At 69.7% G+C, this 56604-nt stretch carries 51 protein-coding genes and 1 riboswitch (2 of these 52 running past the window's edge); of the genes, 32 read left to right on the top strand and 19 right to left on the bottom strand.

Translation table 11 applies throughout. From position 1 onward, the window contains the following. The 3 genes in view from DY157_RS08225 to xylB are tightly spaced (each overlapping or abutting the next) and all read left to right on the top strand, a layout consistent with a single transcriptional unit that may run on beyond the window. Positions 1 to 1236: the 3' portion of a sugar ABC transporter ATP-binding protein gene (locus DY157_RS08225; RefSeq protein WP_115728164.1), read on the top strand. The gene continues 324 nt to the left of window position 1, outside the view; only the last 1236 of its 1560 coding nucleotides appear in the window; its start codon lies beyond the left edge, outside the window; it ends in the stop codon at positions 1234 to 1236. After that, positions 1233 to 1856, top strand: a complete 624-nt coding sequence (locus DY157_RS08220) for a KpsF/GutQ family sugar-phosphate isomerase (RefSeq protein WP_115728163.1) — start codon at positions 1233 to 1235, stop codon at positions 1854 to 1856. Before DY157_RS08225 ends, DY157_RS08220 begins: the two co-directional genes overlap by 4 nt. After that, positions 1828 to 3330 (top strand): xylulokinase, encoded by a 1503-nt coding sequence (xylB, locus tag DY157_RS08215; RefSeq protein WP_115728162.1) that lies wholly within the window; start codon positions 1828 to 1830, stop codon positions 3328 to 3330. Before DY157_RS08220 ends, xylB begins: the two co-directional genes overlap by 29 nt. A 65-nt stretch (positions 3331 to 3395) precedes the next feature. Here xylB and DY157_RS08210 read toward each other — a convergent pair whose 3' ends face one another. Then, positions 3396 to 4373 carry an aldose epimerase family protein gene (locus DY157_RS08210; protein ID WP_115728161.1) on the bottom strand — a complete coding sequence of 326 codons (978 nt, stop codon included), beginning with the start codon at positions 4371 to 4373 and terminating at the stop codon, positions 3396 to 3398. Between the two features lie 102 nt (positions 4374 to 4475). On the opposite strand from DY157_RS08210, the gene DY157_RS08205 reads away from it, so the two are divergent. The 4 genes from DY157_RS08205 to DY157_RS08190 all read left to right on the top strand — a co-directional run bounded on the left by DY157_RS08205 (position 4476) and on the right by DY157_RS08190 (position 7635). Beyond that, positions 4476 to 5597: a glycerate kinase gene (locus tag DY157_RS08205; protein ID WP_115728160.1), complete on the top strand. Its 1122-nt coding sequence runs from the start codon at positions 4476 to 4478 to the stop codon at positions 5595 to 5597. A 305-nt stretch (positions 5598 to 5902) separates the two neighbouring features. Continuing rightward, on the top strand, positions 5903 to 6385 hold the full coding sequence (locus DY157_RS08200; protein ID WP_115728159.1) for a helix-turn-helix domain-containing protein: 483 nt from the start codon (positions 5903 to 5905) through the stop codon (positions 6383 to 6385). A gap of 6 nt (positions 6386 to 6391) precedes the next feature. Next, positions 6392 to 6976, top strand: coding sequence for a PIN domain-containing protein (locus DY157_RS08195; protein WP_115728158.1), 585 nt, complete (start codon positions 6392 to 6394; stop codon positions 6974 to 6976). 320 nt (positions 6977 to 7296) lie between these two features. Further along, entirely contained in the window at positions 7297 to 7635 is a 339-nt protein-coding gene (locus DY157_RS08190) for a hypothetical protein (RefSeq protein ID WP_115728157.1), read from the top strand. 105 nt (positions 7636 to 7740) lie between these two features. Here the strand turns inward: DY157_RS08190 and DY157_RS08185 are convergent, their stop codons facing one another. Genes DY157_RS08185 through DY157_RS08175 form a run of 3 tightly spaced genes read right to left on the bottom strand, consistent with a single transcriptional unit; the run spans position 7741 to position 12022 of the window. Next, on the bottom strand, positions 7741 to 8475 hold the full coding sequence (locus DY157_RS08185) for a TSUP family transporter (RefSeq protein WP_115728156.1): 735 nt from the start codon (positions 8473 to 8475) through the stop codon (positions 7741 to 7743). A 5-nt stretch (positions 8476 to 8480) separates the two neighbouring features. After that, positions 8481 to 9755, bottom strand: coding sequence for an MFS transporter (locus DY157_RS08180; protein WP_115728155.1), 1275 nt, complete (start codon positions 9753 to 9755; stop codon positions 8481 to 8483). 41 nt (positions 9756 to 9796) lie between these two features. Continuing rightward, positions 9797 to 12022, bottom strand: coding sequence for a beta-glucosidase family protein (locus tag DY157_RS08175; RefSeq protein WP_115728154.1), 2226 nt, complete (start codon positions 12020 to 12022; stop codon positions 9797 to 9799). A gap of 167 nt (positions 12023 to 12189) precedes the next feature. On the opposite strand from DY157_RS08175, the gene DY157_RS08170 reads away from it, so the two are divergent. Next, complete coding sequence (locus DY157_RS08170; RefSeq protein WP_115728153.1) at positions 12190 to 12789, top strand: TetR/AcrR family transcriptional regulator; 600 nt, start codon at positions 12190 to 12192, stop codon at positions 12787 to 12789. Positions 12790 to 12907: 118 nt separating this feature from the next. Here DY157_RS08170 and DY157_RS08165 read toward each other — a convergent pair whose 3' ends face one another. Next, positions 12908 to 14494 carry a sugar porter family MFS transporter gene (locus DY157_RS08165; protein WP_115728152.1) on the bottom strand — a complete coding sequence of 529 codons (1587 nt, stop codon included), beginning with the start codon at positions 14492 to 14494 and terminating at the stop codon, positions 12908 to 12910. Between the two features lie 186 nt (positions 14495 to 14680). On the opposite strand from DY157_RS08165, the gene DY157_RS08160 reads away from it, so the two are divergent. Beyond that, positions 14681 to 16105, top strand: coding sequence for a Fic family protein (locus DY157_RS08160; RefSeq protein ID WP_115728151.1), 1425 nt, complete (start codon positions 14681 to 14683; stop codon positions 16103 to 16105). A 64-nt stretch (positions 16106 to 16169) separates the two neighbouring features. On the opposite strand, the gene DY157_RS08155 is transcribed toward DY157_RS08160, so the two are convergent. Genes DY157_RS08155 through DY157_RS08140 form a run of 4 tightly spaced genes read right to left on the bottom strand, consistent with a single transcriptional unit; the run spans position 16170 to position 20959 of the window. Continuing rightward, on the bottom strand, positions 16170 to 17795 hold the full coding sequence (locus DY157_RS08155; RefSeq protein ID WP_115728150.1) for an NAD(P)-binding protein: 1626 nt from the start codon (positions 17793 to 17795) through the stop codon (positions 16170 to 16172). Positions 17796 to 17799: 4 nt separating this feature from the next. Beyond that, positions 17800 to 19053, bottom strand: coding sequence for a thiamine pyrophosphate-dependent enzyme (locus DY157_RS08150; RefSeq protein ID WP_115728149.1), 1254 nt, complete (start codon positions 19051 to 19053; stop codon positions 17800 to 17802). A 12-nt stretch (positions 19054 to 19065) separates the two neighbouring features. Further along, positions 19066 to 20325 (bottom strand): pyruvate ferredoxin oxidoreductase, encoded by a 1260-nt coding sequence (gene porA / locus DY157_RS08145; protein ID WP_115728148.1) that lies wholly within the window; start codon positions 20323 to 20325, stop codon positions 19066 to 19068. Further along, positions 20318 to 20959 carry a 2-oxoacid:acceptor oxidoreductase family protein gene (locus tag DY157_RS08140; protein ID WP_235827134.1) on the bottom strand — a complete coding sequence of 214 codons (642 nt, stop codon included), beginning with the start codon at positions 20957 to 20959 and terminating at the stop codon, positions 20318 to 20320. Before DY157_RS08140 ends, porA begins: the two co-directional genes overlap by 8 nt. A 275-nt stretch (positions 20960 to 21234) precedes the next feature. Here DY157_RS08140 and DY157_RS08135 point away from each other — a divergent pair, with 275 nt between their 5' ends. From DY157_RS08135 to DY157_RS08105, 7 genes are all read left to right on the top strand, one after another. Next, on the top strand, positions 21235 to 21777 hold the full coding sequence (locus tag DY157_RS08135; protein WP_115728147.1) for a DUF4956 domain-containing protein: 543 nt from the start codon (positions 21235 to 21237) through the stop codon (positions 21775 to 21777). Between the two features lie 12 nt (positions 21778 to 21789). Then, a complete protein-coding gene (locus DY157_RS08130; protein WP_328587403.1) occupies positions 21790 to 22731 on the top strand; it encodes a polyphosphate polymerase domain-containing protein in 942 nt (313 codons plus the stop codon). A gap of 42 nt (positions 22732 to 22773) precedes the next feature. Then, positions 22774 to 24696, top strand: a complete 1923-nt coding sequence (locus tag DY157_RS08125; RefSeq protein ID WP_218938073.1) for a carbohydrate-binding domain-containing protein — start codon at positions 22774 to 22776, stop codon at positions 24694 to 24696. A gap of 174 nt (positions 24697 to 24870) precedes the next feature. Further along, positions 24871 to 25110 carry a FitA-like ribbon-helix-helix domain-containing protein gene (locus DY157_RS08120; RefSeq protein WP_115728455.1) on the top strand — a complete coding sequence of 80 codons (240 nt, stop codon included), beginning with the start codon at positions 24871 to 24873 and terminating at the stop codon, positions 25108 to 25110. After that, complete coding sequence (locus tag DY157_RS08115; RefSeq protein WP_115728146.1) at positions 25107 to 25523, top strand: type II toxin-antitoxin system VapC family toxin; 417 nt, start codon at positions 25107 to 25109, stop codon at positions 25521 to 25523. Before DY157_RS08120 ends, DY157_RS08115 begins: the two co-directional genes overlap by 4 nt. Positions 25524 to 25539: 16 nt before the next feature. Beyond that, a complete protein-coding gene (locus tag DY157_RS08110; protein ID WP_115728145.1) occupies positions 25540 to 26004 on the top strand; it encodes a RidA family protein in 465 nt (154 codons plus the stop codon). A 154-nt stretch (positions 26005 to 26158) separates the two neighbouring features. After that, on the top strand, positions 26159 to 26707 hold the full coding sequence (locus DY157_RS08105; protein ID WP_115728144.1) for a DUF2249 domain-containing protein: 549 nt from the start codon (positions 26159 to 26161) through the stop codon (positions 26705 to 26707). Positions 26708 to 26801: 94 nt separating this feature from the next. On the opposite strand, the gene DY157_RS08100 is transcribed toward DY157_RS08105, so the two are convergent. Next, positions 26802 to 28280 (bottom strand): NAD(P)(+) transhydrogenase (Re/Si-specific) subunit beta, encoded by a 1479-nt coding sequence (locus DY157_RS08100; protein WP_115728143.1) that lies wholly within the window; start codon positions 28278 to 28280, stop codon positions 26802 to 26804. An 8-nt stretch (positions 28281 to 28288) separates the two neighbouring features. Further along, positions 28289 to 29830: a Re/Si-specific NAD(P)(+) transhydrogenase subunit alpha gene (locus DY157_RS08095; RefSeq protein ID WP_115728142.1), complete on the bottom strand. Its 1542-nt coding sequence runs from the start codon at positions 29828 to 29830 to the stop codon at positions 28289 to 28291. 179 nt (positions 29831 to 30009) lie between these two features. Here DY157_RS08095 and DY157_RS08090 point away from each other — a divergent pair, with 179 nt between their 5' ends. Continuing rightward, positions 30010 to 30483: an SRPBCC domain-containing protein gene (locus DY157_RS08090; protein WP_115728141.1), complete on the top strand. Its 474-nt coding sequence runs from the start codon at positions 30010 to 30012 to the stop codon at positions 30481 to 30483. A 36-nt stretch (positions 30484 to 30519) separates the two neighbouring features. Here DY157_RS08090 and DY157_RS08085 read toward each other — a convergent pair whose 3' ends face one another. Further along, positions 30520 to 30915 carry a DUF2218 domain-containing protein gene (locus DY157_RS08085; RefSeq protein ID WP_115728140.1) on the bottom strand — a complete coding sequence of 132 codons (396 nt, stop codon included), beginning with the start codon at positions 30913 to 30915 and terminating at the stop codon, positions 30520 to 30522. A gap of 180 nt (positions 30916 to 31095) precedes the next feature. Here DY157_RS08085 and DY157_RS08080 point away from each other — a divergent pair, with 180 nt between their 5' ends. From DY157_RS08080 to DY157_RS08065, 4 genes are all read left to right on the top strand, one after another. Beyond that, positions 31096 to 32514, top strand: coding sequence for an amino acid permease (locus DY157_RS08080; RefSeq protein WP_115728139.1), 1419 nt, complete (start codon positions 31096 to 31098; stop codon positions 32512 to 32514). 118 nt (positions 32515 to 32632) lie between these two features. After that, a riboswitch (TPP riboswitch) is annotated at positions 32633 to 32742 on the top strand. Positions 32743 to 32775: 33 nt separating this feature from the next. Next, positions 32776 to 33381: an ECF transporter S component gene (locus tag DY157_RS08075; protein ID WP_115728138.1), complete on the top strand. Its 606-nt coding sequence runs from the start codon at positions 32776 to 32778 to the stop codon at positions 33379 to 33381. Continuing rightward, positions 33374 to 35893, top strand: coding sequence for an ATP-binding cassette domain-containing protein (locus DY157_RS08070; protein ID WP_115728137.1), 2520 nt, complete (start codon positions 33374 to 33376; stop codon positions 35891 to 35893). The genes DY157_RS08075 and DY157_RS08070 overlap by 8 nt, the downstream gene beginning before the upstream one ends. Continuing rightward, on the top strand, positions 35890 to 36519 hold the full coding sequence (locus DY157_RS08065; protein ID WP_218938072.1) for a nucleoside/nucleotide kinase family protein: 630 nt from the start codon (positions 35890 to 35892) through the stop codon (positions 36517 to 36519). Before DY157_RS08070 ends, DY157_RS08065 begins: the two co-directional genes overlap by 4 nt. Before the next feature lie 213 nt (positions 36520 to 36732). Here the strand turns inward: DY157_RS08065 and DY157_RS08060 are convergent, their stop codons facing one another. Beyond that, positions 36733 to 37128 carry a VOC family protein gene (locus DY157_RS08060; protein WP_235827174.1) on the bottom strand — a complete coding sequence of 132 codons (396 nt, stop codon included), beginning with the start codon at positions 37126 to 37128 and terminating at the stop codon, positions 36733 to 36735. 56 nt (positions 37129 to 37184) lie between these two features. On the opposite strand from DY157_RS08060, the gene DY157_RS08055 reads away from it, so the two are divergent. Continuing rightward, positions 37185 to 38054, top strand: a complete 870-nt coding sequence (locus DY157_RS08055; RefSeq protein WP_174232144.1) for a class I SAM-dependent methyltransferase — start codon at positions 37185 to 37187, stop codon at positions 38052 to 38054. Positions 38055 to 38270: 216 nt separating this feature from the next. Here the strand turns inward: DY157_RS08055 and DY157_RS08050 are convergent, their stop codons facing one another. The 4 genes from DY157_RS08050 to DY157_RS08035 all read right to left on the bottom strand — a co-directional run bounded on the left by DY157_RS08050 (position 38271) and on the right by DY157_RS08035 (position 44055). Continuing rightward, the gene (locus DY157_RS08050) at positions 38271 to 39356 is read right to left on the bottom strand and encodes a Gfo/Idh/MocA family protein (protein WP_115728135.1); all 1086 of its coding nucleotides are present in this window, start codon (positions 39354 to 39356) and stop codon (positions 38271 to 38273) included. Positions 39357 to 39496: 140 nt separating this feature from the next. Beyond that, positions 39497 to 40390 (bottom strand): lysylphosphatidylglycerol synthase transmembrane domain-containing protein, encoded by an 894-nt coding sequence (locus DY157_RS12035; protein WP_456236504.1) that lies wholly within the window; start codon positions 40388 to 40390, stop codon positions 39497 to 39499. Positions 40391 to 42284: 1894 nt separating this feature from the next. Then, entirely contained in the window at positions 42285 to 43592 is a 1308-nt protein-coding gene (locus tag DY157_RS08040; protein ID WP_115728133.1) for a diacylglycerol/lipid kinase family protein, read from the bottom strand. Between the two features lie 82 nt (positions 43593 to 43674). Then, a complete protein-coding gene (locus DY157_RS08035; RefSeq protein WP_115728132.1) occupies positions 43675 to 44055 on the bottom strand; it encodes a hypothetical protein in 381 nt (126 codons plus the stop codon). A 434-nt stretch (positions 44056 to 44489) separates the two neighbouring features. Here DY157_RS08035 and serS point away from each other — a divergent pair, with 434 nt between their 5' ends. The 7 genes from serS (at position 44490) to DY157_RS07995 (ending at position 50950) form a co-directional block, all read left to right on the top strand. Next, positions 44490 to 45764 (top strand): serine--tRNA ligase, encoded by a 1275-nt coding sequence (serS, locus tag DY157_RS08025; protein ID WP_115728130.1) that lies wholly within the window; start codon positions 44490 to 44492, stop codon positions 45762 to 45764. Beyond that, positions 45761 to 46699, top strand: a complete 939-nt coding sequence (locus DY157_RS08020; RefSeq protein WP_235827132.1) for an HAD family hydrolase — start codon at positions 45761 to 45763, stop codon at positions 46697 to 46699. Before serS ends, DY157_RS08020 begins: the two co-directional genes overlap by 4 nt. A gap of 130 nt (positions 46700 to 46829) precedes the next feature. Next, the gene (locus DY157_RS08015; RefSeq protein WP_115728129.1) at positions 46830 to 48422 is read left to right on the top strand and encodes a xylulokinase; all 1593 of its coding nucleotides are present in this window, start codon (positions 46830 to 46832) and stop codon (positions 48420 to 48422) included. 286 nt (positions 48423 to 48708) lie between these two features. Further along, positions 48709 to 48945, top strand: a complete 237-nt coding sequence (locus tag DY157_RS08010) for a hypothetical protein (RefSeq protein WP_160159490.1) — start codon at positions 48709 to 48711, stop codon at positions 48943 to 48945. An 87-nt stretch (positions 48946 to 49032) separates the two neighbouring features. Further along, entirely contained in the window at positions 49033 to 49626 is a 594-nt protein-coding gene (locus DY157_RS08005) for a hypothetical protein (RefSeq protein ID WP_160159489.1), read from the top strand. Further along, positions 49626 to 50156 carry a hypothetical protein gene (locus DY157_RS08000; protein ID WP_115728126.1) on the top strand — a complete coding sequence of 177 codons (531 nt, stop codon included), beginning with the start codon at positions 49626 to 49628 and terminating at the stop codon, positions 50154 to 50156. Before DY157_RS08005 ends, DY157_RS08000 begins: the two co-directional genes overlap by 1 nt. A gap of 41 nt (positions 50157 to 50197) precedes the next feature. Continuing rightward, positions 50198 to 50950 carry a hypothetical protein gene (locus DY157_RS07995; protein WP_160159488.1) on the top strand — a complete coding sequence of 251 codons (753 nt, stop codon included), beginning with the start codon at positions 50198 to 50200 and terminating at the stop codon, positions 50948 to 50950. Between the two features lie 105 nt (positions 50951 to 51055). Here DY157_RS07995 and DY157_RS07990 read toward each other — a convergent pair whose 3' ends face one another. Continuing rightward, on the bottom strand, positions 51056 to 51406 hold the full coding sequence (locus DY157_RS07990) for a DUF488 domain-containing protein (RefSeq protein ID WP_115728124.1): 351 nt from the start codon (positions 51404 to 51406) through the stop codon (positions 51056 to 51058). Positions 51407 to 51521: 115 nt separating this feature from the next. On the opposite strand from DY157_RS07990, the gene DY157_RS07985 reads away from it, so the two are divergent. From DY157_RS07985 to DY157_RS07975, 3 genes are all read left to right on the top strand, one after another. Continuing rightward, entirely contained in the window at positions 51522 to 52403 is an 882-nt protein-coding gene (locus DY157_RS07985) for a DUF5926 family protein (RefSeq protein ID WP_115728123.1), read from the top strand. Between the two features lie 61 nt (positions 52404 to 52464). Continuing rightward, positions 52465 to 53346 carry a glycosyltransferase gene (locus DY157_RS07980; RefSeq protein WP_115728122.1) on the top strand — a complete coding sequence of 294 codons (882 nt, stop codon included), beginning with the start codon at positions 52465 to 52467 and terminating at the stop codon, positions 53344 to 53346. A 115-nt stretch (positions 53347 to 53461) separates the two neighbouring features. Continuing rightward, positions 53462 to 55693 (top strand): NADP-dependent isocitrate dehydrogenase, encoded by a 2232-nt coding sequence (locus DY157_RS07975; RefSeq protein WP_115728121.1) that lies wholly within the window; start codon positions 53462 to 53464, stop codon positions 55691 to 55693. A gap of 98 nt (positions 55694 to 55791) precedes the next feature. Here the strand turns inward: DY157_RS07975 and DY157_RS07970 are convergent, their stop codons facing one another. Beyond that, positions 55792 to 56604, bottom strand: the end of a protein-coding gene (locus DY157_RS07970) for a metal-transporting ATPase (protein ID WP_115728120.1). Its footprint extends 1734 nt past the window's final position; 813 of the gene's 2547 nt are visible here — the last part of the coding sequence; its start codon lies off the right edge, out of view — the gene reads right to left on this strand; it ends in the stop codon at positions 55792 to 55794.

Below are 56604 nucleotides of genomic sequence, written 5' to 3'. Positions count from 1 at the left end.
TGGCTTGGTAGAGAGAAGAAGAATGCGGCACGACTTCTAAAGCAAGAGGAGATGCTTCGCGAAGCCAAGGACCTCCTCGACTCCTTCGGTCTGGATATCGATCCGGAGAAGCGGGTATCCGCCTACCCCGTTGCAGTGCGTCAGCTCCTCGAAATAGCGATCGCATCGAGTCGGGAGACGAAGTACCTTCTTCTAGACGAGCCGACGACGGCGCTCGAAGGTGATCAAGTGACGGAGCTCCTCGCGTATATTCGGCAACTCGCGAGGGAGCGCAACATCGGAGTTCTCATCGTCAACCACAAGCTCGATGAGCTCTATGGAGTCGCCGACCGGATCGTGGCGCTGATGAATGGCCGGATCATCATCGACGCGGCCGTCGAGACTGCGGATCGGCACCGTATTGTTGCCGCGATCGCAGGTGAAGGATACGAGAAGAACCTTCAGACGGACGTCCAAGAGTCTGTCGGTCTTCCGCACGATCGTGTCCTGTCAGTTCGGGATCTTAGAAACCGACGATTGAAGGGCGTGAGCTTCGATGTTCGTTCGGCTGAGATCCTCGGCATCTACGGTCTGGGAGGTTCGGGTAGGTCCGAGGCATTGCGCGCGATCGCAGGCATAGATCCTGCCTCGACGGGTTCCGTCGAGATCGGAAGTAGTGCATTTCTTCCTCGGACTCCCCGTGACGCGATGGAGCACGGCATCGCCTTTCTCACTGAGGAGAGGAAGAGTGATGGCATCGTTCCGCAGATGAACAGCTATCTGAACACTGCTCTGCCAGTCTTGAGTCGATTCTCGAAGTCGGGGGCGCTGAGCCGAAAGAAGATGGAAACGGAAGCGTCGGATGTTCTCGACTCCCTACGACTCAAGGGCGATCCGACGCAGCCAATCACTTCTCTCTCAGGTGGTAACCAGCAGAAGGTTCTGCTGGCGAAAGCCCTTGTTCAGGATCCTGAGGTTCTCCTGCTCGACGAGCCGAGCAAGGGCGTTGATATTGGGGCCAAGAGTGAGATCCACCAGATCCTCAAGCGGCTCGCTCATGCCGATGGGAGGGCCATCGTGATGGTTTCCTCCGAAGAGGAGGAGATTCTGGAAGTCGCCGATCAGGTGCTCGTCTTCTCGGACGGTCAAGTTGTCGCCGGACCGGTACCCGCCGGGTCGCTGGATATCTCGCAGCTGAGAAGGCTCGCCTGGGGCGAATATCGCGACGGCGATACGCAAATCGAGGGGAAAGAATGACTAGGGAATTCGCGAGTGGGGAACTGCTTGTGATCGCAAGGCGCGGTGCGTCGATCGAGGCGAATGCGGTGGCGGAAGTTGAGCAGCAGATCGACGAGAGCCTGGTCGAGGCGGCGCGGCTCATCGACTCGTCGGCTGGAAAGGTCATCGTCGTAGGATCCGGAACTTCAGGAACCATTGGACGAAGGCTCGCTCACCTCCTATCCGTTTCGGGTACGCCGGGGCTGTATGTGCATCCCATGGATGCGCTTCACGGCACGATGGGCGCGATCGAGTCGGATGATGTCGTGATCGCCCTTTCGAAGGGCGGGGAGTCCGACGAGATCAACCAGCTCTGTCGTCTACTCGATGCGCAAGGATGTGTGATTATCGGTATCGGAGAGAACCCGGAATCGACCCTTGCTGGCCTCTCTCGTCTCTACATCCACTTGCATACGATCGATCAGGCGGATCCGGAGAACACTCTTGCGATGGGCTCCACATTGGTGACCGCTGTCTGGGGGGATGCGCTGGCGCGAGTTCTCATGCACATGCATGGTTGGCGTGTCGAGCAGAGCCTTCGAATCCACCCTGCGGGTGCGGTAGGAAAGCATGCTGGCGAGGCGAGAAGCGATGGCTGATCTACTCGTTGCAGGCGTTGATGTTTCCACGCAGTCATGCACTGTCGAGATTCGTCGGTCCGACGACTTGGAGGTCATCGGCCGAGCTCGGACGCCGCTTCCCCCTACCTCTCCGCCGGTATCTGAGCAGAATGCACTCGACTGGTGGGCTGCACTTGTTGATTGCTTCCATCAACTGTCTTCAAGGGTCGATCTTTCACTAGTCGGGGCGATCTCAGTCTCGGGACAATGCCACGGGCTGGTCGCGCTTGACGCAGCAGGCAGGCCCGTCCGCCGGGTGAAGCTATGGAACGATACATCGACCGCGCCTTACCTGGATGAGCTGTTCACTCGCATCGACCGCAAAGAATGGGTTCACCGAACCGGCTCGATCCCCACTGCGGCATTCACGATTTCAAAGCTGGCGTGGTACTTGGTCGTCGAACCACAAAATGCGGCCATTACCCGCAAGATTGTTCTCCCACACGACTACGTGAATTACCGCCTGACCGGAGTGTTCGCGACGGATCGTTCTGAGGCTTCGGGCACGGGCTACTTCGATTCAGTGAAGAACGATTACGACTACGAGCTTCTTAGACACTGCTTCGGTGATTCAATGGAGTGGGAGAGTCTCTTTCCTGAGGTGCTGTCTCCGAGTGATTGCCTGGGTTTCGTACAAGGCGCTGCGTCGAGGGAGCTGGGAGTTCCTGAGGGGATCCCTGTTGCCGTGGGGGGTGGAGATCAGCATGTTGCGGCACTTGGGCTCGGGCTCGGTTCGGGCGACGTGGTCTTCAGCCTTGGAACGTCGGGAGTGGTGATCGCTTCGAGTTCGACTCCGGTGCGGGATCCAACTGGCAGGGTGAATGGGGTTGCGAACGCCGTTGGCGGTTGGCTGCCTCTTGTTTGTACCCTGAATTCGACCAAAGTTACGGATTGGCTTGCTGAAATCTTGGAAATCTCTGTTCAGCAGCTCGATGCACTTGCGCTCGAGGCCGGTGCAGAAGAGGCCACTCCTGCATTTGCAACATATCTCGATGGCGAGCGATCCCCTTCTTTTCCAATGTCAGCGGGCGTCATCGCGGGGATCACTGGTAGTACTTCGAGAGCTGCCTTCGCGAAAGCAACTTTCGAAGGTGTGCTCGGAGGTCTTATCCGCGGGATGGAGGACATTCGGGCGTGCGGTGTCCCACTCGAAGGTCGGGTGATTGCGATCGGTGGAGGTGCACGTTCTTCGGCCTACACGACATTTCTTGCCGATATGCTCGGTCGCCCGGTGGAAGTGATCCGGGAGCCAGAGGCTACAGCGCGCGGCGCATGCGTGCAGGCCAAGGCGCTGCTCGATGGCTCGCCTGTCGAAGAAGCGGCTCAGTCGTTCAAACCGGCTGCCGAGAGGATTGTGGAGCCGCGGTCGGCCGGTCGTTCATGGATGCGCATTCGCGGTGAGTATCTACGAACCTGCGACTTCGCGGGTTCGCTCGATCGAACCGCCTTCTAGGGGCGGGAAAAGAGGCGCCGGCCGGGAGAATGCGCTCCCGGCCGGCAACTGTTCAACTCTTCGCCTCAGCCGATCCGCTCGGCCGCGATCCGGTGCCGGACCTCGTAGGTCCGCCCGGCCTCGAAGTCGACGGCGGTCGAGTATCCGGCCCTCGCCAGCGGATTGTCGCCGGCAGAGACGCCCTGCCCGAAGTCGAAGGCCGAGGTGATCGGCTCGACCCCGAGGCAGAGGTTCGTCCCGCCCCAGGGCAGCCCCTTGCGCCCGCGGTTGGACATCCACAGCATCGCATTCGTGAGATACGTCGGATCCCATTCGACGGCGACGCGGTACCCCTCCGCCTCGTTGACAAGGGCGACGCGAGGCTCCTTCGGCCCGGCGATGAGGACGATCTCGTCGACCTCGACGCCGAGCGGGACCCGAGTGAGGTCGATGGTCGATCCGTCGGAGCGGGGAGCGGCGGCGAGATCCTCGAAGACTGCGCCGACCTCGAGGACGGAGGTGCCCGAGTCGATGGGGAGCGCCCAGTAGGCGTCGCACTCCGGGGCCTCGATGCGCGCCGCGCTCTCGTCCTCGGGAAGTCGGAGGATCGGGTGGAGGCCGAGCGGCAGTCGGCAGTCCTCGCGCACCTCGATCGAGTCGATGAACTCGACGGCGTCCTCGGCGCAGGTGACGCGACGTTCAATGCGGGAGATCGGAGAGTCCTCGGGGTAGCCGAGAGCGAGGAGTGCGCTGTCGTCGCCGACCTCGACGGGCGTCCACTCGAGGTTCGAGGACGGGCCGTGGATCCACTCGGAGGGACCGGCGTAGCCGTCGCGCCACTCCGCGGGGAGGTCCTCGGCGGCCTCGGGAGCTGCGCCGAAGGGGAGGCAGACGAAGTCGCCGCGCAGCCGGTCGAGGATCGGCGCCTCGGGGAACCCCTCCCATTTTGCGGTGTATGAGGGCGAGAACTCCGCGTCGGTCCCGGCCTCGAACACCGCGGTCGTCATCGCGCCCTGCAGTTGAATGGTCGCCCGGACCCTGCCGGTGCCGATCTTCACGTCCATGTGCGACTCCTTCGTCGTCGTGCTCTTCGCCTCATCAGGCTAGTCGCACCTCCCGCCATGCGAGGGCGGTCGGACTAGCGTGGGAGCCGAAGAGGAGGATCGATGAAGTTCGTACTCGCACCCGATTCCTTCAAGGAGTCGATGACCGCGCTGGAGGCGGCCGAGGCGATGGAGCTCGGCGTCCGCGACGTCCATCCCGAGGCGGACTGCGTCCTCGTCCCGATGTCTGACGGGGGAGAGGGGTTCATCGACGCGATCGCCACCGCCTGGGGTGCCGAGCGCATCGCGGTCGATACGGTCGACGCCCTCGGGCGGCCGATCCGCTCCGTCTACGCGCTCGCGGGCGATCGGGCGGTCCTCGACGTCGCCTCGTGCGCGGGCATCGAGCTCGTGGCGCCCGCGGATCGGAACGTCGCCGCCTCGAACACCTTCGGCCTGGGCCTTCTCATCCGCGACGCCCTCGAGCGCGGCGCCCGGGAGCTCCTCATCGGGATCGGCGGGTCGGCGACGAACGACGCGGGAGCTGGAATGCTCGTCGCGCTGGGGGCTCGTCTCATCGACGAGGACGGGGCAGGCGTCGACCCGTACCCGGAGGAATTGCGGCGCGTCGCCCGGATCGACACGAGCGCGCTCGAGGCGCTGCTCGAAGGCGTCGAGGTTCGAGTCGCCTGCGATGTGACGAACCCTCTCACGGGGCCGACCGGGGCGTCTGCCGTTTTCGGGCCGCAGAAGGGCGTCCTGCCCGATGAGATCCCTGTCCTCGAGGCGGCGCTCGCCGGATTCGCGGTCGCGAGCGGCCGAGCCGCCCTCGCCGATCTGCCCGGCTCGGGGGCTGCGGGCGGACTCGGATTCGCGCTGCGCGGGTTCTGCGGGGCCGAACTCGTTCCTGGCGTCGACCTCGTCGCCGACGCGGCGGGGCTCGCGAACGCGGTCGCCGGCGCCGATTGGGTGTTCACCGGGGAGGGGGCCGTGGACTCCCAGACGATCAATGGGAAGACCCCCGCCGGCGTTACCGCGATCGCCTCCGCGGCCGGAGTACCGGTGATGATCTTCGCGGGTCGAGTCAAGGAGAGCGCCGAGGTCCTCCTCGAGCACGGGGTGTCGCGCATCGTCAAGGTCGGCGACCCCGACGAGCCGCTCGCCGAAGCCCTGCGCAATGGGCGGAAGAACCTCCGACGCGCCGTCGTGAAGGCGCTGACCGGTAACGCTGCGGTCGTCGAGTAGGGCGGCCGTCCACAGTCCTGTTCCGCGCGAGTGGAGGGGTTGGCGACACATGGAGGGCCTATACCTCCTCCTCGTGTCGCCAACCCCTCCACCAGCACCACGGCCCTCGAAAGCGGCGCGCGCCCAGCAGTAACTGTTGGTCGGGCTCCGGGCCCGTCCTCGTCAGTCTCTGATGGCACCCTGGATGCCCCGCTGCGCGTGGTCAGGTCTTGTGTGACGCGCAGTGTGCCACTATCCTTGAATCGCGCAAAACGAGCAAAACGAGCAGAACGAGCGAGTCTTGAGAAGAGAGTGAAGTGGGAGAGATGGCGATCCGTGAGCGCACATACATGCCCGATGAAGAGGTTGCGGGGCGTTTTGGGGAGATCGTCGCTGCGCATCGGGGCAACTCGAACGACCGCTGTCTCATGCTCGGTGACAAGCGGATTGAGCTGACCAAGGAAATGGCGGACATCCTGTCGGCCGTCGCGGAGGCGATGGGGCAGGGACTTGCGGTGAGTGTCATTCCGCAGAACACGCGGATGACGACGCAGCAGGCCGCTGACTTCCTCGGAATCTCTCGATCGACGCTCATCAGGATGCTTGATGATGGGGAGATCCCGTATGAGAAGGTCCGCCGTCACCGGCGGCTGTTCCTGTCGGATGTTCTCGGGTATCAGAAGCGGCAGCGCCGTCGCGCGGATGATGCGCTGGCCGACATGGTCGCTGACGCCCAGGCCGTCGGCTCCTACGATGTCGATCCTTCTCAAATGCGTGACGTTCTCGCGCAGGTACGAGCTGAGGGGTGAATCGGCGTGGCGTTCTCCGCGCTCCTCGATGCGTGCGTGCTCGTGCCAAGTGCCCTCCGAGACATGCTCTTGGAGCTGGGGGCTGCCTCTGCGTACCGACCGCTGTGGAGTGAGCGCATTGAGTCAGAGGTGGCGAGGGCGATTACCCGAGTTCGCCGGCGCCGTGGGGGCGATTCTGAAGAGACTGCCGCGTACGTCAAGCGCTTGATGAGACAGATGAATGCGGCGCTGCCCGACGCGCGAGTTGTCGGGTGGGAGGGATTCGAGCAGCGGAGTCCGCAGGGGCCGGATCCGAATGACCGCCATGTTGTCGCCGCTGCGATGTGTGGCCGCGCGGACGTGATCGTGACCTTTAATCTGAAGGATTTTCCAGAATCGGCGCTGCCGGGTGAACTGTTCGCCCAGCATCCGGATGAGTTCCTCTGTGACCTGTTGGATCTCAATCCCCAATTGGTCGTGGGCTCGATGAGTTCCATTGTCGCGAGGACGGGCCGCAAAGGCCCGAAGTGGATAATGAGGGACCTCCTGGCTCGACTCGAGAGGGAGTCGGTCGGGGGTTTCGTTGCGGAGTTTCTTGGCGTCGTCGATTGATCCTCGCTTGCCGGCCCGCCGTGGTGTTCATCGACGAGGCTGGGGCGGTGTGCTGTGTGACGGGAGGGGAGAACGCATCCCCTCGACGCGCGAAGGTGATGCTTTCGGTGAGGCGGCGCCCGATGCTGTGCGCCGCAGTCGCAAGATGTCTCGAGCTCCGGGACCTCCTTTACGCGCACTTACGATGAGTCTCGTCGTGCCCTCGACAACTGCCCGCTCGACTCGGCACACTTGGGCGTTGATTTGTGCTCAGGAGCTGAAACGACGGACGGTGGGGCGATCATCCTCATCCACGCGATGCCGATGGAATGGAGACGGCGATGACGGACGAATTCACGCGGTTCGACCCGGACGCCGATGTCGAGTACCGCAACGGCGAGCGAGTCACGCGCGACATGATCGATGGGCTCGCCAAACAAGCCGAGCGAACCGGGCCGCCTCCCGGTCTCATCCCGGGAGGGAAGTCGCTGAGCGGGGAAGGGGTGCACTCCCCGAAGATCCAGGTGGTTCTCAGCGCGCGCACGCAGATGGCGCTGAAGGAGCGAGCGGCGGCGGACAACATGAGCGTCTCGAAATGGGTGCGCCGACTCATCGAGTCGGAGATCGACTCCCCGAAGGGCAGTCGACTTGATGCTGGGTTGTACCGTCCAGGATGCTGAAACGTCGGTGGGGCCGGGCGACCGTTCGGTCGGAGCTCCGCTCCTCAGGCGTCCGGTGCGATACCGCGGCACATTCTGCGATGGCGCCTCAGCGGCAGCCCCTCCTCACAGCGACGCGAACCCATCGACGAGGGCGATCCCAGCGCCGACCAGGGCGACGATGAAGGTGATCCGCTTCGCCGTCGACGCTAAGAGCCGGCGGGAGACGAGATCGCCAGCGCGGATCCCGAGGATGAGGGCAACCCCGATGAGGACCCAGGCGCCGAGGGAGAAGTCCGGCCACCCGGTCGGGGCGACCGCGAGGCGCGCGCCGACCGTGAGGGTCGAGACGGTGATGAGATAGGGCTGCAGCGTCGCAACGAAGCGCGACTGCTCCCAGTTCGTCGCCTGCTGGAGGGCGGTGAGTGCCGCCGCGCCGACTCCGGCGAGTACGGTCATCGCGCCGGCGGCAGCGCCCGCGATGGAGAGTGAACTCCAGTTGCGGTACACCGAGGCGGCGGCACCGATCCGAGGCGCCAGGAGCAGGAGGACGAGCATGATCGCGCTGGACACGATCTGTGCGGGCGCATCAGGCAGGCGGGCGGCGAGGGCCGTTGCGAGTACGAGACCGAGGAGCGAGGACGGGAGCAGCCGACCGTATTCGCGCCATTCGACATCGCGGTGAACGCTGAGGAGGGTGAGCGCGGCCGAGGTGGCTCCGAGGAGCTGGGTGAGGATGACACCGTGAGTCGCCCCGCCCGCGATGAGCGCGAACGGGGCGACGACGACGGCGAAGCCGATGCCCGACGCCCTCTGGAGGATCGCGCCGAACAGGACCGCAGCGACGACGAGGGCGAGCATGGCGATTACTTCGCGGAGCGGATGAGGAGGAACAGGACGACCGCGATGAGCGCGGCGACGGCGGCGACGACGAACAGCATGTGGTAGCCGACGACCTTGATCGCGAGCGCGGCGACGAGCGGCCCGGCGATCTGGCCGCCCGTATTCGCGAGGTTGAGGATGCCGAGATCCTTCGCGGCGGTCTCCGGGTTCGGGAGGACCGAGATGTTGAGGGCCTGATCGACGGCGTTGAACATGCCGAAGCCGATGCCCGCGAGGATCGCGTAGACGATGATCATCTTCGGCGAGGTCGAGAGGAAGGGCGAGAAGACGCCCGCCCCGATGAAGAGCGCGGAGATGACGACCGGGAGCTTCACCATCTTGAGCCGGTCGGCGATGGGGCCAGAGAGGAACGCCATGCCGATGCCGAGGAACATGATGATGAGGGAGACCGCGGAGATGTAGCCCTTCGTCGCGTCCTGGCCGACCATCATGTAGTCGGTGAGGATGTAGAGGACGTATCCCTGAACGGCGAACTTCGCGACCATGACGAAGAACTTGCCGAAGAGTGCGAGGTAGTAGTCGCGGGCGTTGTGGCGGGCGAAGACGAAGTGGTCGAGGACCATGTCGGCGTCGAAGGCCTTCTTCGGCATCGGGAGCGAGGAGGACTCGCGGAAGAAGATTCTCGCGGCCGGGGCGACGAGGACGGTGAGGATGCCGAGGACGACGAAGCCGGTGGCCGCATTGCCGAGGAACTGGGCGCCGATGACCTGGCCGAGACCGGTGCCGACGCCGATGCCGAGCGCGTAGCCGGAGGCTGCCGACCCGCGGAACTGCGGGGCGATGCGGTCGGAGAGGGTGCCGAGGAGCGGTGCGATGATCGAGTTGAGGAAGATCTGGTAGATCGCCCAGGCGGTGAGGAGGGCAGGGATGCTCGAGACGCGGCCGAGGGCGATGAGGGAGAGCAGCGAGCCGATCGCGCCGACCCAGATCCACGGGGTGCGCCGTCCGAAGCGGGAGCGCGTGAGGTCGGAACCGGCGCCGATGAGGATGTTCGCGAGGGCGGCGACGATCATCGAGATCGTCGAGTTGAGGGCGACGACCGAGGCCTTGTCGTCGGGGGCGAGCTCGGCGATGCGGGCCGGGAGGAGGACGCCGACGGCTCCGAGGTAGGCGACGATCCAGCAGAAGGCTCCGATCGCGAGGCCGATCGTGAGGCGGACCGGGAACTTCGGCTGCTCCTCGTCGGAGGTGGTGCCGCGCCACTGGGCGTCGGACTCGGGTGCGGTGGTGGTGCTCATGATTCTCCGTTGATTCTGAGTGGGTGGAAGGGGTCTGGGGATCAGAGGTCGATGTCGAGGACGATCGCGTCGGGGTCGCCCCAGTAGCGGGCCGCCTCGAGGCGGATGCGACCGGGATCGAGGACGAGGGCCCGGGTCTGCGAGTCCCAGTGCGCGAGCGGCGAGAGATCGAGGTCGACGGTCGCGCCGCGGGTCTCGAGCGGCTCGAGGGAGAGGCTCGCGTATCCGAGGAGCTCGCGCTCTCCGGCCCGCTCGCCGTCGAGGCGCGTGCCGTAGACCTGGACGACGGCGCGGGTCGCCCGGTCGGAAGCGTTCTCGACGTCGACGGCGAGCGTCGCGCGCGTCGCGTCGCGGAGGAAGCCGTGCGCGGAGGCGATCGCGGTCGTCGCGTAGGAGAGGCCGAATCCGAGGGGGACGAGGGCGGTGGCGCCCTTCGCGACGATGCCGCGCTGTCCGTACCAGCGGTCGTAGACGACCTCGTGGGCGTCGCGATCGAAGGCGGGGAGGTCGTCGGCGGACGCGGGGATCGCGTAGGGCATGCGGCCGGTGAAGTCCGCGTCCCCGAGGAGGAGATCGGCGAGGGCGCGTCCGCCCTCCATTCCCGAGTACCAGCCCATGACGACGGCGGCCGGGAGGTCGATCCAATCCGCCATGAGGACGGCGCCGGCGGCGACGACGACCACGACGGTGCGCGGGTTCGCCGCGGCGACGGCGCGGATCAGCTCGACGTCGGACTCGGGGAGGCCGAGACTCGCGCGATCGCCCCCGGCCTCGGCCTTGCCCTTAGCGGCCTCGAGACGATTGAGCATGTCGGTGAGGACGGCGCGCTCCTCATCGGTCTTCGGCGTCGGGTAGAGGCCCATGAGGTCGTCGCGCGCGTAGACGCGCCCGTTCACCCATTCGCCCTCCTCGGCGAAGGTGTAGCCGACGACGACGACGGCGGCGTCGGAGTCGGCGGCGAGGCGAGCGGCCCGCTCGATGTCGGAGCCGTCGTCGACGCGCACCTCGGAGTCGGGAAGGGCCTCGCGAAGACCCGCCGCTGGTGTGAGGGACTCGGAGGCATGGACGTTCGAGGAGCCGTGATCGCCGAGGTTCTCGACGTCGGCGATCCGTCCGATGACGGCGAGGCTCGAAAGGTCGGCGCGATCGAGGGGGAGGACCGGTACCTTTTCGGCGCCCTCGGGACGGTTCCTCAGGAGGACCATCGACTCTCGGGCTGCCCGGCGCGCGAGCGCGCGGTGCGCGGGCGAGGCGATGACGGAGGTATCGGGTTCTGCGGCGTCGCGCCGCGCGTAGTAGTCGAGCTGGGCCCGGACGATCCGCTCGGCGCTGCGCGCGACCGCCGCGGCAGTCGCGGTGCCCTCGGCGAGGGCGGCGGGGAGATTCTGAGCGCGGAGCTGGGCGAAGGGGGTCTCGAGATCCAGGCCGGCCTCCAAGGAGGCGGCGGCATCGCGGATCGCCCAAATGAAATCGGAGACGACGAAGCCGTCGAAGCCCCAGTCCTCGCGGAGGACGTCGGTGAGGAGTTCGCGGTTCTCGGAGGCCCAGTGGCCGTTGATCGAGTTGTACGCGCACATGACGGAGTCGGCGCCGGCGTCGATCGCGGTCTTGAAGTGGGGGAGGAAGTCCTCATGGAGCGTCGCCTCGTCGCAGAGGACGTCGACGTCGAAGCGGGCGTTCTCCATCGAGTTGAGGGCGAAGTGCTTGACGCAGGGCATCGCGTTCGGTTGGACGCCGCGGACGAGTGCCGCTCCCATGCGGCCGAGGAGGACGGTCTGGTCGGAGTAGGTCTCCTGAATGCGCCCCCACGCGGGGTGGCGGGGGAGGTTGATGCAGACGCCGCCGAAGAAGTTGCCCTTGGAGGCGCGCAGCTCGCGGCCGATCGCGGTGCCGATCTCCTCTTCGAGGGCGTCGTCCCAGGTGGCGCCCCGGGCCATCGAGACGGGGAAGGCGGTGGCGTTCCCGACGACGACGCCGCGGGGTCCGTCGATGAAGGCGATACCGGGGATGCCGAGGTGCTCGTTCCGACCGGCGGGGTAGGGGAAGTGGTTGTACCCCTCGTGCATGATGCTCGCGCGCCCCTCCCAGAACGGGACGGCGCCGGTGAGCACGTCGAGGCGCTCGGGTTCGTCGAGCTGTTCGACGAGTCGCGCCGCCTCCTCGGAAGCGTCTGCGCCCCCGCGCACGCGGCGAACCGCGTCGGCGAACGCGCTGCCTTCACGGGGCTCCGACTCCAGTGGCTGTCGAGACCGCGTCGGTGCGGACATCTCGCATCTCCTCGTCATCGAGTAAGTTTGTACTTGGTGACTACCAAGTTACGAGGATCGTAAGCCCGTCGTGCGCGAGATGTCAACGGTCCTCCGATTCCGATTCGGAGCGCCTCGGCCCGAGCCAGTGACGTAGGGTGAATGAGCTCGACACAGTGAGGACCACGATGCAGAAACCCAAACGGCTGCGGCTTCCCGCCGAGCAGCGCCGCGCGCAGATCGTCGACGTCGCGACGCGCCTCATCGGCGAGCGCGGCTACTGGGGCGTGTCCCTGCAGGACATCGCCGGCGAGTGCGGTATCAGCGACACCGCCGTCCTCCACTACTTCGGGACGAAGGAAGGGCTCCTTCTCTCCGTCCTCGAGCGGCGCGACGAGCGCGACCGAGAGGCGCTGGCCGAGCTGCTCGGAGTGCCCGTCGATGAGCTCTACGACCGCCTTCCCGAAATCCCTCTCCTCGACTTCTGCGCGGCGCTCGTCGCGCGCAACTCCACGCAGCCGGAGATCGTCGCCCTTTACGCGATCCTCGACGCCGAGGCCCTTCAGCCCGATCATCCGGCGCACGACTACTTCGAAGCGAGGGAGAGGCGCGTGCTCGCCTCTTTCGCCGCCGTACGCTCGGACCTCGACCTTCCCCCCGAGCAGCGCGCCCGCTTCGTCCTCTCCCTCATGGACGGTCTTCAGCTGCGCTGGCTCCGCAACCGAGACGGGTTCGATCCGGTCGAGGAGTGGGCGTTGATCGCCCGCACGGTCCTCGCCCCTCGCTGACGCGCCCGGCACACGTCCCGCGCACGACGAAGCGGCCGGAACCCGCCATGGGCTCCGGCCGCTCCCCTCGAATGGACGCCCTGCCCCGGCCTCGTGAACGAGGAGGAGCGGGAGGAGGTCACTCCCCGTACTTCGCGGCGAAGGACTCCTCGAGGCGCTCGAGCGACGTCCCCTTCGTCTCGGGGACGATGAAGAGGTAGAAGCAGAGGGAGACGACGTTGATCGCGCCGAAGGCTGCGTAGGTCCACGCCGCGCCGAGGTGGGCGATCATCACCGGGAACACATAGGAGACGACGGCGTTCATCAGCCAGCCACACCCGACCGCGAAGCCCTGTGCGACCCCGCGGATGCGCGAGGGGAAGATCTCCGAGACGAGGACCCAGTTCACCGTGCCCGACTGCTTCGCGAAGACGAAGAGGGACACGAGGACGACGACGAGCCAGGGGAGGAACGCCGGGATGTCCGCCGAGATCGTCCCGTCGGCGAGCGTGTAGGGCGCGATTCCGAAGGCGAAGACGAGGGCGAGGCTGAAGAGGAAGAAGGTGACGCCCGATTCCTGGTAAATGCCGACGTGACGGCGCTGGAGGCGCCCGACGAGCCAAAGGCCGAAGGCCGCGCCGACGGTGGCGACCGCGCCCGTGATGACGTTGAGGGAGATCGAGTCGGTCGTCGAGAAGCCTGCGGCGTGGAGGATCTTCGGCAGGTAGTACATCGCCGTGTTGATGCCGGTGAGCTGGTCGAAGCACGCGAGGCCGATGCCGATGAGCGTGAGGCGGCGGGTCCACTTCACCGAAAGCGTGCGGCGTAGGGACCACTTGCCCTCGTTCTCCTGGCGCTCGTGGAGGTCGATCATCTCGCGGACCTCGCCGGCGATGTCGTCGAGCTTCGGGTCGCGAATCCGCTTGAGGGAGCCGATCGCCTCCGCGTAATGGAGGTTCGCGGCGTACCAGCGGCCGGATTCGGGCATCATCCGCATGCCGATCCACAGGCAGATCGCCGGGATCGTCGCGAGGACGAGCATCCAGCGCCAGGCCGCGCCGTTGCCGCTCGCGATCGCGAGGTTCGCCATCGTCGACGCCTGGTCCCACGAGAGGCTCTGACCGTCCGCGGTCGTCACCTGGGGGCCGCCGTGCGCGTGCGAGAGGGCTGCGTTCATCGAGTAGGCGAGGAGCTGGCCGAACACGATCATGAACTGATCGAGGGCGACGAGCTGGCCGCGCACGCGCGTGGGCGCGGACTCGGAGAGGTAGATCGGCACGGTCGCCGAAGCGCCGCCGACCGCCCAGCCGAGGACGAAGCGGAAGACGAGGAGGATCGGGATGTTCGGGGAGAGGGTGCATCCGATCGTCCCGACGAGGAAGATCGCGGCGAGGAGGAGGATGTTGTGCCTCCGGCCGTAGCGGTCGGAGAGGCGCCCGCCGAGGATCGCGCCGAACGCGGCGCCGACGGCGAGGAACGCGCCGACGAGGCCCTCGTCGAACTCGTTGAGGCCGAGGCCGCCGGCAGTTCCCGGCATGTACATGTAGGGGAGGGCCCCGGCGATCACGCCGGTGTCGTACCCGAAGAGGAGGGACCCGAAGGTCGCGACGGCCGCGAGGAGCGCGATGCTGCGCTTCTTGCCCGCGGCGGGGGTGGTCTCGACGAGGCGTTGGAGCTCTTCGTCGGACGGCGCGCCACTCGGCGCGCCCACTGCGCTGTGCGTCATGCCCTCATCCTGCCCCGAAGGGCCTGCTCGCGTCGATTTCCCCGGAACCCGTGCGGTTTCCGCCCGATCGACGAGGGCGGGGCGGCGTGCCCCATGAAGGGGAGTCGAGGGGCCTCGGGCCTGGGTGACCACATCTCCTAACATCTCCTAATTTGCGCTAAATTAGGAGATGTTAGGAGATGCGAGATGAAGATTCCCGTACCGCCGCCGGCATCGCTGGCCGACCTGGAGCGCGAAATCCTCGACGAATGCGATGATCGGCGCCATTTCGTCGATGTCCTCACCTCGAAGACGCTGGCGGATGATCCCGCCTACCACCCGTGGGAATGGTTCTTCCGACATCAACCGCCCGCCGGATTCACCACGAAGGAATGGTGGGTCGCCGTTCGATCGGCGCGCCTCGCGACGGCGCGTTCGCTCCCGCTCACCTTGAAGAACGGCGAGCCCCTCACCTTCAACCTCCCCGACCCGCTCCTCCGATTGATCGACGAGATCTCCGCGCGCGCTCGTGGACAGATCGAGCTGCCCGAGCCGGTCGCCAACCCGACGACCCGCAATCGCTACCTCGTCCGTTCCCTCATCGAAGAGTCGATGACCTCGTCCCAACTCGAGGGAGCGGCGACCTCAAGGGTCGACGCGAAACGGATGCTGAGGGAGAACCGGCCTCCGAAGGATCGTTCCGAACGGATGATCCTCAATAATTTCCTCGCGATGAAGACGATCACCGAATTGAGAAGCGAACCTCTGACTCCTCAGCTGATTCGGGAGATTCACAAGAGGGTCACGAACGGAACGCTCGACGATCCGAATGACGCCGGACGGGTGCAACGGCCCGGAGACGCCCGAGTGCGCGTCGTGGGGGACCTGGGGGAGGATCAAATCCTTCATGCGCCGCCGCGTGCGGAGGAGCTCCCCGCGCGAATGGAGGCGCTGTGCGAATTCGCCAACGCGGGATCGGCTGATGACGGTCCGTACGTCCCCGCCCTGGTTCGAGCGATGACGCTTCACTTCATGATGGGGTACGACCACTACTTCGCCGACGGGAATGGGCGAACCGCCAGGGCGATCTTCTACTGGTCGATGCTCAATCAGGGCTTCTTCCTCACGGAGTTCCTCTCGATCTCCCGACTGCTTCTTCAAGCGCCGTCGAGGTATGCGCGCAGCTTCCTGTTCACCGAGCAGGACGAGGGAGACTTGACGTACTTCCTTCTCGAGCAGGCCAGAGTCGTCGATCAAGCGATCACAGACCTCGACGCCTACCTCGTGCGCAAGACCGACGAGGTGCGCAGAATCGGGATGAAGCTGCGAGGGTCCGGCCTCAACCACCGTCAGATCGCGCTGCTCGAGGCCTTCGCCCGTGATCCGGGCGCGACGACGACGGTCGCCGAGCATCAGCGCACGCACGGCGTCTCGAACCAGACCGCCCGTTCCGACCTGCAGCTCCTTCAAGATCGCGGTTATCTCAAGTCCGCGAAAGTCGGGAAGACCGTCACGTGGTTCCCCGACGACGATCTCGTCGAGAGAATCGAGAACGGCCAATGGGAGGGCCGAGAGCGGACCGCACGACCGAAACTCTCTTCGCATTCCGATCGGTCGGGTGAACTTCCGTGATGGACGAGTCGGGGGTCCTGATGGTCATCGAGCATCAGGACCCCCCAGCGCGCGAAGCGAACTCCTACACCTGCTCGGGCACCATCGAGATCGCACCGCAGGGGCACTCCTCGGCGCACACGCCGCAGCCCTTGCAGTAGTCGTACTTGAACTCGTACTCGCCGGGCCTGATCTTCGTGATCGCGTTGTCCGGACACACGCCGAAGCAGTTGTCGCACCCGAAGCAGTTGCTGCAGGACATGCAGCGGCGCGCCTCGAAGAGGGCGGATTCCTCGTCGAGGCCCTGGACGACCTCGTCGAAGGTGGAGGCTCGGCGGGCTCCCTCGAGCTTCGCACGGACCTGGTGCGGGGCGTCGGCGTAGTACCACGTCGTCATGCGGGAGAACTCCGCGTCGCCGTGCTTGGGCGCCGGCTGGTAGGTCGTGCCGCGCAGGTAGGCGTCGATGTAGCGCGATGCCTTCTTGCCGTGGCCGATCGCGACGGTGACGGTCCGCTCGGAGGGGACCATGTCGCCGCCGGCGAAGACGCCCTCGATGCCCGTCATCATCTGGTCGCTGACGCGGACGACGCCGTCGTCGATCTCGATGCCCTCGGCGTCCTCGATGAGCGAGAGGTCGGCCTCCTGGCCGAGCGCCATGATGAGGGAGTCGGCGCCGAGCTCCTCGAACTCGCCGGTCGGCTGCGGGAAGCCCGACTCGTCGAGCTCCATCTTCTCGATCGTCATCGTGCCGCCGTCGACGTGCTTGATCGTCGACAGCCACCGCATCATGATGCCCTCCTCCTCGGCCTCGGCGACCTCGGAGTCGTGGGCGGGCATGCGGTCGCGTGTGCGCCGGTAGACGATGATCGCCTCGGACGCGCCGAGGCGCTTCGCGGTGCGGGCCATGTCGATCGCCGTGTTGCCGCCGCCGTAGACGACGACGCGGCGGCCGAGCATCGGCTTCTCGCCGGTCTCGACGCCCTCGAGGACGGAGACGGCGTCCATGATCTTCGCCGACTCGCCCGCCGGGATGTAGGCGCGGCGGCCGATGTGGGCGCCGACGGCGAGGAAGATCGCGTCCCACTTGCCGACCTCGTCCTCGATGTTCTCCACCTTCGCGCCGTACTCGATGGTGACGCCCATGTCGGTGATCCGGCGGATCTCGGCGTCGAGGACGCCGCGGGGGAGGCGGTAGGCGGGGATGCCGAAGCGCATCATGCCGCCGGCCATCGGGCCGGCCTCCTTGATGTGGACGCGGTGGCCGGCGAGGCGCAGGTGGTAGGCGGCCGACAGACCGGAGGGGCCGGCGCCGACGATGAGGACGGACTTCCCGGAGTCGGGAGCCTCGACGTGCACGGTCCAGCCCTGCTCGATCGCCTTGTCGCCGAGGAAGCGCTCGATCGCATTGATGCCGACGGCCTCGTCGACCTGCGCGCGATTGCACGCGGTCTGGCACGGGTGGTAGCAGACGCGCCCCATCGTCGCGGGCATGGGGTTGTTCACCATGATCTCGCGCCAGGCCGCCCGGTAGTCGCCCTCCTCCGCGTGGTAGAGCCACTGCTGGATGTTCTCCCCGGCCGGGCACGCCTTGTTGCACGGCGGGAGGAGGTCGACGTAGATCGGGCGCTCGGTGCGCCACGACCCGGTCTCGTTCGCCAACGACGAGCCGACGTTGAGGGTGATCGCGAAGGGCTGCTTCTCCATCGTCATCGCATTACTCCTGCTCCGGGGCGTCCGCGCGCAGCGACGCCCGAGGTTCTGCCTGCGGCCTGCGCAGCCCCATCGGGGGAGCCTGCTCGCCGCTCTGGGCGAGAGCGGCGGCCTCGGCCCGGCCCTGCTTCGTCTGGGCGGCCGCGTGGAGGATCTGGTCGTAGCGGCCCTCGGGGTCCTCGGGCGCGGCGAGGACGCGCTCGAGGACGTCCTCGTCGAGCTGGTCCTCGTCGATGAGGCCGTAGCGCCGGATGTTCCGGTCCGCGATCGCCTGGAGGCGCGCGAGGGTCTCCCGATCCCCCTCGCCCTTGAAGAGGTGCGCGAAGCGCCTCTGGGGGCGCAGGTACTCCTCGACGGGGGCGGGCCTGCGGATCTTCGTCACCGAGGTGATCTCGCCGCCCTCGGCCTCGAAGACGGGGAAGAGGCCCGTCTGCGTGGCGAGTCGCGCGAGCTTGACGGTGATGTTCGAGGCGGCGCCCCACCCCAGCGGGCAGGGGACGAGGACGTGGATGTAGCGCGCCCCGTGGTAGCCCATCGCCTTCGTCACCTTGTACTCGAGGTCGCGAAGGTCGGCGACCGTCGCGGTCGCGACGTAGGGGATCTCATGGGCCATCGCGATGCGCGCCATGTCCTTGCCCTGGCCGAAGCGATTGCCCGGGTTCGGGCCGACCGGCTGGGTCGTCGCGGTGCGCGCGCTCGGCGGGGTCGCACCGCTGCGCTGGACGCCCGTGTTCATGTACGCCTCATTGTCGTAGCAGATGTAGAGGACGTCGTCGTTGCGCTCGAACATGCCCGACAGGCACCCCATGCCGATGTCGACGGTGCCGCCGTCGCCGCCCTGGGCGACGACTCGGGTCGTCCGCCCCTTCGCCCGAAGGCCCGCAGCGGCGCCGGCGGCCACCGCCGGCGCGTTGCCGAAGAGGGAGTGGAGCCAAGGAACGGTCCACGCGGACTCGGGGTAGGGAGTGGAGAAGACCTCGAGGCATCCGGTCGCGTTCACCGCGACGAGGTCGCCGTCGGCGGCGGCCGCCGCCGAGTCGAGGGCGTAGCGGGCGCCGAGCGCCTCGCCGCAGCCCTGGCAGGCGCGGTGGCCGGAGGTGAGGGTGTTCCACCTGTTGGGGTCGGACTGGACGGACCGGTAGTCCTCCTCGGCGAGGCGGTTGCCGACCGCGAAGGAGCCGACCTGGTAGAACTTCACGTTCTCGCGTGCAGGGATCGAGGTCTCGCGCATTCCGGGGATTCCCAATTGGACGCTCATCGCCCTCTCCTCTCAGTTCCTCAGCGCCGCGTCGGTGCGGGCGTGCGAGTCGCGCATGATGTTCTCCGCCGTCGGGCCCGATCGCCTCGACGCCTCCTCGCGGGCGAGCTCGGCGTCGACGAGTTCGCGGTCGAGGTCGAGGAACGTCTGATCCGCGAGGGTCCCCGCCGCGGCCTCGTCGAGGAGCGCGTGGAGGGACGCCTTCGTGATCGGGCGCCCGCCGAGCCCGGCGAACACCTCGTAGTTCTCGATCCCCATGCCGCGCACGGCGGAGCGGCAGTGGGAGGAGACGATGCCGCCGATGCCGACGGAGAAGGCCTTCTCGACGTTGATGAACCTCTTGCAGCCGGCGAGGGCCTCGCGCACCGCCGCGGTGGGGAAGGGGCGGAAGCTCGTGATGCCGAGGACGCCGATCTTCTCGCCGACCTCGCGGCGCTCGTCGATGACGTCCTTGATCGTCCCGAGGACCGAGCCCATCGAGACGACGATCGTCTCGGCGTCCTCGATCCGATAGGGGCGGACGAGCCCGCCGGAGTCGCGGCCGAACACCCTCTGGAAGTCGGCGGCCACCCGCGGGATGAGCTCGAGGGCCTGCATCTGGCGGTGGTGGGCGAGGTAGCGGACCTCGGTGTACGCCTCGGGGCCGACCATCGCGCCGATCGAGACGGGGTTCGCCGGGTCGAGGACCTGGCGCGGCTCGTAGGGCGGGAGGAACTCGGCGACCCTGTCCGCCTCGGGCACGTCGACGATCTCCATCGCGTGCGTGAGGATGAAGCCGTCCATGCACACCATGACGGGGACGGAGAGCTCCTCGGCGATGCGGAACGCCTGGACGTGGAGGTCGGCGGCCTCCTGGTTCGTCTCCGCGTAGAGCTGGAGCCACCCGGAGTCGCGCTGGCTCATCGCGTCGGTGTGGTCGTTCCAGATGTTGATCGGCGCGCCGATCGCGCGGTTGGCGACCGTCATGACGATCGGAAGCCCGAGGCCGGCCGCGTTGTACACGGCCTCGACCATGAAGAGGAGGCCCTGGGAGGCGGTCGCCGTGTACGTGCGGGCGCCGACCGCCGAGGCGCCGATGCACGCGGACATCGCCCCGAACTCGGACTCGACGTTGAGGTACTCGCAGCCGGGCAGGTCGCCCTTCTTCACGAGGGCGGAGAGCGCCTCGACGATATGGGTCTGAGGGGAGATCGGGTAGGCCGCGACGACCTCCGGGCGGCACGCGGCGACGGCCTTCGCGATCGCCTGCGAGCCTTCGATCTGCTCACGCATCGAGATTCTCCTTCGGATCGGCGGGGGCCTCCGCTCCCGCTTCGGAAGGGGCGCCGCCCGGGGCGGCGCCTCCGCGCTCTGCGGCGACGAGGTCGTAGGCGGCGGTCGCGGCGCTGACGTTCGCCTCGCCGACGCGCCCGGGGAAGCGGTGGCGAATCGCATCGACGACGGACTCGAGGCGGATGAGTCCGGTGAGCGCCGCGACTCCGCCGAGCATGACGGCGTTGGGGACGGGGCGCCCGACGTGCTCGCGCGCGATGTCGAAGGCAGGAAGCGCGATCGCGTGGCCCTTCGGGAGACGCGCGACGAGGTCGGCGAGCCCGAGCTCGTCGAAGCCCTTCGTCGAGTTGAGGAGCGCGTAGCCGTCGGGCTTGAGGCCGGCGAAGACGTCCATCACCGACAGCAGCGTCGGATCCTGAACGACGATGACGTCGGGCTCGAGGACGGGCTCGCGCGTGCGGATCTCGGAGTCCGTGATCCGGCAGAACGAGACGACGGGAGCGCCGGTGCGCTCCGAACCGAAGGAGGGGAAGGCCTGCGCGTGGTGCCCGTCCGTGAACGCCGCCATCGCGAGCAGGTCGGACGCCGTGACGACTCCCTGTCCCCCTCGACCGTGGATTCTCACTTCGACCATGCCCTCGACGCTAGGCCGACGCCCGCCGACCCGGGTCCGATCGGCGCGAATCCGCGGTTTCGCGCCGAAGTCGGCCGGTCAGCACCTGAGATCGCACGTGACCGCGCGCACATATTCGCATGCGCGGGCTTCCCTAATCCCCTCGTTCGGGCCGCGGCCGCGCCCTCGTCGATCCAGTCCGAGAAACCTCATGCGCGTCCGAAGCCCGCCACAGCCCGTCCACAGCTTCGCCTGGCCGAATAGGGACATCGCAATCCAGCCCTGAGGAGCCCTTGATGTCCGCACTGACGATGATCGCCCTCGACCTCGTCGCCATGGCCGTGCTCGTGTTCGGCCTCTACTTCCCCCGGCACCGCCGCGCCGATCTCGTCGCCGCCTTCCTCGGCGTCAACGTCGGCGTCCTCGCCGTCTCGATGATCCTCGCGGACTCCGAGGTGTCGGCCGGACTCGGGCTCGGGCTCTTCGGCGTCCTCTCGATCATCCGCCTCCGCTCCGACGAGATTACCCAGCACGAGGTCGCCTACTACTTCGCGTCCCTCTCGATCGGTCTACTCACCGGAATGACGATGTCGGCGAGCCCGCTCGTCCTCGGACTCGTCGCACTCATCGTCGCGGCCCTCGCGATCGGCGACTCGCAGCGCCTCTTCGGCGCCTACCAGAACCAGCAGGTCCAGCTCGACCGGGCGATCATGAACGAAGACGCCCTCGCGACGGAGCTCGAGGCCCGCCTCGGCGCGAAGGTCCTCAAGACCCGTGTCCTCAAGGTCGACCTCGTCAACGACCTCACCCTCGTCGACGTCCGCTACGTCGCCGCCTGAAAGGAGACGCCCGTGCCCGCCCCCGCATCCGTCCGGCGTCCCCGCCCCGCCCTCGTCCCCGGCGACCTCGAGGAGATCGGCCTCGCCGAGCTCAATGCGACGGCCGCCATGCTCACCCGCGTCGACCGGAAGTACGCCGTCACTCTCGAGGAGGCCGAGGCCGTGGCCGCGGGCCTTCACGAGGGGACGCGCGTCCTCTCGATCGACGGAATCACCGCCCAGTCCTACGCGTCGACCTACTTCGACACGCCCGACCTCGACTCCTTCCTCGACGCGGCCCGTCCGCGCCGGCGCAGGTTCAAGATCCGCACCCGCGCCTACCTCGACTCCGGCATCGCCTTCCTCGAGGTGAAGACCCGCGGGGCCCGCGGTCGGACCGTGAAGACCCGGATCCCCTACGACCTCGAGGCCGCCCTCGAGGGGCGACTCACGCCCGAGGGCGCGACCTGGGCGCTCGGGCGGCTCGACGCCGCCGACTGCGCCGTGCCCGAGGCCGACTCGCTCGTCCCGGTCCTGTCCGGAACGTACGCGCGGACGACCCTCCTCATGGCCGACGGCTCGGGCCGAGCGACCCTCGACGCGGGGCTCGAATGGGCGGACCTGCGCGGCCCGTCCGACTCCCCTCGCTGGCTCGCGGCCCCCGACCTCGTGATCATCGAGACGAAGTCCGGGTCCGCGCCCTCGCCCCTCGACCACCTCCTGTGGTCGCGCGGGCACCGCCCCGTGCGCCTCTCGAAATACGCGACCGCGCTCGCGGCGCTCGACCCCGACCTCCCCGCGAACCGCTGGACGCGAACCCTCGCGCAGTCCTTCGGCGCGGCGCGCCCCGAGCCCGGCGCCTACGGGGGCGCCCTCTCCGCGTCCGGCGCTCCGAGCGTCGGACGGATCGCCGCTCGCCGCGCCGCCTCCCACCGCGCTCCGCGCGCCCGCCTACTCCACCGCCTCGCGTCCTGACGCGGGCAGACCACCACCCGACCGAAAGAACCGAGGACACTCATGACAGACTCCCGCGCCCCCCACGACCCCTCCCACTCGGGACCGCGCTCCTTCCTCCGCAACGCCAAGCGGCCCTGCGCCGCCTTCGTCTCCATGGCGGCGATCGCCGCCCTCGCCCTCGGCGCGTGCACGGCCGCCGACGCGGTGACGTCGAGCGGCTCGACCGCCTCGGCGATGACGGTCTCCCAGTCCGCCGACTCCTCGGAGAGCGCGAGCGTCACCGGCTCGAACGGCGATACGACGAATCCGCCGACCGCCGCCGACGCGCTCGCGTCGAACGCCACGGCCTCCTTCGTCTCCGACGACGACTGGTCGGCCTCCGACGCTGTCGACATCGAGCTCTCGGGCTCCTCGGCGACCTCCTCCTCCGACGCCGTCTCCGTCTCCGACGGAACCGTGACGATCACAGCGGCCGGCGTCTACCGGCTCACCGGCTCCTTCGACGGCCAGATCGCAATCGACGCCGCCGACGACGCGCAGGTCGTCCTCATCCTCGACAGCGCGACGATCACGAACGACTCGGGCGCCGCGATCTACGGGAAGACCGCCGACGACCTCGTCATCTCGCTCTCCGGCTCCTCGACCGTCACCGACTCCTCGACCTCGGCCGCGGACTCCGCCGATCCGAACGCCGCGATCTACGCCGACATGGACCTCACCATCACCGGCGACGGGTCCCTCGAGGTCTCCTCCACCGCGAACGACGCGATCACCGCGACCGACGACCTCTACGTCCTCTCCGGCACGATCACCGCGACGGCTGGCGACGACGGTCTCCGTGGGAAGGACTCGCTCACCATCGCGGGCGGGACCGTCACGGTCGACGCCGGCGGCGACGGCCTCAAGTCCGATCAGGACTCCGACGACACCAAGGGCTACATCGCGGTGAGCGGTGGCGACGTCTCGGTGACCACCGACGGCGACGGTATCGCCGCCACGACCGACGTCGTCCTCACCGGCGGGACGATCGACGTCACCGCCGGCGGCGGTGCGTCCGCCGGCACAAACGCCGACACCTCGACGAAGGGCGTGAAGTCGGGCGTCTACCTCATCGTCGACGGCGCGACCGTCACCGTCGATTCCGGCGACGACGCCCTCCACTCGAGCGGCGCCCTGCGCCTCTCCTCCGGGACGCTCACCCTCGCCACCGGCGACGACGGCGTCCACGCCGAGGTCGCCGCGGTCCTCGACGGCGCCGACGTCACCGTCACCCAGTCGAACGAGGGCCTCGAGGCCGGCCTCATCACCATCGCCGACGGCACGATCGACATCACCGCCTCCGACGACGGCGTCAACGGCTCCGGCTCGACGACCGTCGAGGAGGGGCTCGCCGCGGCCTCGTCCGACTCGAGTTCGACCTCGTCCGCCCAGGGCGGGCCGCAGGGCATGGGCGGGGGATCCATGCAGGACTCCGGCGAACTCGTCACGATCTCCGGTGGCGCCCTCACCGTCAACGCGGGCGGCGACGGCCTCGACTCCAACGGGTCGTTGACCATCACCGGCGGCACGACGACGGTGTGGGGGCCGACGAACTCCGGCAACGGCGCGCTCGATACCAATGGCACGTTGACCGTCACCGGGGGCACGGTTCTCGCGGTCGGCGCCTCCGGCATGGCCGAGTCCCCGTCCTCCACCGACGGCGAGGGCTGGATCTCCGCGACCGTCTCCGGCTCTGCCGGGTCGACGGTGACGATCAGCGACTCGTCCGGCAACGAGATCCTGTCCTTCACCGCGACGAAGCAGTTCGGCTCCGTCGTCTACGCCTCCTCCGACATCACGACCGGCGACTCGTACACCGTCACGGTCGACGGGTCCTCGACCACGGTGACCGCGGGCCGGGCGGCCGCGGGCACCATGGGCGGCGGTATGGGCGGCGGCCAGATGAACGGCGGCGGCATGGGGCAGCCCCCGTCGCGCGGCTGACTCCCTCCCCGGGCGCCCGTCGGTTCTCCGGCGGGCGCCCTCGTGTGCCTGCGCCCCGGCCTCGTGAGGATCGACGAGGGCGGGGCGGCACGTCGATGTGGGGTTGGACGTCGCGTCCGCCACCCGGTCTCTTCCCACCCTCCGATCAGATTGCTAGCATCGGAGGTGAGGGTGATGAGCACGTTGACGATTCGCCGTTTGGATCAATCGGTCCACGACAGGCTGCGGGATCGCGCCGCGCGTCACGGGCGCTCCGTCGAGGCGGAGGTGCGGGAGATCCTCGCGGAGGCGGTCGACGCGCCGCAGGAGAACCTTCTCGCGACCTTGCGGGAGCGGATCGAGGTCAATGCCTGCTACGCGGACCTCGATCTTCCGACGCGCGAACCCTTTCCCCGGCCGGTGGAGTTCTCGTGATCGTCCTCGACACCAACATCATCTCCGAGATCATGTCGCGCACTCCCTCGTCGAACGTCGTGCGGTGGTACTCCTCGATCGGCGCCTCCCAGCTCGCCACGACGGTGATCACCGTCGAGGAGATCGAATACGGGCTCGGCCGACTCCCCGAGGGACGCAGGCGCGACGGGCTGATCGCGGCGTGGAGCGCGGTCATGGAGGGCTTTCGAGAGCAGCTGCTCCCCCTCGACGTCGAGTCCGCCCGCGTCGTCGCGCGGATTCGAGCGGAGGCGGAGAGGAAAGGGCGGCCCATGAGCATGGCCGACGCTCAGATCGCGGGCATCTGCATGAGTCGCGGCGATAGTCTTGCGACGCGGAATGTCAAGGACTTCGACGTGGTCGAAGGCCTGGAGATCGTCAATCCCCTCGAGTAGGAAGCGAGAAGCCGCCATGACCCTGCCCTCCGAGAAGCTCGCCGCACTCGGCCTCGAACTCCCGCCCGTCGCGACCCCGGTCGCCGCTTACGTCCCCGCCGTCCTCGACCGCGGCGTCGTCCGCACCTCCGGCCAGATCCCCGTCGTCGACGGCGAGCCCGTCTGCATCGGCGCGGTCGGCGTCGACGGCGCCGACCCCGAGGACGCCCGTGACGCCGCCCGAGTCTGCGCGCTCAACGCGCTCGCTGCGGCGGCCGCCGTCGCGGGCGGGATCGACCGCCTCGCCGGCATCGTCAAGGTCGTCGGCTTCGTCGCCTCGCGCCCCGACTTCTACGGTCAGGCCGGCGTGATCAACGGGGCCTCGGAGCTCTTCGGCGAGATCTTCGGCTCGGCTCACGCGCGCAGCGCCGTCGGCGTCGCGGCCCTCCCACTCAACGTGTCCGTCGAGGTCGAGGCCGAGTTCGCTCTCGTCGAGGACTGAGACTCCCGCTGAGCGCCCGTCGGCCCCGGGTCGTCCGCGGGCCGACGGGCGCCGTCGTTCGGAGAGGTATTCCACGGCGCCGTCCGAGGGAATTCGCCGTACACTGGGCGGGTACCCCCACCGGGTATATCGCCCCATTCCTGGAGGAGACCACATGGCTGAGACCCTGCCCGAGGCCGCGCCCTCGAAGAACCATCAGACCTTCACGCTCGTCGACGCGCACACCGGCGTCGAGGATCTCAAGTCCGAGGGCGGCTGTGGCTGCGGCGGACACGGCCATGGCGGCGGCGGGTGCGGCTGCGGTGGACACGGTCGCGCCCAGGAGGCCGCCGCGGCGCCGGCCGAGGAGAAGGCGGGCTGCGGGTGCGGCGGCCACGGGCACGCGCGCGCTGAGGGGGCCGAGCCCGAGGCGAAGTCCGGCTGCGGCTGCGGCGGACATGGGCACGGCCACGGCCACGGGCGCGCCGCCGCGGCGAGCGCCGTCGAGGAGCTCGTCGTCCACTCGATCCCCAAGGTCGTCCGCCACCCCGTCCTCTTCGCCGCGATGGACGCGCTCCCGGTCGGGGAGAACATCGTGATCGTCGCCCCGCACCAGCCCGATCCGCTCTTCGCGCACCTCCAGGAGTCGGAGTCGCACTACCGCGTCGAGACGCTCGAGGCCGGCCCGGCCGACTGGCGCTACCGGATCACGCGCCTCGCCTGAATCGTCTCCGTCCTTTCCAACCTGCGCCTCCGCCCTCGTCCCCCATCCGGGGCGAGGGCGGTGCGAGTATCGGCGCGGGCGGGCGTCGGCGGCCTCACGCCTTGGGGATCGGGCGGCCGATCTCGACGGCGCGGTCGATGGCCTCGACCGTGTTCTTCGCATCGCCGAAGAGCATCGACGCGTTCTCCTTGAAGAAGAGCGGGTTCTGGACGCCCGCGTACCCGGTCGCCATCGATCGCTTGAAGACGATGACGCGCTTCGCCTCCCACACGCGCAGGACCGGCATGCCGGCGATCGGGGAGCCGGGCTCCTCGGCGGCGGGGTTGACGGTGTCGTTCGCGCCGATGACGAGGACGACGTCGACATCGTCGAAATCGTCGTTCACCTCGTCCATCTCGAGGACGATGTCGTAGGGGACCTTCGCCTCGGCGAGGAGGACGTTCATGTGCCCGGGGAGGCGGCCCGCGACCGGGTGGATCGCGAAGACGACCTCGACTCCGCGGTCGACGAGGTCCTCGACGAGGGCGGCGACCGGGTACTGGGCCTGCGCGACGGCCATGCCGTAGCCGGGCGTGATGACGACGCGGCGCGCGTCGCAGAGGAGTTCGGCGACGGCCTCGGCGTCGATCTCGTGGATCTCGCCGGCGACCTCGTCGGCTCCGCGCTTCGCGGTCGAGGCGTCGGTCCCGAATCCTCCGAGGAGGACGTTGAGGAAGGACCGGTTCATCGCTGTGCACATGAGGTAGGAGAGGTAGGCGCCCGACGACCCGACGATCGCGCCGGTGATGATGAGGAGGTCGTTGTCGACGAGGAACCCGGTGAACGCGGACGCCCAGCCCGAGTAGGAGTTCATGATCGAGACGACGACGGGCATGTCGCCGCCGCCGATCGCGATGACGAGGTGGACGCCGAGGGCGAGGGCGATGAACGTCACGGCGACGAGGGCGATCCACGCGGGCGCCGAATGATCGGCGCGCAGGACGAAGAGGACGCCGAGCGCGAGGGACCCGATGAGGGCGGCGAGGTTGAGGAGGTTGCGGGCGGGCAGGAGGATCGGTCGCCCCGGGAGCTTCCCGTCGAGCTTGAGGCCGGCGACGATCGAGCCGGTGAAGGTGACGGCGCCGACGAAGACGGAGAGCACAACCTCCCCGAAGTGGAAGCCGCCGAGCGAGAGCGAGGATGCGTCGGGCGCGAGGTAGGAGTCGTAGCCGACGACGACGGCCGCGAGCCCGACGAGCCCGTTGAAGATCGCGATGAGCTGCGGCATCCCGGTCATCGCGACGCGGGTCGCCCGCCAGATCCCGATGACGCCGCCGAGACCGATCGCGAGCGCGATGAGGAGCGCGGTGACGAGGACGCCGCGCGCGGGCTCCGAGGCGAGGACGAGGGCGATCGCCGCGGCGCAGGCGACGCCCATGCCGACGGCGCCCGCGATGTTGCCGGCGACGGCGGTCTCGTGCTTCGACAGGCCCGAGCAGGCGAGGATGAAGAGGACCGAGGCGGCGATGTAGGCGAGGGTGACCGGTTGCGCGAGGGCCGAGAGGTCGAGGGGGGCGGATTCGAGGGGGAGCATCGTCGGCCTCACTTCCGGAACATCGCGAGCATGCGGTGGGTGACGGCGAAGCCGCCGAAGATGTTGATCGACGCGAGGACGATCGCGACGAAGGCGGCGCCGGCGATCGCCGGATGCGGGTCGCCGATCTGCGAGATCGCGCCGATGAGGATGATCCCGGAGATCGCGTTCGTCACCGACATCAGCGGTGTGTGGAGCGCCGGGGTGACGTTGGAGATCACGTAGAACCCGAGGATCACCGCGAGGAGCAGGACGATGTAGTGCCCGGTCGCTGCCGCCGGAGTCGCGAGGACGAGGGCGGCGAGCGCGAGGACCGCGATGGCCCCGCCGAGGAGCATCCGCCGCTTCGAGCGCGCGCGGGCCTCCTCCTTCGCGCGGGCCTGCGCGGCGACCTCCTCGGGGGAGGGCTCGGGAGACGAGGGCGCGGCCGACACCGCGATGGGCGGCGGCGGCCACATCGCCTCCCCCTGGGAGGCGACCGCGATTCCTCGGACGATGACGTCGTCGAAGTCGAGGACGATCTCCCCGTCCTTGTTCGGGGTGAGGAGCGCGAGGAGGTTCGCGACGTTGCGCCCGTAGAGCTGGGAGGACTGGGCGGGCAGGCGGGCGGCGAAATCCTCGTAGCCGACGATCGTCACGCCGCCCGGGGTGGTGACGACCTCGCCGGGAACGGTGAGCGCGCAGTTGCCGCCGTTCGCGGCCGCCATGTCGACGACGACGGAGCCCGGGGCCATGGCGTCGACGGCCGCCGCGTCGAGGAGGATCGGCGCGGCCCGCCCGGGGATGTTCGCGGTCGTGATGACGATGTCGGACTTCGCCGCCTGAGCGGCGTAGAGCCTGTTCGCGGCCGCCGCCGCGTCCTCGTCCATCGCCTTCGCGTAGCCGTCGGCGGACCGCTCCTGTGCGGTGGGGAGAGGGACGAAGGAGGCGCCCATCGACTCGACCTGCTCGCCGACCTCGGGGCGGACGTCGGTGGCGCTCACCTGGGCGCCCATCGAGTTCGCGGTGCCGATCGCGGCGAGCCCGGCGACGCCCGCGCCGATGACGTAGACCTTCGCGGGCGGCATCTTCCCGGCGGCGGTCACCTGTCCGGTGAAGACGCGGCCGAATCGTGCCGCGGCTTCGACGACGGCGCGGTAGCCGGCGACGTTCGCCTGGGAGGAGAGGACGTCCATCGCCTGGGCGCGCGAGATCCTCGGGACCGCGTCCATCGCGAGGGCCGTGATGCCGGTCGGCGCGAGGCGCTCGGCGAGGCCCGGGGTGCGCTGCGGGGCGAGACGCGCGATGAGGAGGGCGCCCGGGCGCATCTGCGCGATGAGCGCGTCGTCGGGGGCGTCGAGGGCGACGACGGCGTCGCACGCCCAGACCTCGTCGGCGTCGGCGAGGAGCGCTCCGGCCTCCTCGTAGGCGGAGTCGGGGAAGGAGGCGGAGGCGCCCGCGCCGCGCTCGACGAGGACCTCGTGGCCGAGCTTCGCGACGAGGCCGATCGTCTGCGGGGCGAGCGCGACGAGCGGTTGAGCGGGGCCCTCGGACGGGACGCCGATGCGCATGGGAACTCCTCGGTGTCGGGGTGGTCCGCCTCATGTTCGTGCAAGGCGTTTCATCACGCTAAGAGGAAATTTGAACGAATGTCCGGGACTAGGGACCCGAATTCTCGCGTCCTTGCAGTTCGTGGGGTGTTCAGCCCGATCGCCTCCCGACCGGGTGATGAGACGACTACCGTTGACGCATGGACTTCTTCGACGATCACTCGGCACAGCCGGAAGAGGATTTCGACCGCGTGGAGACCGAACGCGCGATCTCGGCGTCCGTCGAGGACGTGTGGGCGGTCGTCTCGGAACCCGGCTGGTGGATGAACGACGGCCCCCTCGGCGATCACGAGGTCGCGCTCGGCGATGACGGCGTCTACCGCGTCACCGATCCGGACGCGGGGGAGTGGCTCGTCGAGAAGGCGGACGAGGACCCGATGGACGTCGTCTCCTTCCGCTGGTTCCCGCTCGCGAGCGACGAACTCCCTGAGGATCGCGCGACCCGCGTCGAGGTCTCACTCTCCGAGGAGTCCGGCTCCGTCGTCGTCCACGTCGAGGAGTCCGGCCTCTCGTCGGTTTCCGAGGACGAGGACGAGGCCCGTCAGGCCTGGGACGACGAGGCCGGCATGTGGGACGAGGCTCTCGCCTCGCTCGCGAAGCACCTCGAAGGCTGACTCCGGTCGTTCGGCGCGTCTATCGCGAGTCGTCTCTCAGGCGCGCGCCTCGCGCTTGAGGCGGTTGCGCTCGGCGACCTCCTCGGGCGTGAAGGGCCCCTGAGTCGACCCGGCCGCGCCCTCGCGGTCCCAGACCGCGACGAGGGAGTCCTTCGCGCCGAAGCGCGCGAGGTGGACGCCGACCACCGTCTCGAGCCTTTCGGCCTCCGCCGGATCGGTGTCGAGCGAGGGGACCAGCACATCGTCGTCGCAGGTGAGGCGGCATGCTCCGGACTCGACGCCGTCCCTCGCGAAGACGAGGCGCCCGGTCGAGGAGCCCTCGTCCCAGGCGGCGTCGATCTTGCGGCCCATGTGCGCGCAGAGCTGCTTGCCGTAGCGGGCCGGACGATCGGTCGCGACGCGGGCGAGCGAGCGGAGTCGAGTCGAGTTCATAAGGTCATCCTCACCTTTCTTCGGCGACCCTGCCAGACGGGGTCTCGGAATGCGGCATGAGGGATCCGCCACCGCGTCCTCCCCGTGGTCGCCGTCCCCTCCCCGAAGCGGCGGGGAGTACCGTGGGCCCGATCCACGGGCGGGCGCCACCGCGCCGCACCGACATCCGAAGGGAACCCGATGTCCGCGAAGGACCCCGCCGCGCAACCCGCGGCCGACCGCCTCCAGCGCAACCTCAAGAACCGCCACGTCCAGCTCATCGCCATCGGCGGAGCCATCGGCACCGGACTCTTCATGGGATCGGGCAAGACGATCGCGACGGCCGGACCCTCCGTGCTCCTCGTCTACCTCCTCATCGGCTCCGTCCTCTTCCTCTTCATGCGGGCGATGGGCGAGCTCCTCCTCTCGGACGCGCGCTACGCGACCTTCGCCGACATCGCGCGCGACCTCATCGGACCGTGGGCCGGCTTCGTCACCGGCTGGACCTACTGGATGTGCTGGGTCGTCACCGGCGTCGCCGACATGGTCGCGATCACCGGATACGTGCGGTTCTGGTGGCCGAACACGCCCGCGTGGATCCCCATCACCGCGATGACGATCCTCCTCTTCACGCTCAACGCGATGACCGTGAAGGCCTTCGGGGAGACCGAGTTCTGGTTCGCCCTCGTGAAGATCATCGCGATCCTCGCCCTCGTCGTCGTCGGCTTCGCGATGGTCGCCCTCCGCACCGTCGACGAGGCCGGCACCGCCGCCGCCGTCTCCAACCTCTGGAGCCACGGCGGACTCTTCCCGACGGGCTTCACGGGCTTCCTCGGAGGCTTCCAGATCGCCCTCTTCGCCTTCGTCGGCATCGAGCTCGTCGGCACGACCGTCGCCGAGACCGCCGACCCCGAGAAGACCCTCCCGAAGGCGATCAACTCGATCCCCGTGCGCATCATGCTCTTCTACATCGCGGCCCTCGCGGCGATCATGATGGTGACGCCCTGGGACCAGGTGAGCCCCGAGCGCTCCCCCTTCGTCACGATGTTCTCCATGACCGGGTTCGGCGCCGCCGCGACCGTCGTCAACCTCGTCGTCCTCACCTCGGCGGCGTCCTCGGCGAACTCCGGCATCTACTCGACCTCGCGGATGCTCTTCGGACTCGCGGGCCGCGGCGACGCGCCCGCCGTCTTCCACCGGCTCTCGAAGCGGCACGTCCCGCGCAACGCCCTCTTCCTCTCCTGCGTGTTCCTCCTCTCCGCGATCGTCCTCATGTCCTTCGGCGACTCGATCTCCGGCGCCTTCACGCTCGTCACCTCGATGTCGGCGACCCTCTTCATGGGCGTGTGGGTCGTCATCGTCGTCTCCTACCTCCTCTTCCTCCGCAGGCGCCCCGCCCTCCACGCGGCCTCGACCTTCAAGGCCCCCGGCGGCGCCCTGTCCGCCTGGGTCGTCATCGTCTTCATGGCGCTCATGGTCGTCGTCCTCGCGCTCTTCCCCGATACGCGCGCCGGCCTCCTCACCTCGCTCGTGTGGATCGTCTTCATCGTCGGCGCCGCCCTCGTCAACCGGCAGCGGATGCTCCGCCGGGCCGAGCGCGGGGAGCTCGGCGGGCGCTGAGCGCGGTCACCGCAGGACCGCGGCGCCGCCGCATTCCTTCTCCCCGCGCGCATCCGTGCACGGCGCCTCGCGCATCCGCGGGAGGATTCGCCCGCCGGTTCGCCTACGGCTAGGCTGACACCAGTGCCACGGGAACCCGGAGAACCGGGTTGAGAGGAGGGCCACAGGCCCTCGACCGTCGAACCTGAACCGGCTCATACCGGCGTAGGGAGGCTGCCGTCTCGTGCGCACCGTGCTGCGAACGAGAGGAGAAACTCCAGCATGGGCACCACCGCTTCCAATCCGCGCCTCGGATGGCGCGTCGTCGACATGGTGACCGCCGCCGTCCTCGGCGTCGCCGTCGGCGTCATCTTCCTCGTGTGGGACCAGGTCTACGGTCTCACCGGCGGCGTCCTCGACGCCCTCACCCCGGGCCTCTCCGGTCTGCTCCTCGGCGGCTGGCTGCTCGGCGGCACGCTTGGCGGGCTCGTCATCCGCAAGCCCGGCGCCGCGATCCTCGTCGAAGTCATCGCCGCCTCCGTCGAATCGGCGGTCGGCTCCGAATGGGGCATCACCGCCCTTTTCTCCGGGATCATCCAGGGCCTCGGCGTCGAGATCGTCCTCGCGATCCTCCTCTACCGTCGTTTCTCGCCGATGATCATCGCCCTCGGCGGCGCCCTGTCGGCCGCCTTCGAGTGGGTCCTCGAGCTCTACATGTACGGCCACATCGAGAAGGGCCCGCTCTTCCTCACCGTCTACCTCGTCACCTGCGTGATCTCCGGCGCCGTCCTCGCCGGCGGCCTCGGCTGGGTCCTCATGCGCGGCCTCGCGCGCACCGGCGCGCTCGACCGCTTCGCCGCGGGGCGCGAGGTCCGCTCCCGTGTCTGAGACCCTCGGCGAGGGGGCCGGCGCCCGCGTGCGCGAGGCGATCGGCCCCTGCTCCGTCGACGTCCGCGGCTGGGGCTGGCGGCACGGCGGACGGCTCGCCTGGGCGCTCGACGGTGTCGACCTGAGGATTGAGCCCGGCGAGCGCGTCCTCGTCCTCGGACCCTCGGGTTCGGGGAAGTCGACCCTCATGTCCGGGCTCGCCGGCCTCCTCGGCGGCGAGGACGAGGGCGAGTCGCAGGGCTCCCTCCTCGTCGACGGCGCCGCGCCCGAGGAACGACGGGGCCGGATCGGCCTCGTCATGCAGGATCCGGAGGCGCAGGTCGTCCTCGCCCGCGTCGGCGACGACGTCGCCTTCGGGCTCGAGAACCTCGCGGTGGCGCGCGAGGCGATCTGGCCGCGCGTCGACGCCTCCCTCGACTCGGTCGGACTCGAGGTCGCCCGCTCCAGGTCGACCTCCCGGCTCTCCGGCGGGCAGAAGCAGCGCCTCGCCCTCGCCTCCGTCCTCGCGATGCGCCCGGGCCTCCTGCTCCTCGACGAGCCGACCGCGAACCTCGACCCCGTCGGCGTCGCGGGCGTGCGCGACGCCGTCGAGCGCGTCCTCGAGGCGAGCGGCGCGACCCTCGTCGTCATCGAGCACCGCGTCGACGTGTGGGCCGACCTCGTCGACCGGGTGATCATCGTCCTCGACGGCCGGATCGCCGCCGACGGGCCCATCGACGCGGTCCTCGCGTCCGAGGGCGCGCGCCTGCGCGAGCGCGGCATCTGGCTCCCCGGGGACGACGTCGCCGCCGAACTCGACGATTCTGGGGCCGAGGCGGCGCGGTCGGCGACCGGGTCTCCCGACTCCCCCTCCGGGACCGCCGCCCCGCCCTCGTCGATCCTCTCCGTCCGGGACCTCGAGATCGGGTACGCGCCCGGGCGGCCGGTCCGCACGGGCATCGACCTCGACGTGCCGCGCGGCGCGTCCACCTGCCTCATCGGCGCGAACGGGACCGGGAAGACGACCCTCGCGCTCACGCTCGCGGGCCTCCTCCCGCAGCTGGCCGGCCGCATCGAGGCCGCGCCCGCCGCGGGCCTTCCCGGCGAGTCCGCCGACCCGCACGACTGGTCGTCGAAGGACCTCCTCGGACGCGTCTCCATGGTCTTCCAGGAGCCCGAGTACCAATTCGTCGCGCGCACCGTCCGCGAGGAGCTCGAGATCGGCCCGCGCATCTCCGGCGTCGAGGGCGCCGAGCTCGCGGCCCTCGTCGACTCCCACCTCGAGGCGCTCGGCCTCACGGCTCTCGCCGAGGCGAGTCCTATGTCGCTCTCCGGCGGCGAGAAGCGGCGCCTCTCCGTCGCGACCGCCCTCATCAGCGCGCCCGAGCTCCTCATCCTCGACGAGCCGACCTTCGGGCAGGACCGGCGCACGTGGCTCGCCCTCGTCGAGCTCCTGCGCGCCGCCCGCGCCCGCGGCACGACGCTCGTCTCCATCTCCCACGACCCCGCCTACGTCGCGGCGATGGGGGACAACGTCGTCGACCTCGGGAGGCTGGGGTCCGCCGCGGCGGACGAATCCTCCGATTCGGGGGACCCGCGCTCTGCCGGGGAGCTCGCCGACTCCTCCGTCTCCCCCGTCGGCGCGGACGCGATCGCGGCTTCGGAAGAGGCTCGTGACACGGATTCCTCGCCGTCGGCGGCTCCGTCGGCGCCCGGCGCTTCACCGGCGAATTCCGCTTCACCGGCGTCCGAAGGCTCATCATCGGCCGCCCGCCCGATCCGCTCCCTCCTCGATCGGGTCAACCCCGTGACCCACGTCCTCGCCCTCATCCTCATGACGACTCCGCTCGTCGCCTCCGTCGACGCGATGACGCCCTCGATCGCCCTGCTCCTCGAGCTCGGCTTCGTCGCCGCCTCGAGGATTCGCGTGCGCGACCTCCTCGTGCGGATGTCGCCCCTCTTCATCGCCGCGCCCCTCGCGGCGCTCTCGATGCTCCTCTACGCCGACCCGGGCGGCGCGATCTTCTGGTCCTTCGGACCGATCGTCGTCTCGGAGCGCTCCTGCGTGCTCGCCGCCGCGATCCTCCTGCGGGTCCTCGCGATCGGCATGCCGGCGATCGTCCTCCTCTCGAGGATCGACCCGACCGACATGGCCGATGGGCTCGCCCAGGTGCTGCGCCTGCCCGCCCGTCCCGTCCTCGCGACCTTGGCGGCCGCGCGGATGGTCGGGCTCATGACTGCGGACTGGAAGGCGCTCGAAGAGGCCCGACGGATCCGCGGCATCGGCGACGCCCACAAGGTCGTCTCCGCCGCTCGCGGGTCCTTCGCCCTCCTCGTCTTCGCGCTGCGCCGTTCGGCGAAGCTCTCCCTCACGATGGAGGCGCGCGGATTCGGGGCGCCCTGGCCGAGGACTTGGGCGCGCGAGTCGCGCGTCGGATGGCCCGACTTCCTCATGCTCGCTGCAGCCCTCGCCGTGCCCGTCATCGCGCTCGGGTCGGCGATCGCGACCGGGCGCTTCGAGCTCGTCGGATGATCCCCTCGTCCGAGTCGGCTCCCACGATCGAGTGGGCCTCTCCGCGCGAGGTTCCGGCCGCGCTCCTCGTGCTCCTCGAGGAGCGCCTCGCCGATTCCGCCGGGTCGACGCCGATCGTCCTCGTCGACGGGCTCTCCGGCTCGGGCAAGTCGACGCGGGCGGCGGCGCTCGCCGCTGCGCTTCGTCGGGGCGCCGTCCTCGATGCACGCGAGAACGGCGGCGCGTGGCGCGTCCTCGGGCCCGACCTCTGGTACCCGGGCTGGGACGGGCTCGCCGCAGCGCAGCCCGTGACGCTCGCGCTCCTCGCCGACCTGCGCGCCGGACGGCCGGGGACCTACCGGCCCTGGAACTGGGAGACCTCGACGTACGGAGATCCGGTCGAGGTCGCGCCCGGGATCCCGACGATCCTCGAGGGCTGCGGCGTCCTCTTCCCGGCCGCACGTGCGCTCGCGGACGCGGCCCTGTGGGTCGAGACCCGCGGGGGAGAGGAGGCCCGGCGCGAACGGGCGCTCTCCCGCGACGGCGACACGTACCGCCCGCACTGGGAGCGCTGGGCCGCTCAGGATCTCACGAGGCTCGAGATCGATCGACCGCGCGGCCTCGCCGACGCGGTGATCCTCACGTGAGCGGGTCAGGGCTGAGTACCCCGGCCCGTCCGGGCCCCATCGTCGCTGAGTCGCCCCGCTCCGACCCCCGCTCGCCCGTCCACCCGCAGAAACGCACACAGTTTCTCCGCCAACTTCTCCGGGGCAAGGCTCTGACCTGGTCTTTCTTTCGGAGTCGGCGCGAGAACCCCTCCGGAAGAGCCGAAACTGTGTGCGTTCTTGCGAGGTGGGGCGTCAGAGGAGCGGATTCGCGAGCTCGACGAGGTTGGCGTCGGGGTCGCGCACGTAGATCGAGAGGATCGGACCGCGGGCGCCAGTGCGCTCGACCGGGCCGAGCTCGATCGGGATCCCCGCGACCTCGAGCTCGGCCGCGACCTCGTCGATCGGCGTCGCGACGAGCAGGCACAGGTCGGCGCTCCCGGGCGTTGGGCGCGCCGCGTGCGGGGCGATCTCCGCGCCCTCGACGTGGAGGTTGATCTTCTCATCGCCGAAGGCGAGGGCGACGCGCGGCTCCCCTGTCTTCGGATCCGCGCCGAAGCGGACCTCGCGCATCCCGAGGACGTCGACGTAGAAGGCGAGCGAGGCGTCGAGGTCGGCGACCGTGAGGACGAGGTGGTCGAGCGAGGCGATCTTTATGCGCCCATCCTCGCGCCGGGGCGGGGCCGCGCGCTCGGTAGGATCGCCGGGTGAGCGCCCCCGAGAACCCCTTCGACATCGCCGCGCCCGAGTACGCGGCGGTCCGCCCCGCCTACCCCGCGGAGGCGATCGACGCGCTCCTCGCAGCTCTGCCCTCGCATCCGGCCGAGCCCCGCGTCGCCGACATCGGCTCGGGCACCGGGAAGATGAGCGCCCTCCTCGCCGCGCGCGGCTGCCGGGTCGAGGCCGTCGAGCCCTCGGCGGCGATGCGCTCCCAGATGCGGGCCGCCCTTCGTCTCGGGCACGAGGCCGGGGCTGGGAATCGAAGAGGGGAGGACTCAGAGCTCTCGGCCGACTCGGGCGACGCTCCTCGAGAGCATCGGGAGGGGGACGCCCCGGCGCCGATGGCGAGCCCCGCCGCTCGGATCCGCCTCCACGACGGCAGCGCCGAGGCGACCGGGCTCGAGAGCGCCTCCCTCGACCTCGTCGTCTTCGCCCAGTCCTGGCACTGGGTCGACCCCGAGCGCGCGGCCGGCGAGGCCGCGCGCGTCCTCGCGCCGGGCGGGGTGCTGGCCGCCGTGTGGAACCAGATGGACGTCTCGCTCCCGTGGGTTCATCGACTCACCCGGATCATGCGCTCGGGCGACGTCCACCGCCCCGAGAATCCGCCGGCCTTCGGGCCCCTCTTCCAGGCGCCGCGCCTCGACCTCGTGACCTGGGAGGACGCGATGACGCCGGAGGAGGTCCTCCGGCTCGGGACGACGCGGTCGTCGTACCTGCGCCAGGACGGGGCCGGGCGGGAGCGCATGCAGGCGAATCTGCGGTGGTACCTCTACGAGCATCTCGGATTCGCGCCCGGCGAGCCGATCGCGATCCCGTATTCGACGCTCGTGTGGACGGCGCGCGTCCTCGGCGCGTAGCTCCTCCCCGTGAGGTCATGCGCCCTGGGCGGCGAGGCCGAGCGCCCGCATCCCCTCGATGGAGCAAGGTGATGCTTTCGGCGCGCGAAGGTGATGCTCTCGATGAAGAGGGGCGGGAGGGATGCCGGATTTCGTGAACGAGGGCGGGGCGACCGGCCCGAATGGACCCGCTGCCCCGCCCTCGTCGATGAAGAGCCGACTGCACCGGAGAAGCGCTCAGCGCTCCCAGGGGTAGACGATGCCGGTGGCGGCGCGGACGCCGTCGAGGAGCTCCATGACGCGGAGCGTATCCGCCCAGGTCATCGTCTCGGACTGGAGGTCGCCGGCGGCGAGGCGGCGGGCGACCTCCGCGGCCTGGTACTGGAAGCCGCCGGGCACCGTGCCGTCCCATTCGACGGTCTCACCGTTCTCCGGCTTCCCCTCGCCGAAGGTCCGCAGGCGCAGGGTCGTCGGGCGGTAGAACTGCTCGGCCATTTCGAGGGCGCCGCGCTCGAAGACGACCTCGCCGTAAGTGGCGGAGCGGCCGTTGAAGTTCGAGGACGCCGTCGCGACCGCGATCGGGGTCCTGAGAAGCGCCGCCGACTGGACGTCGACGCCGAGGTCGGTGAGGTTCGCGGTCGCGCCGACGAGCTCCGCCTCGGGGAGGACCTGCTGGACGAAGGACATCGAGTAGATGCCGAGGTCCATGAGGGCGCCTCCGCCGAGCTCCGGATCCCACATGCGGCGGACGTGCTCGAGCTTCTGGCCGTGGTCGGCGTGGACCGTCGACACCGCTCCGAGGCCCCCGTTCGCGACGACCTGCGAGAGGACCTTCTGGTGGGGGAGGTGGCGGGTCCACATCGCCTCCATGCAGAAGAGGTTCTTCTCGGCGGCGAGGTCGAGGACCGCCTTCGCGGAGGCGGCGTCCATCGTGAAGCACTTCTCGACGAGGACGGGCTTGCCCGCCTCGAGCGCGAGGGTCGCGAGCTCGGCGTGGGCGGGGTGGATCGCCGCGACGTACACCGCGTCGATGTCGTCGGCGGCGACGAGGTCCTCGTAGGAGGCGTAGGCGCGCTCGACGCCGAAATCGGCGGCGAAGGCCTTCGCCCGCTCGGGGTCGCGGGCGGCGACGCCCGCCATCGTCCCGGAGGAGTAGGCGGCGACGTCGTGCGCGAAGACGCTCCCGATCCAGCCTGCGCCGAGGATGCCCCAGCGGATCGCGGGCGCCTCCATCGGATCGAGGAGTTCGACGCCCTTCGCGAGTTCGGCGAGGGGCTCGGGCAGCGGCGCGAGGGCCGCGTGGGGGTTCGACTGCGTTGTCATGGCCCTGATTGTTTCACAGTGGGAGGAAGTCGAACAGGGTGCATGACTTCGCGGGGGGCACGCGCCGACGGCGGGCGCCGCGGGCCGGCTCACCCAACGTCCTCACCCCCGAAAGCGCATGACTTCGCGGGTGGAGCTTCCTAGAGCAAGTCCTTCCGCTCCATCCACTTCATCGCGAGCCAGCCGAAGGGGATGCGCCCGTAGAAGGTGACGAGCCGGTAGAGGACCGCGGTCGGCAGGCCGATGGAGAGCGGGACGCCCGCGACCTGGAGGCCCGCGGTGAGGGCGGCCTCGACGGGGCCGATGCCGCCGGGCGAGGGGATCACCGAGCCGAGGGAGTTCGACGCGAGATAGGTGAGGGCGAGGGGGAGGAAGTCGAGGCGCCCTCCCATCGCGACGAGTCCGGCCCAGAACGCCCCGACGAACCCGATGTTCATGAGGACGTTGCCGCCGAAGATCGCGGCCATGCGCCTCGGCTGGCCGGCGATCCACAGGAGTCGGGGGTAGACCTGCATCCACGTCGGCTCGATCTTCGACCACGCCCACTTGCGGAAGCGCGGGACCGAGAGCGCGATGCCGATGCCCGCGATGACGAGGGCGGCGACGCCGAGGATCGTGCCGTAGGGGAGCTGGACGGACAGGGAGTTGCCCGAGAGCACCATGACGAGCAGCAGGAAGGACAGCATGATGACGAGCTGGAGGAGCTGCTGAAGCGTGACGGTCGTCGCGGCGACGACGGTGCTCACCTTCTTCTTCCTCAGCAGGCGGAGGTTGACGACGGCGGGGCCGACGCCGGCGGGCGCGACGATCGTCGCGAGGGAGGCGGCGACCTGGGCGAGGACGGCGTCCCAGAAGCGGATGCGGACGGGGCTGAGCGCGAGGAGCGGGATCGCGCCGCCGACCCAGGTGAGGCACCCGAGGCCGACGGCGGCCGCCATCCACCAGGGGTTGGCGCTCGTGACGGCGGCGGTGATCTCCTCGAAGTTCAGCGAGCCGAGAACGACGACGAGGGCGACGAAGAGCACTGCGACCATCGCGATCGTGCGGGGTTGGAAGCGCTGGAGGTCGGTGAGCTCGACGTCCTCGCCCTCCTCGACGCCGAGGACGCGGGTGCGCAGATTCTCGACGAGGTCGGTGCGGCGGGTCGCCCGGGAAAGGGAGCCGGGGAGCACCGCCCCCTGGAGGACCGCGGCGCACGAGCGGAGCGAGCGCTCGTCGACGATCCTCCGGGCGGAGGCGAGGGCGCGCTCGGGTCCGGCGCACAGCGCCTGGTGGACGAGCATCTGCGCGATGTCGATGCGGCGGTTGAGCTCGGTGGTGGCGACCTCGCCCCGCTCCCAGTCGACGATCCACACGGCCCCGCCCTCGTCGACGACGACGGAGTCGAAGGAGAGGTCGCGGTGGCTGATCCCGTGGGCGTGGGCGGCGAGGAGCTGGCCCCAGGCGTCGTCGAGCATGTCGTCGGCGAGCGCCTCCTCGGGCAGGTCGTGGAGGGGCGTGGTCGGCGGGAGGGCCTCGGAGACGGCGATGAGGGAGTCGCCGGCCTGGGCGATGCCGACGACCTCCGGCGTGCGGACGCCCGCTGCGCGGGCGGACAGGGAGGCGAGGGTCGCGCGCTCGGCGGCGGCCTTGAGGGAGAGGGAGATCCACCGACTGATGCCGCGCAGGCGGACGTTGTTCCACACGTCGACGAGGGTGCCGACGATCTCCCGCCCGGGGTCGAGGACGACGACCTCGAGGAGGCGTCCGTCCTCGGCGGCGGCCTGGTAGTGGCGGTTCCCGTCGGGGTCGGCGCGCCGCGTCACCGTGTAGTCGACCGGTTCGAGGTCGCGGTCGACGGGCCGGATGCGGCCCTTGGCATCCTCCGCGATCGACCAGGAGGAGAGCGGGTCCGAGGAGGTGTCGAGGTCGGTGCGGACGATCCGCGTGGGGACGACGCCGATGTCGAGGAGCGCCTCGACGATGTCGGAGCCGGACGCCCGCCGGTCCTCGAAGCCGAAGATCCACCGGGCGCCCGAGCCGACGAGCCGCCCGATGAACACGGAGATGAACGCGCCCGGCAGGGTCATCGAGGAGCGCATGACCCCGAGGAACACGATCGTCCACAGGCCGATCCACGACCAGCGGACGGTCTTCATGTTCTGCGCCTCGCCGGCGGCGGTGAAGAGCGCGCACAGGGTGATGACGACGATGTTGAGGCCGATCGCGGTCGACGTCGTGTTCCCCTGGAGGGCGACGGCCTTCGCGACGCGCAGCGGCGCGGTGACGTCCTCGGGGAGGAGGGACGCCGCCCACAGCGCCCCCCAGCCGACGAGCGCGGCGACGATCGCGGTGCCGACCGCCTGGAGGATCGCGGTGAGGCGGCGTCGCAGCGCGAGGGCGACGACGATCGCGATCGGGGCGACGAGGACGACGGTCCCCTCGACGAGCGTGATCGGCAGGAGGAGGACCTCGCGGATGAAGCGGAAGCGGAGCACGTCCTCGGTGACGCCCTGGGTGGTGGCGTTCGCGAACACGCCGATCGCCCAGGTCGCACCGATCGCGAGGAGCGAGGCGACGAGGTCGATGAGGTCCTCCTCCTGCCGATCACGCTCGTCGAGGGGACCGTCGTCCTCGTCGCCCCGATCGCGATCGTCGTCGCAGCGCGATCCTCCAGGCGGTCGGCACCGCGATCGGCGCCGCGCTCGTCGGCTGGGGGGCGCTGTGGGCGGCGTCCCTCCTCCCCGCGGNTGCCTAACCGGCACACCCTCAATCAGCAGATCCAACACCTGGCGGCGAACCGCCTCAGAACAACGAAAACCCACAGCAACCACCCCACACACTCAAGGCGTTGCACTCACCACCTGAAACCGCCATGCTTTCGGCGCTCGAAGGTGATGCTCTCGGCGGTGGGGGAGTACGAGTAGGGGCCTCGCCTCGGCCTCGTTCCTAGTCGACCGGCGGCACGGCGATGTCGAGCGCGCCGCGGTCGACGCGGGCGTGAACGATCCTCGCGGTCCCGATCGCGTCGCCGTCCACCTGGACGACCTGCGGGGTCTGCGCCGACACCGAGGCGCCCTCGGCCTGGCGGAAGCGGATCGTGCCCGTCGAGGCGGGGAGGTTGAAGGTCCGCACGCCGACCCCCTGCGCGAGGATCTTCCACGAGAGGTCCGCCCAACCGAGAAGTCCCGCTCCCGTGTCGACGGCGATGACGTCGAGGAGCCCGTCGTCGAGGCGCGCGCCCGGTGCGAGCGTGATGTACGGGAGCTCCCCGCAATTCGCGAACATGATCGTCCGCGAGGGCACCCACGTCACCTCCGTCTCCGGCTCATGGGGGAGCGAGAGGCCCTCGAGCGTCGCGGACTCGGAGACGACCCGCGACTCTTCATCGGAGCGCGGAGCATCGCCGACCGGATCGTCCGCGGGCTTCGGGTTGCGCAGAAGCAGCCGCAGGCGCGTCCCCTCCTTCGCGATCGCCCCGAGCGCGGCGACGACGTAGGCGACCCACCCGATCCGCTTCTTGAGGTCCGAGTCCGTCTGCGCCATCGTCTCCCCGTCGAAGCCGAGGCCGGCGATGACGACGAAGGCGTACTCGTCGGTCGCGGGGATCGAGGCCGGAACCGGCGGCTCCGCGCCGTGAGCGACGCGCGCGGCGGTGCGGGCCTGGCGGACGAGCATCCCCTCGGCGGGGAGCCCCGAGGCCTCGTCGACGGCGTCGACGCGCAGCCACCCGCAGTCGACGAGACGGTGATCCGGTCCGAGGGCGACGCGCACGGCGGCCGGCACGTCGTCGATCGGGAGGGCGAGGTTGCGCGCGAGGAGGTTGCCCGTGCCCACGGGGATGACGCCCATGCGCACGCCGGATCCGGCGAGGCCCGCGGCGACGGCCCGCACGGTCCCGTCGCCGCCCGCGGCGATCACGATCGAGGCGCCCTTCGCGAGGGCCTCGATCGCCTGCCCGGTTCCCGGGTCCTCGACGGTGGTGAGCAGCCAGTGGACGTGGGAGACGCCGAGCCGGGCGGCGGCGCGATCGACCTCGGTGCGGAAGGCGGAGGGGTCGGAGAGCTTCGAGGGATTGAGGATCACCCACGGGCGCGGCCTCCCGCGCTCGGGGTCGTCGGCGTGGGCGGGATCGAGCATCGCGTCGCGCCTCAGCGCGAGGCGGGCGTCGCGGGCGAGGAGGTACCGGGAGAACCAGCGGACTCCGATCGCGACGAGGACGACGACCGCGAGCCACACCCACATCCAGAACGTCATGCGCTCCAGCCTATCGGCGGGCGCGCCCGGTCGCCGGGTGCCTGGGAGGATGCCGGCGCCGGGTTCATCGCTCCTACGGACGTCACGTTCGCGCCAGCTGAGACACCCGCTGCGGCGAGATCCCCATGAGGGTCGCGATGTCGCGCATCGGCAGTCCGTCACGTCGCATCGTGCTGACGGCCTCCCGCGATGCGCGGGCCACGGCTTCCTCGGCCTCGGCGGCGGCACGGGCGCGCGCCTTGTACTCGTCCACGAGGCCGACGTACTTCGCGTCCGCGACCGTGATGTCGACGGTGAAGTCCGATACGGGCCGTCCCGCCATGAGGGACGCGGCGTCGAGGATCATCGGTTCGAGTTGATCGATCCGCTTCGCCTGGGTGCCGCATTGGTGGCCATCGACGTCGAAGAACGCGATCCACCATCGCTGGCCGCGCTCGACCTTGGCGTTGATCCGCGTCGTCATGATTCCTCCTGCAGCGTCGACCGGCAGTTCCTGATGATGCTCCGCGCGAGCGACTCGTCCACTTCGCGATGTCGCGGGATCGTCGTCATCCACGGCCCGATACGGGCCTTCGTGTGGCTGCCCCCTTCGGCGAGGACGAGGTCGAGGCGGACTTCCCCCGCGATCCGCTTCAATATTCGGATGAGTTCGCGTCGCCTCACGAAAGTCTACCCCCCTAGTGCCTGGAAACAATGCCTATTGCCTTAAGGGAGTGGCAAGGGAAGCGACTCCGCGCCGGCTCGGTCGACGCTAGGGCCGGCGTCGAGGTCCGCCCAGCGCGTCCACCCTCGTCTGTGGACGGGACGCGAGGCGCGGACGAGCTGTGGATGATCCCCTCTCGCACCACCCGCCGACCCCGTCCTCGTGAGCGCCGCGCGCTGACCTAGGATGAGCGCATGATTGATGTCCGCGCACTCCGTGACAATCCCGAGCCCGCCCGCGCCTCACAGCGCGCTCGCGGCGGCGACGTCGAGCTCGTCGACCGCATCATCGAGGCCGACGCCCAGCGCCGCACCTCCCTCCAGGAGTTCGAGGCGCTCCGCGCCTCCCAGAAGGAGGTCTCGAAGTCCGTGGGCAAGGCCTCGAAGGAGGACCGCCCGGCCATCCTCGCCAAGGCGAAGGAGCTCGCCGAGCAGGTGAAGGCCGCCGAGGCGCGCGCGAACGAGGCCGACGCCGAGGCCGACCGCCTCGCCCGCCTTCTTCCCAACCTCGTCCTCGAGGGCGTCCCGACCGGCGGCGAGGAGGACTACGTGGTCCTGCGCCACGAGGGCCCCGCGGTCCGCGACTTCGCGGCCGAGGGCTTCGAGCCCGCCGACCACCTCGCCATCGGCGAGGGCCTCGACGCGATCGACATGAAGCGCGGCGCGAAGGTCTCCGGAACCCGCTTCTACTACCTCAAGGGCATCGGGGCTCGCCTCGAGCTCGCCCTCATGACGATGGCGCTCGACCAGGCCGTCGCCGCGGGCTTCACCCCGATGATGACCCCGACGCTCGTCACCCCGGCCGTCATGGGCGGCACCGGGTTCCTCAACGAGCACTCCGACGAGATCTACTACCTCCCCGCCGACGACCTCTACCTCACGGGCACGTCCGAGGTCGCCCTCGCCGGCTACCACGCCGACGAGATCCTCGACCTCGGGGCCGGCCCGAAGCGCTACCTCGGATGGTCGACCTGCTACCGCCGAGAGGCGGGCTCGGCGGGCAAGGACACCCGCGGCATCATCCGCGTCCACCAGTTCAACAAGGCGGAGATGTTCTCCTACTGCCGCCCCGAGGACGCCGAGGCCGAGCACGCCCGCTTCCTCGCCTGGGAGGAGGAGATGATCCGCAAGGTCGAGCTCCCCTACCGCGTCATCGACACGGCCGCCGGCGACCTCGGCACCTCCGCCGCTCGCAAGTTCGACTGCGAGGCCTGGCTGCCGACCCAGAACCGGTTCATGGAGGTCACCTCGACCTCGAACTGCACGACCTTCCAGGCCCGCCGCCTCGGGATCCGCGAGCGCCGCGAGGACGGGATGTACCCGGTCGCGACCCTCAACGGAACGCTCGCGACGACCCGCTGGATCGTCGCGATCCTCGAGAACCACCAGATGGCCGACGGCTCGGTGCGCGTGCCCGAGGCGCTGCGCCCCTACCTCGGCGGCCTCGAGGTCCTCGAACCCGTCAAGTGACCGAGCCCGACGCCCCGATCCGCAACCTCGTCTCGCCTCCCCCCTCGGGGGAGGCGCCGATCCCGTTCGAGACTCTCGTCGCCGCGGCGCGCGCCGCCCTGCCCGCGGACATGCCGACCGATCCGAGCCGGATCCTCGTCGGGATCGACCTCGACGGGACGGTCCTCCTGCCGACCGGGGCGTCGGTGCGCGTCCGAGAGGCGATCCGCGACGCCGCCGACGCGGGACTCCACGCGGTCATCGCGACCGGGCGCTCGCTCGAGGCGACCGCCCCCGTCCTCGATCAGCTCGGCGACCCGAACGGGTGGGCGGTCTGCTCGAACGGGGCGATCCGCGTCCACTTCGCCGGCGGATCGAACGGGGAGGCCGCGTCCTCGGAGATCATCACCTTCGACCCGACCGAGCTCATCGACCTCGTCGTCGCCGAGATCCCCGGCGTGCTCGTCGGACTCGAGGTGCCCGGCTGCTTCCTCCTCTCCGGGGACTTCCCCGCGGGCGAGCTCATCGAGGAGCACCGGGTCGCGCCGCTCGAGGACCTGCGCGGCGTCGACACGATCAAGCTCGTCATCCGCGCGCCCGAGATGGACCGCGACGACTTCGACGCCGAGCTCGTGCGGATCGGCGTGCCCGCGGGATGGGAGTGCTCGGTCGGGTGGACGAGCTGGGCGGACGTCCTCCCACTCGGCGTCACGAAGGCGATGGGGCTCGAGTCCCTCGCCGAGGAGCTCGGCGTCCCGCGCGCGGGCACGGTCGCGATCGGCGACGGGACGAACGATCTGCCGATGATCCGCTGGGCGAACTTCGGGGTCGTCATGGGCGGCGCCTCCGCCGACATCAAGGCCGAGGGCGACCACGTCACCGGAGCGGTGGAGAACGACGGGGCGGCGGCCGTCATCCGCGCGCTGCTCGATCACTGCGGGGTGCCGCGGCGCTGAAGCCGCGGAGGGCCTCGCGCCCTCGATTCCTCCCGTCGAGAACCCACGCTCGATTGCTGACGGGGTAGCGGGGTGAGCGTTCACAGTGGCAGAATTCCCCCGACGGTCAACGACGACACAAGGAGGGCGCATGTCCGCGTCAGGCAAGGAACTCATCGAGAGCGGGCGCACGGCGCTCGGCATCGAGTTCGGATCCACCCGCATCAAGGCGGTCCTCATCGGACCCGACCACGAGGTCCTCGCCTCCGGCGGCCACTCCTGGGAGAACCAGCTCGTCGACGGCCTGTGGTCGTACTCGCTCGCCTCCGTCCGGGAGGGCCTCCAGGACGCCTACGCCTCCCTCGTCGCGAAGGTGAAGGAGCAGTACGGCGTCGTTCCGACGACCTACGGCGCGCTCGGCGTCTCCGCGATGATGCACGGCCACCTCGCCTTCGACGCGAACGGCGAGCAGCTCACCCCCTTCCGCACCTGGCGCAACACCAACACCGGCCGCGCCGCCGAGGAGCTCATCGGCGCCTTCGACTTCAACATCCCGCTCCGCTGGTCGATCGCCCACCTCCACCAGGCCGTCATCGACGAGGAGACCCACGTCCCCTCGATCGCCTCGATCAACACCCTCGCCGGCTGGGTTCACGAGCAGCTCACCGGCCGCCGCGTCCTCGGCGTCGGCGACGCCTCGGGCATGTTCCCCATCGATTCGACGACCGGCACCTACGACGCCGCGAAGATCGCCGCCTACGACGCCCTCGTCGCCGAGCGCAGCCTCCCGTGGTCGCTCATCGACCTCCTCCCCGAGGTCCTCCCCGCGGGCGCCGAGGCCGGCGCCCTCACCGAGGCCGGCGCGCTCCTCCTCGACCCGACCGGCACCCTGAAGCCGGGCGTCCCCTTCTGCCCGCCCGAGGGCGACGCCGGAACCGGCATGGTCGCCACGAACTCCGTCGCCCAGCGCACCGGCAACATCTCCTGCGGCACCTCCGTGTTCCTCATGGTCGTCCTCGAGAAGGCGCTCGAGCGCCTCCACACCGAGGTCGACATGGTGACGACCCCCGACGGCTCGCCCGTCGCGATGGTCCACTCGAACAACGGCGCCTCCGAGATCGACGCGTGGGTCGCGATGTTCGTCGAGTTCGCGAAGCTCGCGGGCCACGAGATCTCCGTGCCCGAGGTCTACGACCTCCTCTACTACCACGCGCTCGAGGGCGACGCCGACGGCGGCGGCCTCCTCGCCTACAACACCCTGTCCGGCGAGCCGATCATCGGCCTCGACGGCGGGCGCCCGCTCTTCACGCACACGCCCGACGCGGTCTTCACGCTCGCGAACGCCGTGCGCGTCCAACTCATGAGCATCTTCGCTGCCGTCCGCATCGGCCTCGACATCCTCGGCGCCGAGGGCGTCGCCCTCGACAAGCTCTTCGCCCACGGCGGCCTCTTCAAGACGCCGGGCGTCGCGCAGAAGATCCTCGCCGATGCGCTCGGCATCTCCGTCTCCGTCGGCGCCACCGCCGGCGAGGGCGGCGCCTGGGGCATCGCGGTCCTCGCGCAGTACGCGGTCGCGAAGGACGAGGGCGAAACGCTCCCCGCCTACCTCGACGGGAAGGTCTTCGCCGGCGCCGAGGCGAGCGTCATCGACTCCGACCCGGCCGACCACGAGGCCTACGACCGCTTCCTCGAGCGCTACCGCACGGCGCTCCCGGCGGTCCAGGCGGCGGCCGACAACTCCTGATCGAGCCCTTAGCGGCGCCGGACCCTTCGGGGTCCGGCGCCGCTTCTCATGTATTCGGTGCTCCATCGATTCTCGACCCGCCAGTGGGGGTGTCGGCACTGTCCGACTGGCGGCGTCGGTGTCGGGCTCTGGCTGCGGGGATGCGGAGGGCGAGTCCACAGCTCGTGTAGTGGGGTGGGCTGTGTTACACGCGGGTCATAGTATCGGTGAGTCGCTGGAAGGAGTGGGGATGGGTGTGGGGGTCGTGCGTGTGTGGACTGAGCTTCTTCGGGAGTGCAGTGGTGTGGTGGGTGAGGCGTACATGAGCATGGCGCGCGTGTGGTTTGACGATCTGCCTGACTTGGGCTCGTCGACGACGCCTGCTCAAACGGTTGTTGATTCGGCGTCGTCCGGGGTGCGGGAGACGGCGCGGTCGCTTGAGCAGTTGTCGACGTCGATGGCCGAGGCGGCGAATTCTTTTGAAGAGCTTGAGGAGCAGATTCGTTCAGGTTTCGTGTCGGAGATGGCGGCGTTCGATGCGTAGGGGCGTGCGGTGAACGGGGGCGTGGATTGCCGCGTGCGAGTGGCCTCGGGGGTGCCGGTGGCCGCTGCCGTGTCCTTGGGGTCGGAGTTGGGCAAGCTCGTGGATGCGCGGGAGTGTTTGAGCGTGGTGCGTTCGTCGTTCGCGGAGGTGGGATGCGGGCGGACGATGACGGCGATTCGCGAGTCGGTGGACGTGCAGCTGTCGGCGGTCGAGTCGGAGTGTGCGCGGTTGGCGGTGTTGATCGTGGGTTTGGAGGTGTTGGGTGAGGATCTGGGTGTGGTCGAGTCGGGGCTGTATGCGGTGTTGATGGATGCTGATCAGCGGGGGTTGTCTGTTGTCGATGGGTGCGTGCGTCCTCCGCTCGGGTCGGATCCGGAGTATGCGGTGAAGCGGTTGGCGTTTACGCGGTTGATGAGGGTGGTGGCCGGTCTTCGTGATGTTGAGGCGGCGGCGCATGCGCAATTCGTTGAGGCGTGCAAGGATGCGCACGTGTTGCCGACAGAGGCTGTGAAGGCGGCGGAGGAGTGGCAGAAGGGTGTCGTCGCGGCGAGGAGTGCGGGGGTGTCGGCGGCGTGGGCGACGGCGGAGCTTCCCGGGGTGGGATTCGTGTCTCCGGATTCGGCAGCGCGTAAGGCGAAGCTTGAGGCGATGATTCTTCGGGGGAGTCGCCGCAAAAGCTGATGGATTTCGTGGACGGCGTTCATGCGGCGCGCGTCGCTGGCGAGTCGACGACGGTGGGCCGGTGGTCGGCGCGGCTGCGGGATGCGGTTGCGAAGACGCATTATTCGAACTGGGTCGCCGTTGCGGGTGAGACCTCTCTGGCAGGGCGGGCGTTGCAGGCGGGTCGGGGGCTTCTCAAGGGCGCAGGCGTCGTCGGGGGGATTCTCACGGGGTGGTCTGTGGTGGACAACGGGTATGAGCAGGTGCGTGATGATTCGATCGACCCGTCCTTGACCGGTGGGGAGCGGGTGGCCCGGGCCGCTACTCATGGGCTCCTCGAAGGCGGCCTCGAGTCGGTCGGCGAGACGGTTGGTTCTCTGGGCGGGGCGATCCTGAGTGTTCGGGGCGGCCCGGCCGCCATCGGCGCGGGGTTCGTCGAGGGCGGGGAACAGGGTGGTGAGGTGTTGAGGAGACTCGGCGGAGCGGGGGCCGATGCTGCTGACTCGTTCATCATTCATCCGCTCCTCGGTAAGGGGGACGCGGGCTCGTGACGAGTACAGAACTCCTTCAAGCGATCGCCTTCAATGCGGGCATGTGGTTCTTGTGGGCGGTGGCGATGTTCACCGACACTGAGATCGGGCGCGCCGCTAACGCGATTGGCGGTGCTTTCGGTCGGGGAGTGATTTCCGGGCTCTTCCCCCTTGGAGCCCTCGGCGTCACCTGCGTGATCATTTGCATGCTCATCGAGCCGACGGGCTATTTTGCGACGATTCCCGGTGTGGTGTTCTTCGGGTTGATGAGCTTGACGGCCGTGGTGGCGACATTTGCCGGGTTGGTCGTCTGGATTTTCGATGTGCAGTTGCCGGCGTGGGCGTATCCGGAGTATTACGCGGCCAGGCGCGCGCAGGGTCGTGCCCGGGTCCAGGCGGATGTGGAAGGAGTCGACATGATTCACGTCGACTCCCATCCCAGTCCAGAGGGTGTGGGAGTGAGGGTCACGCCCGAGCTGGTGAGCCCGAACGTGCTGCGTGTTCACCGTCCCTGGTTGTGGTGCAACTCGGCTCTGCGGTCCGTGGTCATCACGGTGAACAACGTCCCGGTCGGGCGGATCTGGAATGGCCAGACTCGTCTTTTCCCCCTGCCCAAAGGCCTTGTCGCTGTGTTCGCGTCGTTGGACTGGACCAGATCGAACATCGTGTACGCGGTCCTGCCGGCCGGTCGCACGGTCAATCTGACCTTGACTTTCGCCAGCCCGGATCGGATGATCGCGAGCCCCACCACGTACATGCGCCTGGATCCCACCGACCCCGCCGACGTGCTCCCGCCCCGCCCCGATTGCGAATAACCCCGCGCCGGCCGTCCGGGAACGGCAGGGCGCCGCTCACCCGAGAGCCACTCGCCGACAGGCCCAGACCCGCAGGCGCGCGAAACACCCCGGAGTGAACATCTCCTATCGCAGCTCCGCCTCGATCGCGTCGGCGAGGATCCGCGCATGAGTCCGCTGGACGTCGCGGGCGGCGAAGAGCAGGGTGAGCGTTCCCTCTCGGGCGAAGTCGGCGAGGCGCGCGACCTCGGGATTCCCGTCGAGTTCGGCCGCGTACTCGGCGCGGAAGGCCGCGTCGTCGATCCCGGCGGAGTGCCACGCCGTGCGCAGCCGGGGGCTCGGCGCCACCTCCTTCGCCCATTCGTCGAGGACGAGGGCGTCCTTCTTCACGCCCCTCGGCCACAGACGATCGACGAGGACGCGGCGCCCGTCCTCCGGGGAGGGGTCCTCGTAGACGCGCTTGAGTCGAATGCCCATGCCCCGGACTCTACGCGCCCGCCCGCCGACCGACCCGTTCGCCGGGTCCCGGAGCGCCGGGGTCGGCCTCGTCGCCCGGAATCCGATGGCGCGCCGGGCCGCTACGATGGCGCCCATGGGTAAAGCAAGCCGCCGCAAGAAGGTCGCGAATCCCGCCGCGATCCCGGCCTTCCGCGCACCGATTCCGTTCGTCGCCCGCCCCTTCGAGGGGCTGGCCCGCGAGGTCGAGCTCGTCGCCATGCGCGAGATCCTCCCCGCCGCCGTCATGACCGCTCGCACCGACGCCGCGCACGGTGCCGTCGAGTTCGACCTCGTCACGCTCCTGCCCGACGGGCACCCGGCGATGGTCCGCGCCGACGGCCGGATCCTCGTCGCCGCGCAGACGCGCTTCAACTCCGCGGACCTCTCGCACGACGCGGGCGCCGCGGTGCTCGCCGCCATCGCGAAGAAGGAGGCCGGCGAGGACGGCATCGTCGACATCGACGTGCGCGAGCCCTCCGAGCGCCTCCAGGACGTCCTCGACCCCGAGGGCTTCGGCGAGCTCGAGATCGTCGAGGACTTCCGCTTCTGGCTCGACCCGCGCGAGGAGTTCGACGAGCACACGCTCCACGCCCTCGAGGAGAACCGCGAGGAGATCATCCCGACCGTCGCCGTCCCGGGCGTGGAGGGGATGTTCTGGTGCGAGATGAACCGGAACTTCGTCCGCTACGTCCTCGGCGTCGAGGAATCGGCCCTGTTCAACGGCCTCGCCCGCCTCGCCGTCGCCGGGAAGGCTCGCCTCACGGAGGGCTCCCGCTTCGTCGGCGCCTTCCGCGCGTGCGGCATCGCGATCCCCGTCTTCGAGCTCGCCGAGGGCGAGACCGCGGACGACGTCGCGAAGGACGCGGCCGCCTTCGCGGCCGCGCTCGAGTCGGCGCTGGAGTCGACCGAGCCCTTGTCTGCCGAGGAGCGCCGCGCCCGCCAGGGCATGGTCTCGCGACAGGTGACGATTCGCTGAACGCCGCCGGCTCCGGCTCGTCCTCACGGGCCGGAGCCGGGTCGCTCGGTAAACTTGAAGGGTGAATCTTCCGGGCAGCGCCGACCGATCCGCCCCGCAGCGCGTGGCGGCCATCATCCCCGCCCACAACGTCGGGCACGACGTCGCCTCGACCGTGCGGGCGTGCCGGGCGATCCCGGGGGTCGACCTGTTGATCGTCGTCGACGACGGGTCCGACGACAACACCGGCGCCTCGGCCCGCGCCGCAGGCGCCGTCGTCGTCCGCCACTCCGTCGAGCGCGGCCGCGCTTCGGCGATCGAGACGGGCGTCAAGGTCGCGGCGATGCGCGATCGGGCCGACTGGCCGCCGCGCCTCCTCCTCATCCTCAACGCCGACCTCGGCGAGTCCGCGGTCGAGGCGACCGCCCTCGTCGAAGCGGTGATGACCGGCGAGGCCGACGTCGCCTGCGCCGTCCCGGCCGTGTCCGACGCGCGCATCGCGCATTCGCGGGCGAAGGCCCTCGCCCGTCACGTCATCCGGAGGGCGACCGGCTGGGAGCCGACCTCGCCGCTCGCGCCCGTTCGCTGCGCGACCCGCGAGGCCGTCCAGGCGGCGATGCCCTTCATGAACGGCTACGGGCTCGAGGTCGCCTCGACGATCGACATCCTCGTCGCGGGCCTCTCGATCGTCGAGATCCCCTGCCACTTCGAGCGCACCGGCGCCGATCGGACGCTCGGCGACTTCAACCGCTCGGCGCGCTTCACGGAGGCGGCGATCGCCTCGGCGCGCAAGACCTTCCACCGCGTCCGCATTCCCGCCGAGAAGCGCATCCACGCGACCGGCCACCAGGGCATCGGGATCCCCTACCCGCGGCCCGCCCGCGAGAGGATCGCCGAGGCCGCCGCCCTCGCGGACGAGGGCGGGGCGGAGAACCCGGACGGATCGTCGCCCTCCGCCGACTGATCGGGCCGCCCGGCCCTTCTTGGAGGGCCCGTCTCATGCGGCTTCCCGCCCGCGCGGGCGATCTGGGCCACAGGTAGGCTGACCGCGACCCCCGGACCTGTCGAAGGAGACGCGCATGAGCGACGCCAGCGGCCTCACCACCGATGTCATCTACACGTGGACGGACGAGGCGCCGATGCTGGCGACCCACTCCCTCCTCCCGATCGTCGAGGCCTTCGCGAAGCCCGCCGGGGTCTCGATCGGCACCGCCGACATCTCGCTCGCGGGGCGCATCCTCGCGGCCTTCGGATTCGCCGAGGACGATCTCGCCCGGCTCGGCGCGCTCACCGCCTCGCCCTCGGCGACGATCATCAAACTGCCGAACATCTCCGCGTCCCTGCCGCAGCTCAAGGCGGCCATCGCCGAGCTTCGGGCGGCGGGCTTCGACGTCCCCGAGTACCCGGACGCGCCCTCGACCGACGCCGAGCGAGAGGCCCGCGCGAAGTACGACGCCGTCAAGGGGAGCGCCGTCAACCCGGTCCTGCGCGAGGGCAATTCGGATCGGCGCGCGCCGCTCGCCGTCAAGGCCTACGCCCGCTCCCACCCGCATTCGATGGGCGCGTGGTCGCCCGACTCGAGGACGCGCGTCGCGACGATGGGCGCCGGCGACTTCCGGCACAACGAGCGCTCGGTCCTCGTCCCCGAGGCGGGCGTCCTGCGGATCCGACTCGTCCCGGCCGACGGGTCCGAGCCCGTCGTCCTGCGCGAGTCCCTGCCGGTGACCGCCGGAGAGGTCGTCGACGCGACCGCGATGTCCGCCGCAGCGCTCGACGCGTTCCTCGCCGAGCAGGTGCGCGCGGCGAAGGAGGACGACGTCCTCCTGTCCGTCCACCTCAAGGCGACGATGATGAAGGTCTCCGACCCGATCATCTTCGGCCACGCCGTCCGCGCCGCCCTGCCTTCGACCTTCGCGACCTACGGCGACGTCCTCGCGGCCGCGGGCCTGCGCGCCGACGACGGCCTCGGCGCGATCCTCACAGGACTGGAGGACCTGCCCTTGGGCGCCGAGGTCCGCGCCGCCATCGACGCGGACCTCGCCGAGGGGCCCGCGATCTCCATGGTCGACTCGGACCGCGGGATCACGAACCTCCACGTGCCGAGCGACGTCATCATCGACGCCTCGATGCCCGCGATGATCCGCAATGGCGGCAAGCTGTGGGACGCGACGGGCGCGAAACGCGACACCCTCGCCGTCATCCCCGACTCGTCCTACGCCGGCGTCTACGAGGCGGTCATCGAGGACTGCAAGGCGAACGGCGCCCTCGATCCGACGACGATGGGCACGGTCCCCAACGTCGGCCTCATGGCCCGCAAGGCCGAGGAGTACGGCAGCCACGACAAGACCTTCCTCATCGACCGCGCTGGAACCGTCGAGGTCGAGGTCGTCTCCGGCGCGGGCGCCGAGCCGGGGACGGTGCTCCTCTCCCACGAGGTCGCCCCCGGCGACATCTGGCGCGCCTGCCAGACGCAGGACGCGCCCGTGCGCGACTGGGTGCACCTCGCCGTCGTCCGCGCCCGCGCGACCGGCGCCCCCGCCGTCTTCTGGCTCGACCCGGAGCGCTCCCACGACACGGTGCTCAAGGGCCTCGTCGAGACGTACCTCGGCGATGAGGACGCCGAGGGCCTCGACATCCGGATCCTCGACCCGGTCGCCGCGACGAGGCTGTCGCTCGAGCGCGCCCGCCGCGGCGAGGACACGATCTCCGTCACCGGCAATGTCCTGCGCGACTACAACACCGATCTCTTCCCGATCCTCGAGGTCGGGACGAGCGCGAAGATGCTCTCCGTCGTCCCGCTGATGAACGGCGGCGGCCTCTACGAGACGGGCGCCGGCGGCTCCGCGCCCAAGCACGTCCGCCAGCTCCTCGAGGAGAACTACCTGCGCTGGGACTCCCTCGGAGAGTTCCTCGCGCTCGCCGAGGCCCTCCGCCACGTCGCCGAGTCGAGCGGGAACCAGAAGGCGACCGTGCTCGCCGACGCGCTCGACGCCGCGACGACGACGCTCCTCGAGGAGGACCGCTCTCCGGCTCGCCGCCTCGGCGGCATCGACAACCGCGGCTCGCACGCGTGGCTCGCCCTCTACTGGGCGAAGGAGCTCGCCGCGCAGAGCGCCGACCCGGAGCTCGCGGCGGCGTTCGCGCCGGTCGCTGAGAAACTCGAGGCCGCGAACGAGGCGATCCAGGCCGAGCTCGTCGCCGTCCAGGGGCGCTCCGTCGAGATCGGCGGCTACTACCGCCCGGACGACGAGGCGACCGATGCCGTCATGCGCCCGAGCGCGACCTTCAACGCGATCATCGACGCGCTCTGACGCGCCGATGAGCAACGGCCCCCGGGCGCCTCAGGCGCCCGGGGGCCGTGCATTCAGCGAGCGGTCCGGCCGGGAATCTCGGCCCGCCCATCCTCGCGTCAGCCCGCCGTGCGGAGCCGGAGCGAGTTGAGGACGACGAACACCGAGGAGAACGCCATCGCCGCCGACGCGAGCATCGGGTTGAGGAGTCCCGCGATCGCGAGCGGGATCATCGCGACGTTGTAGGCGAACGCCCAGAAGAGGTTCCCCTTGATGATCGCGAGGGTGCGGCGCGAGACCCGGATCGCCGTCGCGGCGCTCGTGAGCTCGGAGTTGACGAGGGTGATGTCGGCGACCTCGATCGCGACGTCCGTGCCCGAGCCCATCGCGATGCCGAGGCCCTTCGCGCCCGCCTGGGCGAGCGCCGCGGCGTCGTTGACGCCGTCCCCGACCATCGCGACGACCTTCCCCTCGTCCTGGAGGGAGGCGACGACGTCGCGCTTCTCATCGGGCATCACCTGGGCGATGACGCGGGAGATCCCGACCTCGTCGGCGACGTAGCGCGCGGCAGCCTCGTTGTCGCCGGTGAGGAGCACCGGCTCGATCCCGAGGTCGCGCAGCGCGCGGATCGCCTCGGGGGAGGAGGGCTTCACGGCGTCGCGGACGACGAGGACGGCGAGAACGTCCCCGCCCTCGAGCCGGGAGGGGAGGACTCGGCGGACCGAGGCGGCCTCCGGTTCCCCGTCGGTGGAGGCGGCGGCCCCGGCCTCGTCGATCGCGGACGCGGCCTCCGTGCGGGTGAGGACGGTGCCCTCGTAGCCGGCGGCGTCGACGACGGCCTCGAGCTCGGCGTCGGTGTGCGGGGAGGTGAGGGTGATCGTCGCCGATTCGGTCGCGAGGTTGACGGCGGCGGAGACGCCCTCGAGCTTGCC

Origin of the sequence: Actinomyces culturomici (assembly GCF_900499005.1) — a bacterium.
Lineage (GTDB): Bacteria > Actinomycetota > Actinomycetes > Actinomycetales > Actinomycetaceae > Pauljensenia > Pauljensenia culturomici.
The sequence above is the reverse complement of the archived record's forward strand: the minus strand, read 5'-3'. Positions and strand labels throughout refer to the sequence as shown.

Bases quoted from the DNA above. Each gene is read 5' to 3' on its own strand.
- DY157_RS08050 (WP_115728135.1), bottom strand. From the start codon at position 39,356: ATGACAACGCAGTCGAACCCCCACGCGGCCCTCGCGCCGCTGCCCGAG.
- DY157_RS08100 (WP_115728143.1), bottom strand. From the start codon at position 28,280: ATGCTCCCCCTCGAATCCGCCCCCCTCGACCTCTCGGCCCTCGCGCAA.
- DY157_RS08205 (WP_115728160.1), top strand. From the start codon at position 4,476: ATGAAGTTCGTACTCGCACCCGATTCCTTCAAGGAGTCGATGACCGCG.
- DY157_RS08000 (WP_115728126.1), top strand. From the start codon at position 49,626: ATGGATTTCGTGGACGGCGTTCATGCGGCGCGCGTCGCTGGCGAGTCG.
- xylB (WP_115728162.1), top strand. From the start codon at position 1,828: ATGCTGGCGAGGCGAGAAGCGATGGCTGATCTACTCGTTGCAGGCGTT.
- DY157_RS08105 (WP_115728144.1), top strand. From the start codon at position 26,159: ATGGCTGAGACCCTGCCCGAGGCCGCGCCCTCGAAGAACCATCAGACC.
- porA (WP_115728148.1), bottom strand. From the start codon at position 20,325: ATGCGTGAGCAGATCGAAGGCTCGCAGGCGATCGCGAAGGCCGTCGCC.
- DY157_RS08160 (WP_115728151.1), top strand. From the start codon at position 14,681: ATGAAGATTCCCGTACCGCCGCCGGCATCGCTGGCCGACCTGGAGCGC.
- DY157_RS12035 (WP_456236504.1), bottom strand. From the start codon at position 40,390: ATGGTCGCAGTGCTCTTCGTCGCCCTCGTCGTCGTTCTCGGCTCGCTG.
- DY157_RS08220 (WP_115728163.1), top strand. From the start codon at position 1,233: ATGACTAGGGAATTCGCGAGTGGGGAACTGCTTGTGATCGCAAGGCGC.
- DY157_RS08035 (WP_115728132.1), bottom strand. From the start codon at position 44,055: ATGACGACGCGGATCAACGCCAAGGTCGAGCGCGGCCAGCGATGGTGG.
- DY157_RS08155 (WP_115728150.1), bottom strand. From the start codon at position 17,795: ATGACGATGGAGAAGCAGCCCTTCGCGATCACCCTCAACGTCGGCTCG.
- DY157_RS08080 (WP_115728139.1), top strand. From the start codon at position 31,096: ATGTCCGCGAAGGACCCCGCCGCGCAACCCGCGGCCGACCGCCTCCAG.
- DY157_RS08065 (WP_218938072.1), top strand. From the start codon at position 35,890: ATGATCCCCTCGTCCGAGTCGGCTCCCACGATCGAGTGGGCCTCTCCG.
- DY157_RS08190 (WP_115728157.1), top strand. From the start codon at position 7,297: ATGACGGACGAATTCACGCGGTTCGACCCGGACGCCGATGTCGAGTAC.
- DY157_RS07995 (WP_160159488.1), top strand. From the start codon at position 50,198: ATGTGGTTCTTGTGGGCGGTGGCGATGTTCACCGACACTGAGATCGGG.
- DY157_RS08170 (WP_115728153.1), top strand. From the start codon at position 12,190: ATGCAGAAACCCAAACGGCTGCGGCTTCCCGCCGAGCAGCGCCGCGCG.
- DY157_RS08120 (WP_115728455.1), top strand. From the start codon at position 24,871: ATGAGCACGTTGACGATTCGCCGTTTGGATCAATCGGTCCACGACAGG.
- DY157_RS08095 (WP_115728142.1), bottom strand. From the start codon at position 29,830: ATGCGCATCGGCGTCCCGTCCGAGGGCCCCGCTCAACCGCTCGTCGCG.
- DY157_RS08180 (WP_115728155.1), bottom strand. From the start codon at position 9,755: ATGAGCACCACCACCGCACCCGAGTCCGACGCCCAGTGGCGCGGCACC.
- DY157_RS08200 (WP_115728159.1), top strand. From the start codon at position 5,903: ATGGCGATCCGTGAGCGCACATACATGCCCGATGAAGAGGTTGCGGGG.
- DY157_RS08090 (WP_115728141.1), top strand. From the start codon at position 30,010: ATGGACTTCTTCGACGATCACTCGGCACAGCCGGAAGAGGATTTCGAC.
- DY157_RS08185 (WP_115728156.1), bottom strand. From the start codon at position 8,475: ATGCTCGCCCTCGTCGTCGCTGCGGTCCTGTTCGGCGCGATCCTCCAG.
- DY157_RS08150 (WP_115728149.1), bottom strand. From the start codon at position 19,053: ATGAGCGTCCAATTGGGAATCCCCGGAATGCGCGAGACCTCGATCCCT.
- DY157_RS08125 (WP_218938073.1), top strand. From the start codon at position 22,774: ATGACAGACTCCCGCGCCCCCCACGACCCCTCCCACTCGGGACCGCGC.
- DY157_RS08015 (WP_115728129.1), top strand. From the start codon at position 46,830: ATGTCCGCGTCAGGCAAGGAACTCATCGAGAGCGGGCGCACGGCGCTC.
- DY157_RS07985 (WP_115728123.1), top strand. From the start codon at position 51,522: ATGGGTAAAGCAAGCCGCCGCAAGAAGGTCGCGAATCCCGCCGCGATC.
- DY157_RS08075 (WP_115728138.1), top strand. From the start codon at position 32,776: ATGGGCACCACCGCTTCCAATCCGCGCCTCGGATGGCGCGTCGTCGAC.
- DY157_RS08085 (WP_115728140.1), bottom strand. From the start codon at position 30,915: ATGAACTCGACTCGACTCCGCTCGCTCGCCCGCGTCGCGACCGATCGT.
- DY157_RS08110 (WP_115728145.1), top strand. From the start codon at position 25,540: ATGACCCTGCCCTCCGAGAAGCTCGCCGCACTCGGCCTCGAACTCCCG.
- DY157_RS08135 (WP_115728147.1), top strand. From the start codon at position 21,235: ATGTCCGCACTGACGATGATCGCCCTCGACCTCGTCGCCATGGCCGTG.
- DY157_RS08040 (WP_115728133.1), bottom strand. From the start codon at position 43,592: ATGACGTTCTGGATGTGGGTGTGGCTCGCGGTCGTCGTCCTCGTCGCG.
- DY157_RS07975 (WP_115728121.1), top strand. From the start codon at position 53,462: ATGAGCGACGCCAGCGGCCTCACCACCGATGTCATCTACACGTGGACG.
- DY157_RS08140 (WP_235827134.1), bottom strand. From the start codon at position 20,959: ATGGTCGAAGTGAGAATCCACGGTCGAGGGGGACAGGGAGTCGTCACG.
- DY157_RS07990 (WP_115728124.1), bottom strand. From the start codon at position 51,406: ATGGGCATTCGACTCAAGCGCGTCTACGAGGACCCCTCCCCGGAGGAC.
- DY157_RS08165 (WP_115728152.1), bottom strand. From the start codon at position 14,494: ATGACGCACAGCGCAGTGGGCGCGCCGAGTGGCGCGCCGTCCGACGAA.
- DY157_RS08210 (WP_115728161.1), bottom strand. From the start codon at position 4,373: ATGGACGTGAAGATCGGCACCGGCAGGGTCCGGGCGACCATTCAACTG.
- DY157_RS08175 (WP_115728154.1), bottom strand. From the start codon at position 12,022: ATGTCCGCACCGACGCGGTCTCGACAGCCACTGGAGTCGGAGCCCCGT.
- serS (WP_115728130.1), top strand. From the start codon at position 44,490: ATGATTGATGTCCGCGCACTCCGTGACAATCCCGAGCCCGCCCGCGCC.